Origin of the sequence: Serpens gallinarum (assembly GCF_014836765.1) — a bacterium.
GTDB classification, from domain to species: Bacteria; Pseudomonadota; Gammaproteobacteria; order Pseudomonadales; family Pseudomonadaceae; genus Serpens; species Serpens gallinarum.
In genome coordinates this window covers 114,930-167,185 of record NZ_JACSQG010000008.1, presented here as the reverse complement: position 1 = coordinate 167,185, position 52,256 = coordinate 114,930, and the positions used below count along the sequence as shown (strand labels likewise).

General features: G+C 60.3%; 49 protein-coding genes (1 of these 49 only partly in view). 43 read left to right on the top strand and 6 right to left on the bottom strand.

Features of this window, described 5'->3' with window-relative positions; all coding sequences use genetic code 11:
- Window positions 1-246 precede the first annotated feature (246 nt).
- From dapC to map, 3 genes are all read right to left on the bottom strand, one after another.
- Window positions 247-1,443, bottom strand: a complete 1,197-nt coding sequence (dapC, locus tag H9642_RS14595; protein ID WP_251837184.1) for a succinyldiaminopimelate transaminase — start codon at window positions 1,441-1,443, stop codon at window positions 247-249.
- Between the two features lie 81 nt (window positions 1,444-1,524).
- A complete protein-coding gene (locus H9642_RS14590; RefSeq protein ID WP_251837183.1) occupies window positions 1,525-4,227 on the bottom strand; it encodes a [protein-PII] uridylyltransferase in 2,703 nt (900 codons plus the stop codon).
- 47 nt (window positions 4,228-4,274) lie between these two features.
- On the bottom strand, window positions 4,275-5,057 hold the full coding sequence (gene map, locus H9642_RS14585) for a type I methionyl aminopeptidase (protein WP_251837182.1): 783 nt from the start codon (window positions 5,055-5,057) through the stop codon (window positions 4,275-4,277).
- 268 nt (window positions 5,058-5,325) lie between these two features.
- On the opposite strand from map, the gene rpsB reads away from it, so the two are divergent.
- The 23 genes from rpsB to ispD all read left to right on the top strand — a co-directional run bounded on the left by rpsB (window position 5,326) and on the right by ispD (window position 31,116).
- Window positions 5,326-6,060: a 30S ribosomal protein S2 gene (rpsB, locus tag H9642_RS14580; protein WP_251837181.1), complete on the top strand. Its 735-nt coding sequence runs from the start codon at window positions 5,326-5,328 to the stop codon at window positions 6,058-6,060.
- Between the two features lie 124 nt (window positions 6,061-6,184).
- Entirely contained in the window at window positions 6,185-7,054 is an 870-nt protein-coding gene (gene tsf / locus H9642_RS14575) for a translation elongation factor Ts (protein WP_251837180.1), read from the top strand.
- Window positions 7,055-7,246: 192 nt separating this feature from the next.
- Window positions 7,247-7,990 carry a UMP kinase gene (gene pyrH, locus H9642_RS14570; RefSeq protein WP_251837179.1) on the top strand — a complete coding sequence of 248 codons (744 nt, stop codon included), beginning with the start codon at window positions 7,247-7,249 and terminating at the stop codon, window positions 7,988-7,990.
- Window positions 7,987-8,544 carry a ribosome recycling factor gene (gene frr / locus H9642_RS14565; RefSeq protein ID WP_251837178.1) on the top strand — a complete coding sequence of 186 codons (558 nt, stop codon included), beginning with the start codon at window positions 7,987-7,989 and terminating at the stop codon, window positions 8,542-8,544. Before pyrH ends, frr begins: the two co-directional genes overlap by 4 nt.
- Window positions 8,545-8,561: 17 nt before the next feature.
- Window positions 8,562-9,320: a polyprenyl diphosphate synthase gene (uppS, locus tag H9642_RS14560; RefSeq protein ID WP_433962711.1), complete on the top strand. Its 759-nt coding sequence runs from the start codon at window positions 8,562-8,564 to the stop codon at window positions 9,318-9,320.
- Window positions 9,320-10,135 (top strand): phosphatidate cytidylyltransferase, encoded by an 816-nt coding sequence (locus H9642_RS14555; RefSeq protein ID WP_251837177.1) that lies wholly within the window; start codon window positions 9,320-9,322, stop codon window positions 10,133-10,135. Before uppS ends, H9642_RS14555 begins: the two co-directional genes overlap by 1 nt.
- Window positions 10,132-11,319 carry a 1-deoxy-D-xylulose-5-phosphate reductoisomerase gene (gene ispC, locus H9642_RS14550; RefSeq protein ID WP_433962710.1) on the top strand — a complete coding sequence of 396 codons (1,188 nt, stop codon included), beginning with the start codon at window positions 10,132-10,134 and terminating at the stop codon, window positions 11,317-11,319. Before H9642_RS14555 ends, ispC begins: the two co-directional genes overlap by 4 nt.
- A gap of 53 nt (window positions 11,320-11,372) precedes the next feature.
- Window positions 11,373-12,725 (top strand): sigma E protease regulator RseP, encoded by a 1,353-nt coding sequence (gene rseP / locus H9642_RS14545; RefSeq protein WP_251837175.1) that lies wholly within the window; start codon window positions 11,373-11,375, stop codon window positions 12,723-12,725.
- Window positions 12,726-12,789: 64 nt separating this feature from the next.
- On the top strand, window positions 12,790-15,195 hold the full coding sequence (bamA, locus tag H9642_RS14540; protein ID WP_251837174.1) for an outer membrane protein assembly factor BamA: 2,406 nt from the start codon (window positions 12,790-12,792) through the stop codon (window positions 15,193-15,195).
- Between the two features lie 38 nt (window positions 15,196-15,233).
- A complete protein-coding gene (locus H9642_RS14535) occupies window positions 15,234-15,737 on the top strand; it encodes an OmpH/Skp family outer membrane protein (protein ID WP_251837173.1) in 504 nt (167 codons plus the stop codon).
- A gap of 2 nt (window positions 15,738-15,739) precedes the next feature.
- Complete coding sequence (lpxD, locus tag H9642_RS14530) at window positions 15,740-16,798, top strand: UDP-3-O-(3-hydroxymyristoyl)glucosamine N-acyltransferase (protein ID WP_251837172.1); 1,059 nt, start codon at window positions 15,740-15,742, stop codon at window positions 16,796-16,798.
- 44 nt (window positions 16,799-16,842) lie between these two features.
- Complete coding sequence (fabZ, locus tag H9642_RS14525) at window positions 16,843-17,283, top strand: 3-hydroxyacyl-ACP dehydratase FabZ (protein WP_251837171.1); 441 nt, start codon at window positions 16,843-16,845, stop codon at window positions 17,281-17,283.
- Complete coding sequence (gene lpxA, locus H9642_RS14520; RefSeq protein WP_251837170.1) at window positions 17,280-18,056, top strand: acyl-ACP--UDP-N-acetylglucosamine O-acyltransferase; 777 nt, start codon at window positions 17,280-17,282, stop codon at window positions 18,054-18,056. Before fabZ ends, lpxA begins: the two co-directional genes overlap by 4 nt.
- Window positions 18,057-18,060: 4 nt before the next feature.
- On the top strand, window positions 18,061-19,200 hold the full coding sequence (gene lpxB / locus H9642_RS14515) for a lipid-A-disaccharide synthase (protein WP_251837169.1): 1,140 nt from the start codon (window positions 18,061-18,063) through the stop codon (window positions 19,198-19,200).
- Window positions 19,200-19,844, top strand: coding sequence for a ribonuclease HII (rnhB, locus tag H9642_RS14510; RefSeq protein ID WP_251837168.1), 645 nt, complete (start codon window positions 19,200-19,202; stop codon window positions 19,842-19,844). The genes lpxB and rnhB overlap by 1 nt, the downstream gene beginning before the upstream one ends.
- A gap of 146 nt (window positions 19,845-19,990) precedes the next feature.
- On the top strand, window positions 19,991-23,512 hold the full coding sequence (gene dnaE, locus H9642_RS14505; RefSeq protein WP_251837167.1) for a DNA polymerase III subunit alpha: 3,522 nt from the start codon (window positions 19,991-19,993) through the stop codon (window positions 23,510-23,512).
- A gap of 122 nt (window positions 23,513-23,634) precedes the next feature.
- A complete protein-coding gene (locus H9642_RS14500) occupies window positions 23,635-24,585 on the top strand; it encodes an acetyl-CoA carboxylase carboxyltransferase subunit alpha (protein WP_251837166.1) in 951 nt (316 codons plus the stop codon).
- 107 nt (window positions 24,586-24,692) lie between these two features.
- Window positions 24,693-25,991 carry a tRNA lysidine(34) synthetase TilS gene (gene tilS / locus H9642_RS14495; RefSeq protein WP_251837165.1) on the top strand — a complete coding sequence of 433 codons (1,299 nt, stop codon included), beginning with the start codon at window positions 24,693-24,695 and terminating at the stop codon, window positions 25,989-25,991.
- A gap of 176 nt (window positions 25,992-26,167) precedes the next feature.
- Window positions 26,168-27,799 (top strand): CTP synthase, encoded by a 1,632-nt coding sequence (pyrG, locus tag H9642_RS14490; protein ID WP_251837164.1) that lies wholly within the window; start codon window positions 26,168-26,170, stop codon window positions 27,797-27,799.
- Window positions 27,796-28,641, top strand: a complete 846-nt coding sequence (gene kdsA, locus H9642_RS14485) for a 3-deoxy-8-phosphooctulonate synthase (protein ID WP_251837163.1) — start codon at window positions 27,796-27,798, stop codon at window positions 28,639-28,641. Before pyrG ends, kdsA begins: the two co-directional genes overlap by 4 nt.
- 44 nt (window positions 28,642-28,685) lie before the next feature.
- Entirely contained in the window at window positions 28,686-29,975 is a 1,290-nt protein-coding gene (gene eno, locus H9642_RS14480) for a phosphopyruvate hydratase (protein WP_251837162.1), read from the top strand.
- Window positions 29,976-30,133: 158 nt separating this feature from the next.
- Window positions 30,134-30,415, top strand: a complete 282-nt coding sequence (gene ftsB, locus H9642_RS14475) for a cell division protein FtsB (protein WP_251837161.1) — start codon at window positions 30,134-30,136, stop codon at window positions 30,413-30,415.
- Window positions 30,412-31,116, top strand: coding sequence for a 2-C-methyl-D-erythritol 4-phosphate cytidylyltransferase (gene ispD / locus H9642_RS14470; RefSeq protein WP_251837160.1), 705 nt, complete (start codon window positions 30,412-30,414; stop codon window positions 31,114-31,116). Before ftsB ends, ispD begins: the two co-directional genes overlap by 4 nt.
- Here the strand turns inward: ispD and H9642_RS14465 are convergent.
- The gene (locus tag H9642_RS14465) at window positions 31,067-32,014 is read right to left on the bottom strand and encodes a LysR substrate-binding domain-containing protein (RefSeq protein ID WP_251837159.1); all 948 of its coding nucleotides are present in this window, start codon (window positions 32,012-32,014) and stop codon (window positions 31,067-31,069) included. The two genes, ispD and H9642_RS14465, sit on opposite strands and share 50 nt — an antisense overlap.
- Window positions 32,015-32,136: 122 nt before the next feature.
- Here H9642_RS14465 and H9642_RS14460 point away from each other — a divergent pair, with 122 nt between their 5' ends.
- The 9 genes from H9642_RS14460 (at window position 32,137) to rpoS (ending at window position 40,281) form a co-directional block, all read left to right on the top strand.
- Window positions 32,137-33,252 (top strand): S-(hydroxymethyl)glutathione dehydrogenase/class III alcohol dehydrogenase, encoded by a 1,116-nt coding sequence (locus H9642_RS14460; RefSeq protein ID WP_251837158.1) that lies wholly within the window; start codon window positions 32,137-32,139, stop codon window positions 33,250-33,252.
- Window positions 33,253-33,346: 94 nt separating this feature from the next.
- Window positions 33,347-34,189: an S-formylglutathione hydrolase gene (gene fghA, locus H9642_RS14455; protein ID WP_286010348.1), complete on the top strand. Its 843-nt coding sequence runs from the start codon at window positions 33,347-33,349 to the stop codon at window positions 34,187-34,189.
- 194 nt (window positions 34,190-34,383) lie between these two features.
- Window positions 34,384-34,857 carry a 2-C-methyl-D-erythritol 2,4-cyclodiphosphate synthase gene (ispF, locus tag H9642_RS14450; RefSeq protein WP_251837157.1) on the top strand — a complete coding sequence of 158 codons (474 nt, stop codon included), beginning with the start codon at window positions 34,384-34,386 and terminating at the stop codon, window positions 34,855-34,857.
- Complete coding sequence (gene truD, locus H9642_RS14445; RefSeq protein WP_251837156.1) at window positions 34,854-35,912, top strand: tRNA pseudouridine(13) synthase TruD; 1,059 nt, start codon at window positions 34,854-34,856, stop codon at window positions 35,910-35,912. Before ispF ends, truD begins: the two co-directional genes overlap by 4 nt.
- Window positions 35,900-36,649, top strand: coding sequence for a 5'/3'-nucleotidase SurE (surE, locus tag H9642_RS14440; RefSeq protein WP_251837155.1), 750 nt, complete (start codon window positions 35,900-35,902; stop codon window positions 36,647-36,649). Before truD ends, surE begins: the two co-directional genes overlap by 13 nt.
- A gap of 41 nt (window positions 36,650-36,690) precedes the next feature.
- Window positions 36,691-37,326 carry a protein-L-isoaspartate(D-aspartate) O-methyltransferase gene (locus H9642_RS14435; RefSeq protein WP_251837189.1) on the top strand — a complete coding sequence of 212 codons (636 nt, stop codon included), beginning with the start codon at window positions 36,691-36,693 and terminating at the stop codon, window positions 37,324-37,326.
- Between the two features lie 18 nt (window positions 37,327-37,344).
- Window positions 37,345-38,280 (top strand): polyprenyl-phosphate transporter, encoded by a 936-nt coding sequence (locus H9642_RS14430; protein WP_251837154.1) that lies wholly within the window; start codon window positions 37,345-37,347, stop codon window positions 38,278-38,280.
- Window positions 38,281-38,370: 90 nt separating this feature from the next.
- The gene (locus H9642_RS14425; RefSeq protein ID WP_433962709.1) at window positions 38,371-39,186 is read left to right on the top strand and encodes a peptidoglycan DD-metalloendopeptidase family protein; all 816 of its coding nucleotides are present in this window, start codon (window positions 38,371-38,373) and stop codon (window positions 39,184-39,186) included.
- A gap of 93 nt (window positions 39,187-39,279) precedes the next feature.
- The gene (rpoS, locus tag H9642_RS14420; protein ID WP_251837153.1) at window positions 39,280-40,281 is read left to right on the top strand and encodes an RNA polymerase sigma factor RpoS; all 1,002 of its coding nucleotides are present in this window, start codon (window positions 39,280-39,282) and stop codon (window positions 40,279-40,281) included.
- A 179-nt stretch (window positions 40,282-40,460) separates the two neighbouring features.
- On the opposite strand, the gene fdxA is transcribed toward rpoS, so the two are convergent.
- Window positions 40,461-40,784: a ferredoxin FdxA gene (fdxA, locus tag H9642_RS14415; RefSeq protein WP_251837152.1), complete on the bottom strand. Its 324-nt coding sequence runs from the start codon at window positions 40,782-40,784 to the stop codon at window positions 40,461-40,463.
- Between the two features lie 137 nt (window positions 40,785-40,921).
- Window positions 40,922-43,495, bottom strand: coding sequence for a DNA mismatch repair protein MutS (gene mutS / locus H9642_RS14410; protein ID WP_251837151.1), 2,574 nt, complete (start codon window positions 43,493-43,495; stop codon window positions 40,922-40,924).
- 129 nt (window positions 43,496-43,624) lie between these two features.
- Between mutS and H9642_RS14405 the strand changes: the two genes are divergently transcribed.
- The 11 genes from H9642_RS14405 to H9642_RS14355 form a co-directional block, all read left to right on the top strand.
- Entirely contained in the window at window positions 43,625-44,125 is a 501-nt protein-coding gene (locus tag H9642_RS14405) for a CinA family protein (protein WP_251837150.1), read from the top strand.
- 85 nt (window positions 44,126-44,210) lie between these two features.
- Window positions 44,211-45,284 carry a recombinase RecA gene (recA, locus tag H9642_RS14400; protein WP_251837149.1) on the top strand — a complete coding sequence of 358 codons (1,074 nt, stop codon included), beginning with the start codon at window positions 44,211-44,213 and terminating at the stop codon, window positions 45,282-45,284.
- 11 nt (window positions 45,285-45,295) lie between these two features.
- Window positions 45,296-45,760, top strand: a complete 465-nt coding sequence (gene recX / locus H9642_RS14395; protein ID WP_251837148.1) for a recombination regulator RecX — start codon at window positions 45,296-45,298, stop codon at window positions 45,758-45,760.
- A gap of 396 nt (window positions 45,761-46,156) precedes the next feature.
- A complete protein-coding gene (flgB, locus tag H9642_RS14390) occupies window positions 46,157-46,564 on the top strand; it encodes a flagellar basal body rod protein FlgB (RefSeq protein WP_251837147.1) in 408 nt (135 codons plus the stop codon).
- A 3-nt stretch (window positions 46,565-46,567) separates the two neighbouring features.
- Complete coding sequence (gene flgC / locus H9642_RS14385; RefSeq protein ID WP_251837146.1) at window positions 46,568-47,014, top strand: flagellar basal body rod protein FlgC; 447 nt, start codon at window positions 46,568-46,570, stop codon at window positions 47,012-47,014.
- Between the two features lie 14 nt (window positions 47,015-47,028).
- Window positions 47,029-47,706 (top strand): flagellar hook assembly protein FlgD, encoded by a 678-nt coding sequence (locus H9642_RS14380; RefSeq protein WP_251837145.1) that lies wholly within the window; start codon window positions 47,029-47,031, stop codon window positions 47,704-47,706.
- A 24-nt stretch (window positions 47,707-47,730) separates the two neighbouring features.
- Complete coding sequence (gene flgE / locus H9642_RS14375; RefSeq protein ID WP_251837144.1) at window positions 47,731-49,032, top strand: flagellar hook protein FlgE; 1,302 nt, start codon at window positions 47,731-47,733, stop codon at window positions 49,030-49,032.
- A gap of 407 nt (window positions 49,033-49,439) precedes the next feature.
- A complete protein-coding gene (locus tag H9642_RS14370; protein WP_251837143.1) occupies window positions 49,440-50,180 on the top strand; it encodes a flagellar basal body rod protein FlgF in 741 nt (246 codons plus the stop codon).
- A 42-nt stretch (window positions 50,181-50,222) separates the two neighbouring features.
- Window positions 50,223-51,008: a flagellar basal-body rod protein FlgG gene (gene flgG / locus H9642_RS14365; protein ID WP_251837142.1), complete on the top strand. Its 786-nt coding sequence runs from the start codon at window positions 50,223-50,225 to the stop codon at window positions 51,006-51,008.
- A 61-nt stretch (window positions 51,009-51,069) separates the two neighbouring features.
- Window positions 51,070-51,759, top strand: coding sequence for a flagellar basal body L-ring protein FlgH (gene flgH / locus H9642_RS14360; RefSeq protein ID WP_251837141.1), 690 nt, complete (start codon window positions 51,070-51,072; stop codon window positions 51,757-51,759).
- Between the two features lie 271 nt (window positions 51,760-52,030).
- Window positions 52,031-52,256: the beginning of a flagellar basal body P-ring protein FlgI gene (locus H9642_RS14355; RefSeq protein WP_251837140.1), read on the top strand. It continues 875 nt past the right edge of the window; 226 of the gene's 1,101 nt are visible here — the first part of the coding sequence; its start codon is at window positions 52,031-52,033; the stop codon falls past the right edge of the window.

Here is a 52,256-nt window from a genome sequence, read left to right as displayed (position 1 = left end):
CCCCTTCGTCTAGTGGCCTAGGACACCGCCCTTTCACGGCGGTAACAGGGGTTCGAGTCCCCTAGGGGACGCCATTTTCTTGCCCACGCCTTTTGTGGGATTTAAGGGTCACCCTTGTGGTGGCCCTTTTGTTTTGCCTGTCTTTTTATCCCTGGCATATCGCTCACTGAATCAGCGTCACAGAACGGCTTGATTGGTTGATGTCACGTCGGCCCCGCAACGCTGTTGTGGGGCCACGTGGGCTGCTCAGCGTGACTCGACGAAAGTGCGGATACGCTCGGCGGCTTCCACGCATTCTGCCAGTGGTGCGACCAAGGCCATGCGTATCCGGTTACTGCCAGGGTTTACATCATCCACTTCACGCGACAGGTAGGTGCCGGGTATCACCGTGACATGCTGCTGAGCGAACAGGTCGCGGGTGAAGGCTTGCTCGTTCATGGAAGTGCCTGCCCACAGATAGAAGCCGCCGTCCGGACGACGCACATCCAGTGCGGGGGCGAGGATCTCCAGCACCGCATCGAATTTTTCCCGATACAGGCTGCGATTGGCACGTACATGCACTTCATCGTTCCAGGCGGCGACACTGGCGTGCTGTGTCTGTACCGGCAGGGCGCAGCCGTGGTAGGTGCGATACAGCAAGAAGGCTTTGAGGATCTCGGCATCACCGGCCACGAAACCGGAGCGCAATCCCGGCAGATTGGAGCGCTTGGATAGGCTGTGAAACACCACGCAGCGCTTGAAATCGTGACGACCCAGTTCAGCGCAAGCGGTCAGCAGCCCGGCGGGCGGGTTTTGCTCGTCGAAATACAGCTCGCTGTAGCATTCGTCGGCGGCGATGACGAAGTCGTGCTCATCGGCCAGATGAATCAGTTTGTTCAAAGTGTCCAATGGCAGCAGGGCGCCGGTCGGATTGCCGGGCGAGCAGAGAAACAGGATCTGAGTGCGTTGCCAGGTGTCAGGGGTCACTGCGTCGAAATCAGGGATGAAGTTGTTCTGCGCCAAACAGGGAAGGTAATGCGGCGTGGCGCCGGCGAGCAGGGCGGCGCCCTCATAGATTTGATAAAACGGGTTTGGGCTCATAACCAGGCCGCCGCGCTCGCGGTCGAAAACCGCCTGCACGAAAGAAAACAACGCCTCGCGGGTGCCGCTGACCGGGAGCACGTGTCGAGCCGGATCAAGCCAGCCGGAAGGCACCCGGAAGCGACCTGCACACCATCGGGTAATGGCTTCGCGCAAGGCGGCAATGCCCAGTGTCGTCGGGTAGCTCGACAGGTGCGCAAGGTTGGCGCTCAGCGTTTCGGCGACGAAGCTCGGCGAGCTGTGCTTGGGTTCACCGATGGACAGGGCGATGTGCGTCTTGTCAGCGGGCGGCTGCACGTCGGACAGCAGTCTGCGGAGCTTCTCGAAGGGGTAGGGTTGCAGCAGGTTCAGGGATGGATTCATGGGTTTTCCGGGGCTCGGGCCCCCGGGCTCCGCCTGCGAGCTGCGGCAGGCAGGTGGCGTCCGAAGGCGGCGGTGGGTAGATCAGATGCTGATGCGGTTGAGATCGAGGTTTGGCGCCCCGTCCACGGTCAGTTGCTCGACGATGGCCTGTTGCAGGCGCGCACAGAATTCCGGGTCGGACAGGGGTTGGTGATTGGCGTCGGTGACAAAGAAGACGTCCTCGACCCGCTCGCCTAGCGTGGTGATCTTGGCGTTTTGCAGCGACAGGTCGAAATCGAGGAAGATTTTGCCAATGCGCGCCAACAGGCCGGGGCGGTCAGGGGCGATCAATTCGAGGACAGTAACCGGGCGCTGGGCATCATTGTGGATGGTGACTTGCGGGGCGAAGGCGAAATGCTTCTGCTGGCGGCTGATACGGCGCTGGATGATTGCCGGATAGTCATCGGGACTCTTCAGGGCCTCGATCAGGCCGTTGCGGATCCGCTCGACGCGCTCGGGCTTGTCGAGCAGGCGCTCGCCATCACCGTCCAGAACAATGTAGGTGTCCAGGGTAAATTGGCTGCTTGAGGTAATGATGCGGGCGTCGTGAATGCTCAGGTTGAGCTGGGCCATAGCTGCCACGGTGACGGCAAAAAAGTCATGCTGATCGGGGGCGTAGATGAAGATCTGCGTGGCGCCTTCGACTCCGCGCTGGGCAGTCTCGCGCATGAGTACCAGTGGATCGCTGCCGTTGGGGTGCTGAATGATTGCCTCGGTGTGCCAGGCAATGTCGCTGGCAGTGTGGCGCAGGAAGTAATCGTCGCCCAGTTGGGCCCATAGCTGTTCGGCGGCATCCGGGTCAATCCCGCGTTGCGCCAGAAGGTCGAGTGCGGCGCTTTGGGTTGCGCAAATCAGCTCCTCGCGATCCAAAGGGTTTTCCAGGCCGCGGTTCAGTGCGCGCTTGGTTTCCTCGTACAGCTGGCGCAGAAGGCTGGCACGCCAGGAGTTCCACAGTGACGGGTTGGTGGCATTTATATCGGCCACGGTCAGGACGTAGAGATAGTCCAGGCGGGTACGGTCGCCAACCAGTTGGGCGAAATCGTTGATCACCTGGGGGTCGGACAAGTCTTTGCGCTGCGCGGTGCTGGACATGGCCAGGTGGTTGCGCACCAGCCAGACGATCAGACGGCTGTCCCAGGGCGGTAGCTGATGGCGGGCGCAAAAGGCTTGCGCGTCGGCGGCGCCGACTTCCGAGTGATCGCCGCCACGGCCCTTGCCGATGTCGTGATACAACCCGGCGATATAGATCAGTTCGGGTTTGGGCAGCTGATCGATCAGGAGGCTGGCCAGGGGGAACTTGTCGGCAAGCTCTGGCCATTTGAATTTGCGCAGGTGCTTGATCAGGTTGAGGGTGTGGGCGTCGACCGTATAGATGTGGAACAGGTCGTGCTGCATCTGGCCCACAACCAGGCCGAACTCCGGCAGGTAGCGGCCAAGAATGCCGTAGCGGTTCATGCGTCGCAGATTGCGGTGGATGCCCTGGCTGGATTTGAACAGCTCAATGAACAGGCTGGTGTTGCGAATGTCCTGGCGGAACTCATCATCAATCAGGTAGCGATGATCGCGCAGTTGGCGAATGGTGTCGGCCCGCACGCCCTTGATTTCCGAGTGCTGGGCAAGCAGCACGAAGATTTCCAGTAGGGCGAACGGCGTACGCTTGAAAACTTGATCATGGGTTACTTCCAGATAGCCGTCGCGTACCTGGAAGCGGTTATTCAACTGGTAGGGTGGCGCGCTGTCGGGATGACTGAGGATGACCTCTTCAAAATGCTGTTTGATCAGGTCGTTGAGTTCGGCAACGCCCATCACGATGCGGTAGTACTTCTGCATGAAGCGTTCGACCCCCAGCTTGATGTCATCGTCGATGAAACCCAGCAGGCCGGCGATCTTGCGTTGATGGTCGAACAGTAGGCGGTCTTCGGCGCGGCCGGCGAGCATGTGCAGGGCGTAACGCACTTTCCAGAGAAATTCCTGGGCATGTGCGAGCATGTTGTATTCGCTTTCCAACAAAAAACCCTGGCTGAGCATGGCGTGCAGGTTCAGCGTCCCGAACTGCCGGCGGGCGATCCACAGGATGGTCTGGATGTCACGCAACCCGCCCGGCGAGCCTTTGACGTTGGGTTCCAGGTTGTATTCGGTGTCGTTGTATTTCGCGTGGCGCTTACGCAGTTCCTGGCGCTTGGCCACGAAGAATTCTTCGCTCGGCCACATCTGTTGTGGGCTGATGAGGGTCTGCATGTGCAGGCGCAGGTGCTCAGGGCCGGCGATGGTGCGACTTTCCATCAGGTTGGTGATCACAGTCAGGTCTGCGCGCGCCTCGATGCCACACTCATCCAGTGAGCGAGCGCTGTGGCCAACTTCCAGGCCAATGTCCCAGAGCAGGGTAAGGAAACCCTCAATGGATTCGCGAAACAGTTCGTGATCGTTGTCGGCCAGCAGGATCAGCAGGTCGATATCCGAATAGGGATGCAGTTCGCCACGACCGTAGCCGCCGACCGCCACGAGGGCGATGTCGGCATTCTGGCTCCAGGGGAAGCGGTTCCATGCGCGACGCAGGATCTGGTCGACGAACCAGGCGCGGTCCTCGACCAGGCGGCGAATATCGCGGCCTTCGGTGAAGCGCTTGTCGAGCACGGTGCGAGCGCGGCCAATGGCCTTCTTGAAGGCTGAGATAGGGCTGCTTTTGAGCGCCAGTTCGGCCTGGAATTGACCGGGGTCGAACAGTTCGGGATCCACCTGGGGCATGGCTGCGGCCTTGTTAGTGCAACATGGGGGCTCGGCGCTAGCAGGATTCAGGCCGATGTGTGTGCGATGGTGTCATCCTTGCGCAGGGTGAGGATCTCGTAGCCGTCGGCGGTGCACAGGATGGTGTGCTCCCATTGTGCGGACAGCTTGCGATCCTTGGTGATGGCGGTCCAGCCGTCGCCCAGGGTGCGGGTTTCCGGGCGACCCTGGTTGAGCATGGGTTCGATGGTGAACGTCATGCCTTCCTGCAACTCCAGGCCGGTGCCTGCACGCCCATAGTGCAAGACTTGCGGCTCTTCATGAAAAATTGCACCAATACCGTGCCCGCAATACTCGCGCACGATGGAGAAGCCATTTTTTTCTGCGTGCTTCTGAATCACTTCGCCGATATCGCCCAGGCGGGTGCCGGGCCGTACGAGTTCAATGCCTTTATACAAGCATTCCTGGGTGATCTTGCACAGGCGATCAGCCCACTCCGGCGTTTTGCCGATCAGGAACATCTTGCTGGTGTCGCCGTGGTAGCCATCCTTGATCACGGTGATGTCGATATTGATGATGTCGCCATCCTTGAGCGGCTTGTCATTCGGGATGCCGTGGCAGACCACGTGGTTGATCGACGTGCAGATCGATTTTGGAAAGCCGTGGTAGTTCAGTGGCGCAGGAATGGCCTGTTGAACATTGACGATGTAGTCATGGCAGATGCGGTCGAGTTCATCGGTGGTGATGCCGGCTTTGACATGTTCTTCGATCATTTCCAGCACCTCGGCGGCCAGGCGGCCAGCGACGCGCATTTTTGCGATTTCTTCGGGAGTCTTGATGGAAACACTCATGGGAATACTCTTCGGCGCGTAGGGCGCAAGACAAAAAGGGAAGGCAAATGATAAACCAAAGCGACTAAGGACGGGCGACGCGGCGCTGCAAGGGACTACACTGGCCTGTAGCTTGTGATCCGCTTTTATGCTATAAAACGCGCCGCTCGACGGGCAGTGCCTGTCAGCGACCTTAATCCACACACGTATCGACACGGTTTTCTGGGTGCCCGCAAGGGTTGGAAATCGGGATGCGTGGAGGCCTAACCCGACTTATCGAGGAATTGAAATGTCTCAAGTCACTATGCGCGACATGCTGAAGGCCGGTGTGCACTTCGGCCACCAGACCCGTTACTGGAACCCGAAAATGGGCAAGTTCATTTTCGGCGCGCGCAACAAGATCCACATCATCAACCTGGAAAAAACCTTGCCGATGTTCAACGAAGCCTTGAGCTTCGTCGAAAAGCTGTCTTCGGGCAAAAACAAGATTCTGTTCGTTGGCACCAAGCGTTCCGCTGGCAAGATCGTTCGTGAAGAAGCTAGCCGTTGCGGTATGCCGTATGTCGATCACCGCTGGCTGGGCGGCATGCTGACCAACTACAAGACCATCCGTGTATCGATCAAGCGCCTCCGCGAGCTGGAAACCCAGTCCCAGGACGGTACTTTCGACAAGCTGACCAAGAAAGAAGCCCTGATGCGCACCCGTGATCTGGAAAAACTGGATCGCAGCATCGGTGGTATCAAGGATATGGGCGGTCTGCCTGATGCATTGTTCGTGGTTGACGTTGATCACGAGCGTATCGCTATCAGCGAAGCCAACAAGCTGGGCATTCCGGTAATCGGCATTGTCGATACCAACAGCAGTCCGGAAGGCGTTGACTACGTTATCCCGGGTAACGACGACGCCATTCGCGCCGTTCAGCTGTACCTGGGCGCCTTCGCCGACGCTGTACTGCGTGGCAAGAATGCCGGTGGTGTTGAAGAGTTCGTCGAAGAGTCCGCTTCCGAAGCCGCCGCAGGCTGAGCACGAAGCGCTTTGGCGTGACCCGTTGAGCAAAAAGGGGGCGAAGCCCCCTTTTTGCCACTTCCGAATTGAGTGTCCGGCCTGCCGGGCATCTGGTTGAAACCCTTTTTAGAGGATTGCTAACATGGCAGAGATTACTGCAGCCCTGGTCAAAGAACTGCGTGAGCGTACTGGCCAAGGCATGATGGATTGCAAGAAGGCCCTGACCGCTGCCGGTGGCGATATCGAAAAGGCCATCGACGACATGCGCGCCGCTGGTGCCATCAAGGCTGCCAAGAAGGCTGGCAACATCGCCGCCGAAGGTTCCATCGCAGTCAAGGTTGCTGATGATGGCAAGTCTGCCGTGATCATCGAAGTCAACTCGCAGACTGACTTCCTGGCCCTGCAGGAAGATTTCAAGGCGTTTGTCGCACAGAGCGTCGAAAAAGCGTTCGCCGCGGGTTACAGCGATGCTGCTCCGCTGATCGCCGACATGGAGCCGGCTCGCGAAGCCCTGGTTGCCAAGTGTGGCGAAAACGTCAACATCCGTCGCCTGACCCGCACCGAAGGTGATGTAGTCGGTGCCTACCTGCACGGCCATCGCATTGGCGTACTGGTCACCCTCAAGGGTGGTGACAGCGAACTGGCTCGTGAAATTGCCATGCACGTTGCGGCCAGCAACCCGCAGTTCGTCACTCCGGATCAGGTTTCCGAAGAAGCCGTGGCCAAGGAAAAGGAAATTTTCCTGGCGCTGAACGCCGACAAGATTGCCGGCAAGCCGGAAAATATCGTCGAGAACATGATCAAGGGCCGCATCAGCAAGTTCCTCGCTGAAGCCAGCCTGGTCGAGCAGCCGTTCGTCAAGGATCCGGAAGTCAAAGTCGGTGCGTTGGCCAAGAAGGCCGGTGCCGAAGTCGTATCCTTCGTGCGTTTCGAAGTAGGCGAAGGTATCGAGAAGGCTGAAGTCGACTTTGCTGCCGAAGTAGCCGCCCAGGTTGCTGCCAGCAAGCAGTAAGACAGGCGCGCTTCAAATGCTGTAGTTCCGAAGAGGCTGCCCGCTCACGCGTGCGGCCTCTTCGTCAAAGCAGGGCCAGTGAATTTGTTTGTCGGCCCCGGGGTGTTACCCCTTTATAGACAGGCGCTGATACAGCGCAACTATGCAGGCACAGGCCTGTGAATTTGAATTACGCCGCAGGAGAGACTCGCAATGGCTCAGCAGGTGAGTGGTCAGCAACCTCGCTATAAACGCATTCTGCTCAAACTTAGCGGCGAAGCCCTGATGGGGTCGGAAGATTTCGGCATCGACCCCAAGGTGCTTGATCGAATGGCGCTGGAAGTCGGCCAACTGGTTGGCATCGGCGTGCAAGTCGGCCTGGTGATTGGCGGTGGCAACCTGTTCCGCGGTGCTGCACTTTCCGCGGCCGGGATGGATCGTGTCACCGGTGACCACATGGGCATGCTGGCCACGGTGATGAACGCGCTGGCCATGCGTGATGCGCTGGAACGCTCGAATATCCCTGCGCTGGTGATGTCGGCTATCTCCATGGTCGGTGTGACGGACCATTATGACCGTCGCAAGGCCATGCGCCATCTGAAGACCGGTGAAGTGGTGATTTTCGCCGCGGGCACCGGCAATCCTTTCTTCACCACCGACTCGGCCGCTTGCCTGCGCGCGATTGAAGTCAGTGCCGATGTAGTGCTCAAGGCGACCAAGGTGGATGGCGTGTACACTGCCGATCCATTCAAGGACCCGAACGCCGAAAAATTCGAGCGCCTGACCTATGATGGCGTGCTGGATCGCAAGCTGGGTGTGATGGACCTGACCGCTATTTGCCTGTGCCGCGACCACAAGATGCCGCTGCGGGTTTTCAACATGAACAAGCCGGGTGCCCTGCTGAACATTGTTCTGGGTGGTGCCGAAGGAACCCTGATCGAGGAGTCGAACGAATGATCAACGACATCAAGCAAGACGCGCAGGAGCGTATGCAGAAAAGCCTGGAATCTCTGCAAGGCGCATTCGCCAAGATTCGTACCGGGCGTGCTCATCCGAGCATTCTGGACAGCGTCATGGTGTCCTATTACGGCAGCGATACCCCGCTGCGCCAGATCGCCAACGTGACCGTTGAGGATTCTCGCACCCTGGCATTGTCGGTATTCGACAAGGGCATGATCCAGGCTGTGGAAAAGGCCATCATGACCTCGGATCTGGGCCTCAATCCGGCTACTTCTGGGACGACCATCCGCGTACCGATGCCGGCGCTGACCGAGGAAACCCGCAAGGGTTTCACCAAGCAGGCGCGCTCCGAAGCTGAAAACGCCCGTGTGGCGGTGCGCAATATCCGTCGCGATGCGCTGGCTCAGCTCAAGGATCTGGTCAAGGAAAAGGAAATCAGCGAAGACGAGGAGCGCCGTGCTGCCGATGATGTGCAGAAACTGACCGACAAGTTTGTGGGTGAGATCGAAAAGGCCCTGGAAGCCAAGGAAACCGACCTGATGGCCGTTTAAGCCGGGCAGGCAACCGCATGAACATGAAGAAACAGGACGCCTCGCCGGGGATTGTGCCTCGGCATGTGGCAATCATCATGGATGGGAATAACCGCTGGGCAAAGAAACGCCTGTTGCCTGGTGTCGCCGGTCACAAGGCCGGCGTAAGTGCGGTGCGTGCCGCCATTGAGGTGTGCGTCGAGTCGGGCGTCGAGGTCTTGACGCTGTTCGCCTTCTCCAGTGAAAACTGGCAGCGCCCCGCCGATGAGGTGAGTGCGCTGATGGAGCTGTTCTTGAGTGCATTGCGTCGTGAGGCGAAAAAGCTCAATGAGAACGACATCCGGCTGCGCATTATCGGTGATCGCTCGCGCTTCCATCCGGAGTTGCAGGCAGCCATGCGCGAGGCAGAAGAACTCACCGCCGGGCATCGCCGCTTCGTGCTCCAGATCGCGGCCAATTACGGCGGTCAGTGGGATATCGTTCAAGCCGTGCAGCAATTGGCTACCCAAGTGCAAGCCGGTGAGCTGCGCGCCGAGGAGATAACGGCCCCGATGTTGCAAAGCGCCCTGACCACAGGTGATCTGCCTCTGCCGGACCTGTGCATCCGCACGGGCGGCGAACATCGCATCAGCAATTTCCTGCTCTGGCAACTCGCCTATAGCGAGCTCTATTTTTCCGATCTGTACTGGCCGGATTTCAAACACGAGGCCATGCGCAAGGCGCTGGCCAATTTCGCCACTCGCCAACGCCGCTTCGGCAAGACCTGCGAGCAAGTGGCTGCGGAGTCGCATCGCTGATGTTGAAACAACGGATTATCACCGCGCTGATCTTGCTACCCGTTGCCCTGGCAGGCTTTTTTCTGCTGGAAGGCGTCGCCTTCGCCCTGTTCATTGGGGCGGTAGTGGTACTGGGGGGGTGGGAGTGGGCGCGTCTGGCAGGCCTGCACGGTCAGTCGCAGCGTCTTGCCTATGCCTTGATTGTCGCCATTTTGCTCGGTTGGCTGCACCGCTTTCCAATTCTAGCGGCGCCGGTGTTACTGCTGGGTGTTGCGTGGTGGCTGGTAGCGGTTGTCGCCGTGCTTAAATATCCACGCAGTGCGGCCGCTTGGCGGGCACTGCCGGTGCGGCTGCTGATCGGGCTATTGATCCTCTTGCCTGCCTGGCAGGGATTGATGCTGTTCAAGCAATGGCCTGAGGCAAATGGCCTCATCCTTGCCGTGATGGTGTTGGTCTGGGTTGCGGATATCGGTGCCTATTTCAGTGGGCGGCGCTTCGGCAAAAACAAATTGGCGCCGCAGGTCAGTCCTGGCAAGAGCTGGGAAGGCGTGTTCGGTGGCCTGGCAGCCAGCCTGCTGGTCACTCTGGCGGTAGGTCTGACCCGTGATTGGTCAGGATCTGCGCTGCTGATCGCGATAGCTGGTGCGGCGGTGGTTGTGCTGATCTCCGTTGTAGGCGACCTGACAGAAAGCATGTTCAAGCGCCAGGCTGGACTTAAGGACAGTAGCAATCTGCTCCCCGGTCACGGCGGCGTGCTGGATCGCATCGACAGCCTGACCGCAGCCATACCGGTATTCGCGGTACTGCTCTGGCTGGCCGGTTGGGGCAGCTTGTGAGGCCGCAACAGATCACTGTTCTGGGTGCGACCGGTTCCATTGGCCTCAGCACCTTGGATGTCTTGGCGCGTCATCCTCAACGCTACGAAGTCTTCGCCTTGACCGGCTTTTCCCGGTTGACCGAGCTTGAAGCGTTGTGTCTGCGCCATCGCCCGCAGTTTGCCGTGGCGGCCGATGAGGCGACCGCACGTGAGCTTCAATTACGCCTGCGTCTGGCCGGGTTGAAAACCGAGGTGCTGGCGGGTGAGGCGGGGTTGTGCGCGGTTGCGGCCCACCCGGACGTCGATGCGGTGATGGCAGCGATTGTCGGTGCGGCGGGCTTGCAGCCCACTCTGGCTGCCGTTAGGGCCGGCAAGCGCGTGCTGTTGGCCAACAAGGAAGCACTGGTCATGTCTGGTGCCCTGTTCATGCAGGCGGTGCGTGAGCACAACGCGGTCTTGCTGCCGATCGACAGTGAGCACAATGCAATTTTCCAAAGTCTGCCTCGCGATTTCGGTCGTGGGCTTTCGGCTGTAGGCGTACGGCGTATCCTGCTCACCGCGTCGGGTGGGCCGTTTCGCGAAATGCCGGTGTCGGCCTTGGCCGATGTCACGCCCGAACAAGCCTGCAAACATCCGAACTGGTCCATGGGACGCAAGATTTCCGTGGATTCGGCGAGCATGATGAACAAGGGGTTGGAGCTGATCGAGGCCTGCTGGCTGTTCGATGCCCGGCCAGAGCAGGTTGAAGTGGTGATCCACCCGCAGAGCGTGATTCATTCGCTGGTCGATTATGTGGATGGATCGGTGCTTGCTCAGTTGGGCAACCCGGACATGCGCACACCTATCGCCCATGCGCTGGCCTGGCCCGAGCGGATCGACGCTGGCGTGTCGGCCTTGGATTTGTTCAAAATTGCCCGGCTGGATTTTCAGGCGCCGGACGAACAGCGTTTTCCCTGCTTGCGCCTGGCGCGGCAGGCCGCTGAAGCGGGCGGCAGTGCCCCGGCCATGCTTAATGCTGCCAATGAGATGGCGGTCGCGGCGTTTCTCGAACGGCGTATCCGTTTTACCGAGATCGCGACTATTATCGAGTTCGTATTGAACGCCGAGGCGGTTGTGTCGGTCGAAGCGCTGCAGGCGGTGCTTCGGGCTGACAGTCGAGCCCGTGAATTGGCCCAGGGCTGGTTGCAACAGCACGGTTGTTGAATGGGCAGGAAGCGCCCAGGCATTGAAGCAGGGACTTGCTGCGGAGGATTTCGATGAGTGCTGTTTATATGATCGTGGGCACCTTGGTCGCCTTGGGCGTTTTGGTGACGTTCCACGAGTTTGGCCACTTCTGGGTGGCGCGCCGCTGCGGCGTGAAAGTCCTGCGATTTTCCGTCGGTTTCGGTACTCCACTGGTACGCTGGCATGATCGCCAGGGGACCGAGTTTGTGATTGCCGCCATACCCCTGGGCGGCTACGTGAAGATGCTCGACGAGCGTGAAGCACCTGTGCCAGGCGCGATGCTCGAGCAAGCATTCAATCGCAAGACGGTGCGTCAGCGCATCGCCATCGTTTCTGCCGGGCCGATTGCCAACTTCCTGCTTGCCCTGCTGTTCTTCTGGCTATTGGCCATGATCGGGTCGCAGCAGGTACGTCCTGTAATCGGTCACGTGGCCCCGCACAGTCTGGCTGCCGAGGCCGGCCTACAGGCGGGCCAGGAAATTCTCGCCGTGGACGGCCGCAGTACCATCGGCTGGGGCGCAGTCAATCTGCAACTGATTCGCCGACTGGGGGAAACCGGCACGCTGGATATCCGTGTGCGCGAACCGGGTGGCAGCATCGAGCGCAACTATGCGCTGAACCTGGCGGCCTGGCAGAGGGGGGTCGAAGAGCCTGATCCGTTGTCCGCGCTGGGTGTGCGGCCCTGGCGGCCACGGGTACCTGCTGTGCTTGCGCAACTGGACCCGCAGGGGCCGGCCGTTGCGGCAGGGCTGCGCAACGGTGACACGTTGGTGGCTATCGATGACGTCAAGGTGGATGACTGGCAGCAGTTGGTTGATGCCGTGCGCCAGCGCCCCGGTCAGTTAGTCGTGTTCAGTGTGGAGCGCGATGGCCGTGTACAGCCGATCAAGGTGACGCTGGCCAGCCGTGGCGAAGAGGAGGCCCGTGTGGGCTATCTGGGTGCAGGAGCCACAGCCATCGACTGGCCAGACGATATGCTGCGCGAAATTAGTTATGGTCCCGTTGAGGCTGTTCTGCAAAGCATGCAGCGCACCTGGACCATGAGCCTGTTGACCCTTGATTCACTGAAGAAAATGCTCTTCGGTGAGCTCTCGGTAAAAAACTTGAGTGGGCCGATAACGATTGCTAAAGTGGCCGGCACTTCGGCCCAGTCCGGGATAGCGGACTTCCTCAATTTTCTCGCTTATCTGAGCATTAGCCTGGGCGTTCTCAACCTGTTGCCGATCCCGGTTCTGGATGGCGGTCACCTCTTGTTCTACCTGTGCGAATGGGTACGGGGCAAACCGTTGCCGGAGCGAGTCCAGGCCTGGGGCATGCAGATAGGCATCAGTTTGGTCATTGGGGTGATGTTGCTGGCGCTGTTCAATGATTTGGGCAGGCTGTAACGCGTCGCTGAATTCCGGATCCGCCCTCGAGGCCGATCTTCATCAGTCAAATAAAAAGGACTTCATGAAACGCTTGCTACCAGCGGTGCTTGCCGCGCTCATGATCGCCGAGGTCCACGCTGACTCTTTCACCATTAACGATATCCGGGTTAATGGCCTGCAACGCGTCTCGGCCGGGAGTGTCTTCGGTGCCTTGCCGTTGAACGTGGGTGATCAGGTGGATGATCGCCGTCTGGTGGAAGCGACTCGCGAGCTGTTCAAGACCGGTTTTTTTCAGGACATCCAGCTTGGCCGTGACGGCAACGTGCTGGTGATCGATCTGGTGGAGCGCCCCTCGATCTCGGGTATCGAAATCGTCGGTAACAAGGCCATTGGCACCGACGACCTGCTCAAGGGACTGCAGCAGTCCGGACTGGCTGAAGGTGAGATTTTCCAGCGCGCCACGCTTGAGGGTGTGCGCAACGAGCTACAACGCCAATATGTGTCCCAGGGGCGCTACTCGGCTGAAATCAAGACTGAAGTCGTGCCGCAACCGCGCAACCGCGTTGCCTTGAAGATCGATATCAATGAAGGCAGTGTTGCCTCCATTCGCCACATCAATATCGTCGGCAATAGCGTGTTTTCTGATGAAGAGCTGACCGATCTGTTCGAGCTCAAGACCAGCAGTTGGTCTTCATTCTTCAAGAACAACGACAAATATGCGCGGGAAAAGCTCTCCGGTGACCTGGAGCGTTTGCGTTCCTGGTACCTGGATCGCGGCTACATCAACATGGATATTTCCTCGACCCAGGTGTCCATCACGCCTGATAAGAAGCATGTTTACATCACCGTCAATATTGATGAAGGCAAGAAGTACAGCATCCGCGACGTGCGCTTGTCGGGTGATCTGAAAGTCCCGGAGTCAGAAATCCGCGCCTTGTTGCTGGTTCAGAAAGGCCAGGTGTTTTCGCGCAAGGTGATGACCACCACGTCCGAATTGCTGACCCGTCGCCTGGGCAATGAAGGTTATACCTTTGCCAACGTCAATGGAGTGCCGGAAGCTCACGATGAAGACAATACGGTCACCGTGACCTTTGTCGTCGATCCGGGCAAGCGCGCGTACGTGAATCGCATCAACTTTCGCGGCAACACCAAGACCGAGGATGAAGTGCTGCGCCGTGAGATGCGCCAGATGGAAGGCGGCTGGGCCTCGACTTATCTGATCGACCAATCCAAGACGCGTCTGGAGCGCCTGGGCTTTTTCCGCGAGGTCAACGTTGAAACTCCGCAGGTGCCTGGCACCGACGACCAGATTGATGTGAACTACAGCGTCGAGGAGCAGCCCTCGGGTTCGATCATGGCCAGCATCGGCTTCGCTCAGAACGCCGGTCTGATCCTGGGTGCCTCTATCAGCCAGAACAACTTCCTAGGTACCGGTAACCGCGTCAGCTTCGGTTTGACGCGTAGCGAGTACCAGGAGCGCTACAACTTCAGCTTCCTTGATCCGTACTGGACCGAGGACGGCGTCAGCCTGGGTTACAACGCCTTCTATCGCAAGACTGACTATGATGAGCTGGACTACAGCGTCTCCAGCTACTCGGTAAACAGTTATGGCCTGGGTATCAATTTTGGCTACCCGATCAGCGAATATTCACGTCTGAGCTACGGCTTGAGTGCGCAGCAGGACGAAATCGAAACGGGTAGCTACACGGTGGATGAAATCGTCGATTTCATCGATTCGGAAGGCGATTCCTATACCAACTACAAGGCCTCGATCGGTTGGTCGCAGTCGGCGTTGAACCGTGGCGTACTGGCTACGCGCGGACACTCACAAAGCCTCTCCGCGGAAATTACCCTGCCGGGCAGCGACCTGTCGTTCTACAAGATCGATTACCGTGGCCAGATCTTCAAGCCGCTGGGCGATCAGTACAGCCTGCGGTTCCATACGCAGCTCGGTTTTGGCGATGGTTTTGGCAATAGCGACGGATTGCCCTTCTACGAGAACTATTACGCCGGGGGCTTCAACTCGGTGCGCGGTTTCGAGGATGGCAGCTTGGGGCCGCGGAGTACGCCGAGTCTGATCACACGAGCTAACGCAGTGGCTTTTGATGCCAATGGAAATCCCTTGTACGACCAGTTTGGGCGCTTTACCGACCCGGATCAGGACCCACTACCTTTCGGTGGCAACGTGCTGATCCAAGGCGGCGTTGAGCTGCTGTTCCCCTTGCCATTCGTCAAGGACCAGCGCTCGCTGCGCACCTCGCTGTTCTGGGACGTGGGTAACGTCTTCGATACCCAGTGCAGCGCAGCGCGCGAGGCGCGTTATGAAAGTTGCGATATCGATTTCAACAACCTGGCCAGTTCGGTCGGTGTGGGGCTGACCTGGATCACCGCCATGGGGCCATTGAGCTTCAGCCTGGCCAAACCGATTAAGGAACCGGAAGACGCCGATACCCAGATCTTCCAGTTCTCCCTAGGCCAGACGTTTTAATTCCTAGCAATAGCTTGACTACTACCCTGGAGTGCACCGTGCGTAAGTTGACCCAATTGGTTGTGATCGCCACCGCCCTTCTGGCGGCGCCGGCGTTCGCTGAAATGAAGATTGCTGTTTTGAACTATCAGATGGCGCTGCTTGAATCCGATGCCGCCAAGCGCTACGCAGAGGATGCTGAAAAGAAATACGGCCCGCAGCTGAATAAGCTCAAGACCCTCGAAGGCGATGCCAAACGCATTCAGGATCGTCTGGTAAAGGAAGGCGACAAGCTGGCCACTGCCGAGCGTGAGCGTCTGGAGTTGGATTTCAAGCAGAAGGCACGGGACTTCCAGTTCCAGTCCAAGGAACTGAACGAGTCCAAGGCCGCTGCGGATCGTGACATGCTGCAGCAGCTCAAGCCGAAGCTCGACAAGGCTGTCGAAGAAGTCCTCAAGAAAGGCAATTACGATTTGGTGCTCGAACGCGGTTCGGTGGTTGAAGTGAAGCCGCAGTTCGATATCACCCGTCAAGTTATTGAGCGTATGAATCAGTTGCGTTGAATATGAAGTCTATTGTGTTCACTCTCGGCGAACTCGCCGACCGTCTGGGCGCCGCCGTACGTGGCGCCACTGACAAATCGATCTATGGCCTGGCCACCCTGCAGGATGCCGGTCCGGAGCAGCTCAGTTTCCTGGCCAACCCGCAGTATCGAAAATACCTCGCGCAGACCCAGGCTGCGGCAGTCTTGCTGACCGCCGCGGATGCCGAAGGGTACCAGGGCGATGCGCTGATCGTTGCCAATCCCTATCTCGCCTATGCCGAGCTGTCTCATCTGTTCGACCGCAAGCCCAAGGCACCGCCCGGCATCCATCCGAGTGCAGTGGTGGCCGAGGATGCGCAGATCGACCCGAGCGCCAGTATCGGCGCCTATGTGGTGATTGAAAGCGGCGCGCGTATCGGTGCTGACGTGAGTATCGGTGCGCACTGTTTCATCGGCGCACGGTCGAGTGTCGGCGAGGGCGGATGGCTTGCACCACGCGTCACCCTGTATCACGACGTGACCATTGGTCGGCGGGTGGTCATTCAGTCAGGTGCAGTGATCGGTGGCGAAGGCTTCGGTTTTGCCAATGAGAAAGGTGTCTGGCAGAAAATCGCCCAGATCGGCGGCGTAACGATCGGCGACGACGTGGAAATTGGCGCGAATACGACTATAGACCGCGGTGCCCTGGCCGATACCCAGATTGGTCTCGGTGTGAAACTCGATAACCAGATCATGATTGCCCACAACGTACAGATCGGTGACCACACAGCAATGGCCGGCTGCTGCGGCATTTCCGGCAGCACCAAGATCGGCAGTCACTGCATGATCGCGGGCGGCGTTGGCATGGTTGGGCACATTGAGGTGTGCGACAACGTGTTCGTTACCGGGATGACCATGGTGACGCGTTCGATCACCGAACCCGGCTCCTACTCCTCGGGTACGGCCATGCAGACCGCTGCGGATTGGCGCAAGAGCGCCGCGCGCATTCGCCAGCTTGATGACATGGCGCGCCGTTTGCAGCAATTGGAAAAGCGTCTGGCGGCAGTGACCCCAGACGGGGATGCCTCATCTGAAGCTTAACGTTTACTGCATCCCTTTTTTTGTTTTGTAAGGCTCTTTTATACATGATGGACATCAACGAAATTCGCGAATACCTGCCACACCGTTACCCGTTTCTGTTGGTGGATCGCGTGGTAACGCTCGATGTGGAAAACCAGAGCATTCGTGCCTACAAGAATGTCACTGTCAACGAGCCTTTTTTCAATGGTCATTTTCCCCAGCATCCGATCATGCCGGGTGTCTTGATCATCGAGGCCATGGCGCAGGCAGCCGGCCTGCTCGGTTTCAAGATGATGGATGCCAAGCCGAGCGATGGCACCCTGTATTACTTTGTTGGTTCCGACAAGCTGCGATTCCGCCAGCCGGTGGTGCCGGGTGACCAACTGATTCTCGAAGCGCGTTTTCTCAGCTCCAAGCGCGGCATCTGGAAGTTCGCCTGTGAGGCCTCGGTCGACGGCAAGCCTGTATGCTCGGCTGAAATCATTTGTGCGGAACGCAAGCTATGAGTGAAATCGACCCGCGCGCAATCATCGATCCGAGCGCCAGATTGGCCGCTGATGTGGTGGTGGGGCCCTGGTCGATTATTGGCCCGGATGTAGAAATCGGCGAGGGAACGGTCATCGGCTCCCACGTTGTGCTCAAGGGGCCAACGCGGATCGGCAAGCAGAACCGGATCTTCCAGTTTTCAACCGTCGGTGAAGACACCCCGGACCTGAAATACAAGGGGGAGCCGACGCGCCTGGTGATTGGCGATCACAACGTGATTCGTGAAGGTGTGACGATTCACCGTGGCACTGTCCAGGACCGCTCCGAGACGACCATTGGTGATCACAACCTGATCATGGCCTACGCGCATATCGGTCACGATTGCGTTATTGGCAACCACTGCATTCTGGTCAATAACACGGCGCTCGCCGGGCACGTGATCATGGACGACTGGGCGATTTTGTCTGGATATACCCTGGTGCATCAGTTCTGCCACATCGGCGCCCATAGCTTTTCCGGGATGGGTACCGCTATTGGCAAGGATGTGCCGGCTTTTGTCACGGTGTTCGGGAATCCGGCCGAGGCGCGCAGCATGAACTTCGAAGGCATGCGCCGCCGTGGCTTTTCCGATGAGGCCATCCAGGCCCTGCGTCGCGCCTATAAGGTGGTGTACCGCCAGGGCTTGACGGTCGAGCAGGCAATGGCCGAGCTGAGCGAGCCGGCGGCTCGCCACCCGGAAGTGGCGCTGTTTTGCGATTCGATTCGTCACTCCACCCGCGGCATTACCCGCTAAGCCCATGCGTGATAGCAAATTGCGCGTCGCGCTGGTGGCGGGTGAAGCCTCTGGCGATATTCTTGGCTCAGGCCTGATGCGAGCACTCAAGGCGCGCCATCCCGAGGTGGAGTTTATCGGGGTGGGCGGCCCGCTGATGACGCGTGAGGGGCTGGATTCTATCTTTCCCATGGAGCGTCTGGCTGTCATGGGGCTGGTCGAAGTGCTTGGCCGGCTGCCCGAACTGCTCAAGCGCCGCAAGCAATTGATTGCCGAGCTGGTCGCCGCCAAGCCCGACGTGTTCATAGGCATTGATGCGCCGGACTTCAACCTGGATGTCGAGCTGAAACTGCGTCAGGCGGGCATCAAGACGGTACATTACGTCAGTCCCTCGGTCTGGGCCTGGCGACAAAAACGCGTGCTGAAGATCCGTAAGGCCTGCGATCTGATGTTGACGCTGTTTCCCTTCGAAGCACAGTTTTATACCGAACATGATGTGCCGGTGCGCTTCGTCGGACATCCGCTGGCTGACGACATTCCCCTTGACGCCGACCGTTTGGCCGCTCGCGAGACGCTGCACCTGCCCGCCCAGGGCGCAGTGGTTGCGTTGATGCCGGGCAGTCGTGGAGGCGAGGTGGCCAAGCTGGGGACGTTGTTCCTGGATGCGGCCGAGCGCCTGCGCAGCCTGCGACCGGATGTGCATTTCGTCCTGCCCTGCGCCAATGCCGAACGGCGTGCCCAGCTGGAGAGCATGCTGGCCAGTCGTGATCTGCCGCTCAGCTTGCTCGATGGAAACTCTCACTTGGCCCTGGCGGCCTGTGATGTGGTGTTGATCGCTTCTGGTACGGCAACGCTGGAAGCCCTGCTCTACAAGCGTCCCATGGTGGTGGCCTACAAGGTGGCGCCGCTAACCTATCGGATTCTCCAGCGTCTGGTGAAAAGCCCGTATATTTCCCTACCGAATCTACTCGCCCAGCGCTTGTTGGTCCCCGAGTTGATCCAGGAGGCCGCTACGCCCGATACGCTGGCCCAGACCCTGGCGCCGCTGATCGTCGATGGCCATGCGCAAACCGATGGCTTCGATCAGATTCACCGCGCTTTGCGGCGCAATGCGTCCCGTCAGGCTGCCGAGGCGATCTTGGAGTTGGTCGGGGAGGCACGCTGATGCAACTGGGTCTGGATTTCAGCCTGGTCGAAGAACTGGTTGCCGGGGTCGATGAAGTCGGCCGCGGGCCGTTGTGTGGCCCAGTGGTGACGGCGGCGGTAATCCTTGATCCCGCGCGCCCTATCGAAGGGCTCAATGACTCCAAAAAGCTTACCGAAGCTCGACGCGATGAGCTGTTTGAGGAGATTCAGGAGAAGGCGCTGGCCTGGTGCATTGCACGCGCCGAGGTGGATGAGATTGATCGCCTCAATATCCTGCACGCCACCATGCTGGCCATGCAGCGAGCTGTGGAAGGCCTGTCGGTCACGCCGAAACTGGCGCTGATCGACGGCAATCGCTGCCCGAAACTGGCGGTGCCCAGCGCACCGGTGGTCCAAGGCGATGCCAGTGTGCCAGCAATCGCTGCAGCCTCGATTCTTGCCAAGGTCAGCCGTGATCGGGAACTGCAGGCGCTGGATCTGATTTATCCGGGCTACGGCCTGGCGAGCCACAAAGGCTATCCCACCCCAGGCCACCTCGAAGCCTTGCAACGCCTCGGTCCGACGATCATTCATCGACGCTCCTTTGCGCCGGTGCGCAATCTACTGGAATTGCGTGAGGAGGCGATCGTCACGGTCATGGCAGAGAGCGTACTGGCGCCCTAACGCCCGCGTCGCCACGAGCTTTATCCGGAGTCTTGGCGGCACCGTGACGCGCTGTGCACATGGTCCGCTTTTCGGGCAGGCTGCGCCTTGCAGTCTGTGCTTTCCGTTACAATCCCCCGCTTGTCGTCGTCATCGTAAGGTCGTCCATGCCTGTTTCCTTCGTTCACCTGCGCCTGCACACCGAGTTTTCCCTGGTCGACGGACTGGTGCGGGTCAAGCCGCTGGTCAAGGCGGCGGCCGGGGCGGGGATGCCCGCAGTGGCGGTCACCGATCAGAGCAACATGTGCTCGCTGGTGAAGTTCTACAAGGCCGCCCAAGGGGCTGGAATCAAGCCGATCTGCGGGGCCGATATCTGGCTGGCCGGACGCGACGAGGACGGCCCGCTCACCCGTATGACGCTGCTGGTCATGGATGCCAAAGGTTATCGCAACCTGACAGAGCTGGTTTCGCGCGGCTGGACAGAAGGGCAGCGCAATGAGCAGATCATTATTGAGCGTGCGTGGGTCAAGGATGCCGCGGATGGGTTGATTGCCCTGTCCGGCGCCAAGGAAGGGGAGATTGGCCAGGCGTTGCTCAACGGGGACGAAGCCTTTGCCGCCGCCTTGCTCGCGGAATGGCAGGCGGTGTTCCCGCAGCGCTTCTACCTCGAAGTGCAGCGCACCAACCGGGTCAACGACGAAGAATACCTGCACGCTGCGGTGGCCTTGGCGGACCGCTGCGGTGCGCCGCTGGTGGCGACCAACGATGTGCGCTTCCTCTACCAGGAGGATTTCGCCGCCCACGAAACCCGCGTGTGCATTGGTGAAGGCCGTACGCTGGACGACCCGCGGCGACCGCGCACCTATTCCGACCAGCAATACCTGAAAAGCCCCGAGGAAATGTGGGAGCTGTTTTCGGACCTGCCCGAAGCGCTGGAAAACACCGTTGAGATTGCCAAGCGCTGCAACATCGATGTGCAGCTGGGCACGCACTTCCTGCCGGACTTCCCTGTACCGGAAGGCATGACCATCGGCGATTACCTGCGCCATGTGTCCTACGAGGGGCTGGAAGAACGCCTGGCGGTGCTGCTGCCGCCGGAGACCCCGGATTACGCGGCGAAGAAGCAAGTCTATATCGACCGTCTGGAGTTCGAGCTGGGCACCATCATCCAGATGGGCTTCCCCGGCTACTTCCTGATCGTGATGGACTTCATCAAATGGGCGAAGAACAACGGCGTGCCGGTTGGTCCCGGCCGTGGGTCGGGTGCGGGCAGCCTGGTCGCCTACGTGCTGAAGATCACCGACCTCGACCCGCTGGCCTACGACCTGCTGTTCGAGCGATTCCTCAATCCGGAACGGGTATCCATGCCCGACTTCGACGTCGACTTCTGCATGGACGGTCGCGACCGGGTGATTGAGTACGTGGCCGATGCCTATGGCCGCAACGCCGTGAGCCAGATCATCACGTTCGGCACCATGGCCGCCAAGGCGGTGGTGCGCGACGTGGCGCGCGCCCAGGGCAAGTCCTATGGCCTGGCTGATCGACTGTCGAAGATGATTCCCTTCGAAGTCGGCATGACCCTGGAAAAAGCCTATGAGATGGAAGAGCCGCTGCGCGATTTCCTCAAGGTGGACGAGGAAGCGGCGGAAATCTGGGAAATGTCGCTCAAGCTCGAGGGCATTACCCGGGGCACTGGCAAGCACGCCGGGGGGGTGGTCATCGCGCCGACCAAACTCACCGATTTTTCACCGATTGCCTGCGATGCCGAAGGCGGCGGGCTGGTCACCCAGTTCGACAAGGACGACGTGGAGTCCGCGGGCCTGGTCAAGTTCGACTTCCTCGGCCTGCGCACGCTGACCATCATCAAATGGGCGATGGAGACGATCAACCGCGAACAGGCCAAGCAGGGTCTGGAGCCGCTGAACATCGACTTCATCCCGCTGGATGACAAGAAAACCTTCGAGATGCTGCAGAAGGCCGAAACCACGGCCGTGTTTCAGCTCGAATCGCGCGGCATGAAGGAGCTGATCAAGAAGCTCAAGCCGGACTGCCTGGAAGACATGATTGCCTTGGTGGCACTGTTCCGCCCCGGCCCGCTGCAGTCGGGCATGGTGGATGACTTCATCAACCGTAAACACGGTCGCGAAGCCATTTCCTATCCGCATCAGGACTATCAGTACGCGGGGCTGGAACCGGTGCTCAAGCCGACCTACGGCATCATCCTGTATCAGGAACAGGTGATGCAGATCGCCCAGGTCATGGCCGGCTATACCCTCGGCGGCGCCGACATGCTGCGCCGCGCCATGGGCAAGAAAAAGCCCGAGGAGATGGCCAAGCAGCGCGGCGGCTTTATCGAAGGTTGCGCCAATAACGGCATCGACGCCGAGTTGGCAGGCAACATCTTCGATCTGGTGGAGAAATTCGCCGGTTATGGCTTCAACAAATCGCACTCGGCGGCCTACGGTCTGGTGTCTTACCAAACGGCCTGGCTGAAAGCCCATTACCCGGCGCCGTTCATGGCTGCCGTGCTGTCAGCGGATATGCACAACACCGACAAGGTGGTGCCGCTGATCGAAGAATGCCGGCACATGAAGCTGCGCATCGACGCGCCGGATGTGAACCACTCCGAATTCAAGTTCACTGTCGGTGATGATGGCCGCATCATCTATGGCCTGGGAGCGATCAAGGGCGTTGGCGAGGGTCCGGTGGAAGCGATTGCTGAATGCCGTGCGGCGGGTGGTGCTTTCAAGGACCTGTTCGACTTCTGCGCACGGATAGACCTCAAGCGCATCAACAAACGCACCTTGGAAGCCCTGGTTCGCAGTGGCGCATTGGATCGCCTGGGGCCGTTTTTCTCGGCCGACCCCAAATCCTATCAGGCGGGTGTGGACCGCAACCGTGCGGTATTGATGGCGGCCATGGAGGAAGCCATCCACGCCGCTGAGCAAACCGCGCGCAGCCTCGACAGTGGTCATATGGACCTGTTCGGTGGCCTGTTCGCCGAGCCCGAGGCGGACGTCTATGCCAATCACCGCGCTGCGAAAGAGCTGTCGCTCAAGGAACGCTTGCGCGGTGAGAAGGAAACCCTGGGGTTGTATCTGACCGGTCACCCGATCGATGAATACGAAGGGGAGGTTCGTCGTTTCGCCCGTCAGCGGATTGTCGAGCTGAAGCCGGCCCGCGACACCCAGACCGTTGCCGGACTGATCGTCAACCTGCGCGTGATGAAGAATAAGAAGGGCGACAAGATGGGGTTCATTACCCTGGATGACCGTTCGGGACGTATTGAAGCCTCGTTGTTCGCCGATGCCTTCGCCAGTAACCAGGCCTTGTTGCAGACCGATACCCTGGTGGTGGTGGAGGGCGAGGTCAGCAATGACGACTTCTCCGGCGGGTTGCGCTTGCGCGCCAAGCGGGTCATGAGCCTGGAAGAGGCGCGCACCGGTCTGGCCGAGAGCCTGCGGCTCAAGGTGACGACCGAAGCGCTGCACGGCCATCGCTTGCGCTGGCTGGCCGATGTGTGCGGCCGCAATCGCGGTGCTTGCCCGATAACCGTTGAGTACACCGGCAGTCAGGCACGCGCCTTGCTAGAGTTCGGCCCGGACTGGCGGATCGACCCGACCGACAACTTGATTCAAGCGTTGCGTGACCAGTTCGGGCGCGACAACGTCTTCCTGCACTACCGCTAGCAAGCGGCGCTTACTAAGCGTACGCATGCCAGCCTCGACCGTGGGCGCCTGATCCCGTAAGGTAAGGCGCCATATCGAATAGCCGCCCGGCCGCTTGGCCGTCGAAACAAGACGGATGATTTATGAACCCGAATTTCCTGGATTTCGAACAGCCGATCGCCGACCTACAGGCCAAGATCGAAGAACTGCGCTTGGTGGGCAATGACAACGCGCTGAATATCGGCGATGAAATTGCTCGCCTGCAGGATAAGAGCCATGCGCTTACCGAAAGCATCTTCGGCAACCTGACCAGCTGGCAGATCGCGCAACTGGCTCGTCATCCGAAACGCCCCTATACCCTCGATTACGTCGAGCACCTGTTCACCGAGTTCGATGAACTGCATGGCGATCGCCATTTCTCCGATGACCCGGCCCTGGTCGGTGGCGTTGCTCGCCTGGACGACAAGCCGGTAATGGTTATTGGCCATCAGAAAGGCCGCGATGTACGCGAGAAGGTGCGCCGCAACTTCGGCATGCCGCGTCCGGAAGGCTACCGCAAAGCCTGCCGCCTGATGGAAATGGCCGAGCGCTTCAAGATGCCGATCCTGACGTTCATCGATACCCCGGGTGCCTATCCGGGCATCGATGCCGAAGAACGCGGCCAGAGCGAAGCGATTGCCTGGAACCTGCGCGTCATGGCTCGCCTGAAAACCCCGATCATCGCGACCGTAGTGGGTGAGGGCGGTTCCGGCGGAGCACTGGCCATCGGCGTGTGCGACAACCTCAACATGCTGCAGTATTCCACCTACGCGGTTATTTCCCCGGAAGGTTGTGCCTCGATTCTCTGGCGTACCGCCGAAAAGGCCCCGGAGGCGGCTGAAGCCATGGGCATCACCGCCGAGCGCTTACGCGATCTGGGTATCGTGGACGAGGTGATCAAGGAGCCGCTGGGCGGCGCCCACCGCAACCCGGCCGCCATGGCGCAAAGCCTGCGCGCCAGCCTCATTGCGCAACTGGACATGCTGCAGGGATTGGATACAGATGCTTTGCTGGCGCGCCGTTACGAGCGTTTGATGAGCTACGGTATCGCCTGAAGCCCGTTTTAGAATCAAGGTGGGTCGTGCTCTATCGATCCATCGCGGGGCCTTGGAGTTGACCCTTCAGGCGCCCCAGCTTTTACCAGCCGTTTGAGGCTGCGCCTATGTCGCTTGAATCCCGCCTGCTCGACATACTGTCGCCTTGGTGCAATGCGCCGGCCTGGCGCGTGGCGTTTTCTGGCGGCCTGGATTCCACTGTGCTGTTGCATCTGCTGGCTCGCCTGAATCGGCAGCATGCGCTCCCGCCACTGACTGCCATCCATATCCACCACGGTCTGCAACCGGTGGCCGACGCCTGGCCGGAACATTGCCAGGCGTTCTGCGCGCAGCTGAGAGTGCCGTTGCAAGTTGTCAGGGTGGAGGTCCCGCCCGGCGCCAGCATTGAGCAGGCGGCGCGCCGGGCGCGCTATGGGGCGCTCGCAACCGGCCTGGGTGAAGGCGAGGTGGTGGTCACTGCCCAGCACCGCGACGATCAGGCCGAAACCCTGTTGTTCCGCCTACTGCGGGGAGCTGGGGTACGTGGCCTGGCCGCCATGCCGACCAGTCGTGCCTTGGGACGTGGCCAGTTGGTGAGGCCACTCTTGAGCGTGTCGCGTGCCGAACTGGAACATTATGCTCGCGAACATGAATTGTCCTGGGTCGAGGACCCGTCCAACCGTGACACGGCGTACGCCCGCAATTTTCTGCGCCATGACGTCTGGCCAGTGCTTACCCAGCAATGGCCGCAGGCTGCGCAGAGTCTGGCGCGCAGCGCGATGCACATGGCAGAAGCGCAGCAATTGCTGGGCGAGCTGGCGATGCAGGATCTGGCACCGGCCAGCACGCCGGCGCCCTTTGCCTGGCTGGCTCTACCGTCACTGAGCCTGGCGCCGCTTCTGCAGCTGTCCGATGCCCGCCAACGTAACGCTTTGCGCCATTGGCTGGCGCCGCTGACCCGACTGCCTGACACCGACCATTGGGCGGGTTGGCGCAGTCTGCGCGAAGCTGCTGACGATGCGATGCCGCTCTGGCGTCTCGCCGATGGCGAGCTGCGTCGGGCCGAAGGGCGGCTGTGGTGGTTGAGCGGCGACTGGTTGACTGAGCCGGTCGCGCTGCCGCCGTTTGCCGGGACGACGCCCGTGGTCTTGCCGGGCAATGGTGCGGTCCATTGGTCAGGTGAATTACCGGGCGGCGCATTGCGTCTAGCGTATCGGCGCGGTGGCGAACGCATCCACTTGTCGGGACGCGGGCGGCGTGATCTCAAACGTTTGCTCAACGAAAGCAATATTCCGGCCTTCGTGCGCAACCGTTTGCCACTGCTCTACCAAGGGGAAGAGTTGCTTGCCGTAGGCAATTTGCCGCAGTGGCGGCCCGAAGCCGCAGGGACGGGCGAATTGATTTGGCACGCGCCCGATTGGCGATGATCGAGGTTTGAGCTGCCAAACCGATTCGGGTAGACTGCGCTCCCGTCTTACTACAGCTTCTGCGCGGATCCCTTCGGGAGCCCGTGGGAGTTGGCTATTGTTGCATTTGTACGCAATTGCTCCTTCGCTATCCCCGGCGGCGCCGGCCGCTTAAACGCAGACTTCTAGGGTTTTACATGACGCGCTACATCTTCGTCACGGGTGGTGTTGTTTCTTCTTTGGGGAAAGGCATCGCTTCGGCTTCATTGGCAGCCATCCTGGAGGCGCGGGGCCTGAAGGTCACCATGCTCAAGCTGGATCCGTACATCAACGTCGATCCTGGCACCATGAGCCCGTTCCAACACGGTGAGGTGTTCGTCACCCACGACGGCGCCGAGACCGACCTGGACTTGGGTCACTACGAGCGGTTCATTCGCACCCGCATGACCCAGAACAATAACTTCACCACCGGTCGCGTCTACGAAGACGTGCTGCGCCGCGAGCGCCGGGGTGATTATCTGGGCGCCACCATCCAGGTCATTCCGCACATCACCGACGAGATCAAGCGCCGGGTCATCAAGGGCGCCGGCGATGCCGACGTGGCCCTGGTAGAAATCGGCGGGACTGTGGGCGATATCGAGTCGCAGCCGTTCCTGGAAGCGATCCGCCAGTTGCGTGTGGAAGTAGGCGCCAAGCGCGCCATGCTGATGCACCTGACGCTGGTTCCCTACATCGCCACCGCCGGCGAGACCAAGACCAAGCCGACCCAGCACTCGGTGAAGGAGTTGCGCTCCATCGGCCTGCAGCCCGACGTACTGGTCTGCCGCTCCGAGAAGACCATCGACGTGTCCTCGCGACGCAAGATCGCCCTATTCACCAACGTTGAAGAGCGTGCGGTGATCAGCCTGCCGGACGCCGACACCATTTACCGCATTCCCGGCATCCTGCATGCCCAGGGCCTGGACGACTATGTCCTCGAGCGCTTCGGCCTGGACTGCGACGGTGCCGATCTGTCCGCGTGGGAGCGCGTGGTCGATGCCAAGCTGAATCCGGAAAAAGAAGTCACCATCGCCATGGTCGGCAAGTACATGGAGCTGCTGGATGCCTACAAATCGCTGATCGAGGCGATGAGTCACGCCGGCATCCAGAGCCGCACCAAGGTCAACCTGCGTTACATCGACTCCGAAGACATCGAGAACCAGGGCACCGGCCTGCTGGAGGGCGTGGATGCCATCCTGGTACCGGGTGGCTTTGGCCTGCGCGGCGTGGAAGGCAAGATCACCACTGTTCAATACGCACGCGAAAACAAGATTCCCTACCTGGGCATCTGCCTGGGCATGCAGGTGGCGGTCATTGAGTTTGCCCGCAATGTGTTGGGCTGGACCGATGCCAACTCCACCGAGTTCGACAAGGCCAGCGGCCATCCGGTGGTCGGCCTGATCACCGAGTGGCAGGATGCAACGGGCGCGGTGGAAACACGCACCGATGCCTCCGATCTGGGCGGTACGATGCGTCTGGGCGCCCAGGAGTGCCGACTGGAAAACGGCTCCAAGGTGCGTGAGGCTTACGGTGCCGAGGTGATTGAAGAGCGCCACCGCCACCGTTACGAGGTCAACAACAACCTGTTGCCGCAGTTGCTCGAAGGTGGTCTCAGCGTCACCGGTCGTTCCATGGACGGCGCACTGGTGGAAGTAGTCGAAGCACCGAACCACCCGTGGTTCGTGGCCTGCCAGTTCCACCCGGAATTCACCTCCACCCCGCGTGACGGTCACCCGCTGTTCAGTGGTTTCGTCAATGCGGCTCTGGACTACAAGGCTCAGAAGGCATGACCCAGAAGATCATCCGCGTCGGTAACATCGAGATCGCCAACGACAAGCCGTTCGTACTGTTCGGCGGCATCAACGTCATCGAGTCCCGTGATCTGGCCCTGCGTGCCTGTGAAGAATACGTGCGGGTGACCGACAAGCTCGGCATCCCCTACGTGTTCAAGGCCAGCTTCGACAAGGCCAACCGCTCGTCGATCACCTCCTTCCGCGGCCCCGGCCTGGAAGAAGGCATGAAAATCTTCGAAGAGGTGAAGAAAACCTTCGGCGTGCCGGTGATCACCGATGTGCATGAGCCCTATCAGGCCCAGCCGGTAGCCGAGGTCTGCGACATTATCCAGCTGCCGGCCTTCCTGTCCCGCCAGACCGATCTGGTGGTGGCCATGGCCAAGACCGGCGCGGTGATCAATATCAAGAAAGCCCAGTTCCTCGCGCCCCAGGAAATGAAGCACATCCTGAATAAGTGCGAAGAGGCCGGCAACGACCAGTTGATTCTCTGCGAGCGTGGTTCTTCCTTCGGGTACAACAACCTGGTGGTTGACATGCTCGGCTTCGGCATCATGAAGCAGTTCGAGTACCCGGTATTCTTCGACGTCACCCATGCCCTGCAGATGCCGGGCGGTCGCGCCGATTCCGCCGGCGGGCGCCGCGCCCAGGTGACAGACCTGGCCAAGGCCGGTCTGTCCCAGAGCCTGGCCGGGCTGTTCCTGGAGGCCCATCCGGATCCGGATAACGCCAAGTGCGACGGTCCCTGCGCCTTGCGCCTGGACAAGCTGGAGCCTTTCCTTACCCAGCTCAAGCAATTGGATGACCTGGTCAAGCAATTCCCCGTTATCGAGACCGCCTGAGGCATTGCCTCGGGCTTTACTCAACCTTTGGAGCAATAACGAGCATGGCAAAAATCGTCGACATCAAGGGCCGCGAGGTTCTGGACTCCCGCGGTAATCCGACCGTGGAAGCCGACGTGGTTCTCGACAACGGCATCGTGGGCAGTGCCTGTGCACCGTCCGGCGCCTCCACCGGTTCGCGCGAAGCGCTGGAACTGCGTGATGGCGACAAGAGCCGTTACCTGGGCAAGGGTGTGCTGAAGGCCGTGGCCAATATCAATGGCCCGATCCGCTCCCTGCTGCTGGGCAAGAACCCCATCGACCAGGCGGCCCTCGACCGGGCCATGATCGAACTCGACGGCACCGAGAACAAGGCCAAGCTGGGCGCCAACGCCATCCTCGCCGTATCCCTGGCCGCTGCCAAGGCTGCTGCCCAGGATCAGGACCTGCCGCTCTACGCGCACATCGCCAACCTGAACGGCACGCCCGGCCAGTACTCCATGCCGGTGCCGATGATGAACATCATCAACGGTGGCGAGCATGCCGACAACAACGTCGACATTCAGGAGTTCATGGTTCAGCCGGTCGGCGCCAAGACCTTCTCCGACGCGCTGCGCATGGGCACGGAAATCTTTCATCACCTCAAGGCTGTGCTCAAGGCACGTGGCCTGAGCACTTCCGTCGGTGATGAAGGTGGCTTTGCGCCGAACCTGGCGTCCAACGAAGATGCCCTGGCGGCCATCGCCGAAGCCGTCGCCAATGCCGGCTATAAGCTCGGTAACGACGTGACCCTGGCACTGGACTGCGCTTCGAGCGAGTTTTACGAAGACGGCACCTACGACCTGGCCGGCGAAGGCAAGAAGTTCGACGCCGCCGGTTTCGCCGATTATCTCGCCGACCTGAGCCAGCGCTACCCGATCATTTCCATCGAAGATGGCATGGACGAGTCCGACTGGGCGGGCTGGAAGGTGTTGACCGACAAGATCGGTGAGAAGGTACAACTGGTCGGTGACGACCTGTTCGTGACCAACACCAAGATTCTCAAGGAAGGCATTGACAAGGGCATCGGCAACTCGATCCTGATCAAGTTCAACCAGATTGGCTCGCTGACCGAGACCCTGGAAGCCATCCAGATGGCCAAGGCCGCCGGTTACACCGCGGTAATTTCCCACCGTTCGGGTGAAACCGAGGACAGCACCATTGCCGACCTGGCCGTAGGCACTGCCGCCGGTCAGATCAAGACCGGCTCCCTGTGCCGTTCCGACCGCGTCTCCAAGTACAACCAGCTGCTGCGCATTGAAGAGCAGTTGGGTGGCAAGGCGCCCTACAAGGGTCGTGCCGAGTTCCGCGGCTGATTTGGCAACCGGTATAAAAGAGGGCAGCGCAAGCTGCCCTTTTTTATCCAGATCACAACGGGGACTGGTCTTTTGCCGTGCGCAAAGGCTAAGTTAGCCCCGTTCCACTTGCAGCCGCTGGTGCTGTACTTCCGGTACCCCGCGATCCTGGACCCGTTATGTCGAAACCACCGTTCTGGTTGTTTGCCCTGCTAGTGCTGATGCTCGGCGCGTTGCAATATCGTCTGTGGATGGGGGATGGCGGCTTTGCGGAAATCAATGAGTTAAACCAGCAGATCGCGACCCAGCAAAACGAGAATGAGCGCTTGCTGGAACGCAATCGCATTCTCGAAGCTGAAGTGCTGGAACTCAAACGAGGCCTGGAAACCGTTGAAGAGCGGGCCCGACACGAACTTGGCATGGTGAAAGAGGGCGAAACCCTTTTTCAGCTCACAGAATGACTGATTTGAAGTTGCCGGCCTTCTGGGCCGTGATTCCGGCTGCCGGTGTCGGCAGTCGCATGCGGGCCGATCGGCCCAAGCAGTATCTGACGCTGGCCGGGCGGAGCATTCTCGAGCACACCCTGGAATGCTTTCTCGATCATCCGCACTTGTTGGGGCTGGTGCTCAGCCTGGCGGCGGACGATCCCTACTGGCCCCAGCTACCTTGTGCCCAGGACCCACGCATTCAGCGCGCCAACGGCGGTGCCGAACGCGTTGATTCGGTGTTCAATGCCTTGCTGCGTCTGGAAGAGCTGGGCGCGCAAGCCGATGACTGGGTGCTGGTCCATGATGCCGCGCGACCCAACCTGGCACGCGCCGATCTGGACAATCTGCTCGGCGCGCTGGCCAACGATCCGGTGGGCGGTTTGCTCGCCGTACCGGCGCGCGACACCTTGAAGCGGGCCGGCGAGGATGGACGAGTTCGCGAGACCATCGACCGTTCCGTGGTCTGGCAAGCCTATACCCCGCAGATGTTTCGCCTCGGTGCCTTGCAGCATGCACTGGCCGATGCACAGGTCGCCGGCGTGGCGGTCACCGACGAGGCCTCGGCGATGGAGTGGGCCGGGCAGGCGCCACGCCTGATCGAGGGGCGTGCCGACAACCTCAAGATTACCCGCCCGGAAGATCTGCAGTGGCTGGCGCAGCGCTGGAAGCAGTGAGAATGCCTTCAGGCGAGCGCTCGGCATCCTGCCTCAGCCCGCTTTTCAGTACGTCAATCAACAGGCGCACTTTGGCTGACAGCAGGCGTCTCTGCGGGTACACCGCCCAAACCGCGCTGTGGGGTGGCTGGTTGGCTTCCAGTAACGAGACCAGTTCGCCCCGCCGCAAAGGTGCACGCACGTAGTAGTCCGGCAACTGACACAGGCCGAAGCCGCGCAGGGCGGCGTCCAGCACCGCCTCGCCACTGTTGCAACGCCAATTGCCCTGCGGCTTGAAGGGATGCTCGCGACCGTCCTGCTCGAACAGCCAGGTGTCGCCGGTACCCACCAGGCAATTGTGCCGGGTCAACTCCGACAGACTGTGCGGCCGGCCATAGCGTTCCAGGTAAGCCGGCGCGGCGCACAGGTACATGGCACGCGGAGCGAGTCGCGTGGCGACCAGGCTGGAGTCGTTCAGTCGGCCCAGGCGAATGGCCAGATCGAAGCCTTCCTGCACCAGATCGAGAGTGCGGTTGGTCAGTTCGATTTCCACCCGCAGTTTGGGATGCTGCGCCATGAACTGGTTAACCAACGGCACGATAAAGCGCTCGCCATAGGTCACCGCGCACGTCATGCGCAGTAATCCGCTGGGCACGCTTTGCAATTCGCCGAGGGCATTGATCGCCTCATCGCGTTCCTCGATCAGCCGCTGGCAACGGCTCAAAAAAGTCTGCCCGGCTTCGGTCAGCGAAACCCGCCGCGTCGTGCGGTAGAGCAGCCGGGTCTGCAGGCGTTCTTCCAGGCGCGCAACCTGGCGGCTGACCTGTGAGGATGACAGGCGCAACCGCTCGGCTGCGCGTAAGAAACTCCCGCATTCTGCAACCGCGACGAATTCATCCAAGCCATCCCAGCGGCTCACGAGCAAGCTTCCTTCATGGATAATCCCTGTATGGCAATAATGTATTCCTGGATTGCAGATTATCCCTGATTCGCTGTGAATTACACTTGGACTCTTTCCATCCCTCACTACGAGACGTGTCCATGACCATCAAATCCCGTGCCGCCGTTGCCTTCGGGCCGAACCAGCCGCTGCAGATCGTCGAAGTCGATGTCGCCCCGCCGAAAGCCGGTGAAGTGCTGGTGCGCATCGTCGCCACCGGCGTGTGCCACACCGACGCCTACACGCTGTCCGGGCAGGATTCCGAAGGCGTGTTCCCCTGCATCCTGGGGCACGAGGGCGGCGGCATTGTCGAGGCGGTGGGTGAAGGGGTCACCTCGCTGGCCGTGGGCGATCATGTCATTCCGCTGTACACCGCCGAGTGCGGCGAGTGCAAATTCTGCAAGTCCGGCAAAACCAACTTGTGCAGCGCGGTACGTGCCACCCAGGGCAAGGGTCTGATGCCGGACGGTACCACGCGCTTCTCCTACAACGGCGAGCCGGTCTACCACTACATGGGCTGCTCGACCTTCTCCGAGTACACCGTTTTGCCGGAGGTGTCGCTGGCCAAGATTCCCCAGGAGGCACCGCTGGAGAAGGTGTGCCTGCTCGGTTGTGGCGTGACCACTGGCATCGGCGCGGTCCTCAACACCGCCAAGGTGGAAGAGGGCGCCACCGTGGCGATCTTCGGTCTGGGCGGTATTGGTCTGGCGGCAATCATCGGCGCGAAGATGGCCAAGGCCAGCCGCATCATCGCCATCGACATCAATCCGGCCAAGTTCGATGTGGCCCGCGAGCTGGGCGCCACCGATTTCGTCAACCCGAAGGATCATGCCAAGCCGATCCAGGACGTGATCGTGGAAATGACTGACGGCGGCGTGGATCACAGTTTCGAGTGCGTGGGCAACGTGGATCTGATGCGTGCCGCCTTGGAATGCGCGCATAAGGGTTGGGGCGAGTCGACCATCATCGGCGTGGCACCTGCCGGCGCGGAAATCAGCACCCGGCCGTTCCAGCTGGTGACCGGGCGCGTGTGGCGCGGTTCGGCGTTCGGTGGCGTCAAAGGCCGCACTGAGCTGCCCAGCTACGTGGAGAAGTCCCGGACCGGCGAGATCCCGCTGGATACCTTCATCACTCACACCATGGGTCTTGAAGAGATCAACAAGGCGTTTGATCTGATGCACGAAGGCAAGAGCATCCGCACCGTCATCCATTTCTGATCCGTAGGGTGGATAACGCCGTCGCCAGACGGCTTATCCACCTGGGAGTGGTGGAAAACGCTTCGCGGTTTTCCACCCTACGAGAGGCATACCCATGACCCTTGAAAACATTTCCTGCAACAAGAGCTTCGGTGGCTGGCACAAACGTTACCGCCACCGCTCCAGCAGCCTGAACTGCGACATGGTATTTGCCGTCTACCTGCCGCCGCAGGCGGAGCAGGGCGCCAAGCTGCCGGTACTGTACTGGCTGAGCGGTCTTACCTGTTCGGATGAGAACTTCATGCAGAAGGCCGGCGCCCACAAGCTGGCCGCCGAACTGGGGTTGATCATTGTTGCGCCGGACACCAGCCCGCGCGGGGCCGAGGTGCCGGACGATCCCGAAGGCGCTTGGGATTTCGGTCTAGGCGCCGGTTTCTACGTGAATGCCACCCAGCAACCCTGGGCCCGGCACTACCGTATGTATGACTACGTGGTGCACGAGCTGCCCACGCTGATCGAGGCGAATTTCCCGGCCTCGGACAAACGCGGAATCAGCGGCCATTCCATGGGCGGCCATGGGGCATTGGTCTGCGCGCTGAAGAACCCAGGACGTTACCAATCGGTGTCGGCCTTTGCACCAATCGCCAACCCGTCCAACTGCCCCTGGGGTGAAAAGGCCTTCTCTAACTATCTGGGCGACGATCGTTCCGTATGGCAAGACTGGGATACCTGCGCGCTGCTCACGCGAGCCAACGAGAAATTGGCGATGCTGGTGGATCAGGGCGACCGTGATGATTTCCTGGAAGTCCAACTCAAGCCGGAGGTGCTGCGCGCCGCTGCCGAAGCGGCCGGGCATGAACTGACCCTGCGTCTGCAGCCTGGTTATGACCACAGCTATTACTTCATCGCCAGTTTTATTGACGATCACCTGCGTTACCACGCGGAAAAGCTGGTTTAGTTTAAGGCTGTCGTAGGAGCGGACTCGCCCGCGAGGCAGACGATACCGTGGTGTGTGTGGAATCGCGATCGAGCGCGCTCCTACGCTTGAATGCCTATGGGCCTGGCACGCGCGTCTTTGCAACGCGCGCCCAACCGGCGCCCAGGCCCGCTTTCGGTTAGAATCACGCCCTGTCTTTTGCAGGGTTTTCCATTATGCGTATCGGTCACGGCTACGACGTACATCGCTTTGGCGAAGGTGATTTCATCACCCTCGGTGGTCTGCGAATTCCCCATAAGTACGGGCTGCTCGCCCATTCCGACGGCGACGTGGTGCTGCATGCGCTGAGCGATGCGCTGTTGGGCGCCGCGGCGCTGGGCGATATCGGCAAGCATTTTCCGGACACCGACCCAGCCTACAAGGGCGCCGACAGCCGCGTGCTGCTGCGTCATGTGCTCAAGCAGGTGCAGGCCAAAGGTTGGCGGGTCGGCAATGTCGACGCCACCATCGTTGCCCAGGCACCGAAACTGGCGCCGCATATCGAAGCCATGCGTGCGCTGATCGCCGAAGACCTGCAGGTCGAGCTCGATCAGGTCAACGTCAAGGCCACCACCACCGAGAAGCTCGGCTTCGTCGGGCGCGAGGAGGGGATCGCCGTACATGCCGTAGCCCTGTTGCTGGCGCAATGAACGAACTGGAGTTGCTCGGGCCACGCGCCTACGGGGAATCCTGCGGCCAGGCCGTGCTCAAGGAAACCGCCGAGGATTTCCAGGTTGATGAGGTGCTTGATATCCCGCTCAGCGGCGCTGGCGAGCATCTCTGGTTGTGGGTTGAAAAGCGCAACCTGAACACCGAAGAAGCCGCGCGGAGAATTGCCCGCGCCGCAGGCGTGCCACTCAAGCTGGTCAGCTACGCCGGCCTGAAGGATCGTCAGGCGCTGACTCGGCAATGGTTTAGCTTGCATTTGCCCGGCAAGACCGACCCTGATCTGAGCGCCGCCGAAGACGAAACGTTGCATCTGCTCAAACAGGTTCGCCACAGTCGCAAGCTGCAGCGCGGCGCCCATGCGGCCAATGGCTTCACGCTGCGCCTGACGCACCTGCGGGCCGATCACGCTGAGCTGGATGCCCGCTTGCAGCGCATCAAGGCCGAAGGTGTGCCGAACTACTTTGGCCTGCAGCGCTTCGGGTTTGACGGCGGCAACGTCCTGCAGGCGCGGGATTTTGCTGCGCGTCAGGAATTGCCCGTGCAGCGCAACCTGCGCTCACGGTTGCTCTCCTCGGCACGCAGTTATGTATTCAACCGAGTGCTGGCACGCCGGGTGGACGAAGGCACCTGGGATCGTGCCCAGATCGGCGATCTGCTGGCCTTCACCGACAGCCGCAGTTTCTTTCCGGCGGGAGAAGCTGAATGTCAGGATCCGCGCCTGGCCATTCTCGATCTGCATCCCACCGGACCGCTGTGGGGCGAAGGCAAGCCGGAAAGCAGCGGGTCGAGCCTGGCGCTGGAGCAGGCCGTCGCAGCGAGCGAGGAAGAGCTGTGTGCCTGGCTGCAGAAGGCGGGCATGAACCATGAGCGGCGAATCCTGCGCCTCCCCATTGGCGACCTGACATGGCATTATCCCGCGTCTGACATTCTGCAACTGCACTTCGTCCTGCCGGCCGGATGTTTCGCCACCGTTGTGGTGCGTGAACTGCTAGATCTGTTGCCCGCGGGACCGATGGATTCTTCATGCGTATTCTGATTGCCAATGATGACGGGGTGCATGCGCCCGGACTTGCCGCGCTGCACGATGCGCTGGCCGATTATGCCGAGTGCGTGGTGGTTGCACCCATGCAAGATATGAGTGGTGCGAGCAGCTCGCTGACCCTGGACCGGCCGCTGCATCCGCACTGGATGCCCAATGGTTTCATCGGGGTTGACGGGACGCCCGCTGATTGCGTCCATCTGGCTCTCAACGGCTTGCTCGACGTGCGGCCCGACATGGTGGTTTCCGGGATTAACCTGGGCGCCAACCTCGGCGACGATGTGCTGTACTCCGGTACGGTCGCTGCGGCTATTGAAGGGCGCTCCACCGGTTTGCCACCGTTTGCCTTCTCGCTGGTGTCGCGACTGCCGGACAATTTGCCTTGCGCAGCGCACATCGCGCGAACGCTGATTGCCAACCATGAGCGCCTGGACCTGCCGCCACGCACGGTGCTGAGTGTGAATATTCCCAATCTGCCACTGGAGCGTATCCGGGGTATTCGCCTGACTCGGCTCGGGCATCGGGCGCAGGCCAAGCCGCCGGTCAAGGTGGTGAATCCACGCGGCAAGGAAGGCTACTGGATTTCCGTGGCGGGCGACGCCGAAGACGGCGGACCGGGCACAGACTTCCATGCGGTGATGCAAGGGTATGTGTCGGTGACCCCGTTGCAGCTGGATAGGACGTTTCATGAGGCCTTCCGTGGTCTCGACACCTGGCTGGAGGACTTGCTGTGATCAACCGCGAGCACGATGGCCTGGCGCGCCGCGGCATCGGCATGACGTCGCAACGTACCCGTGAGCGTTTGATTCAGCGCCTCTACGAGGAAGGGTTGTCCAACGCCCACGTTCTGGAAGTCATTCGTCGCACGCCGCGCCATCTGTTTGTTGACGAGGCGCTGGCGCATCGTGCCTATGAAGATACGGCGCTGCCCATCGGCCACAATCAGACCATCTCGCAACCCTACATGGTCGGACGCATGACCGAGCTGTTGTTGGCTGCTGGTCCTCTGGACAAGGTGCTGGAAATCGGCACCGGTTCCGGTTATCAGACGGCTGTGCTGGCCCAGCTGGTCGAACGCGTGTTCTCGGTCGAACGTATCCAGGGGCTGCAGGACCGTGCCAAGGAGCGCCTGCTCGAACTGGAGTTGCGTAACGTGGTGTTTCGCTGGGGCGATGGCTGGGAGGGCTGGCCTGCGCTGGCGCCCTACAATGGCATCATTGTCACGGCTGCAGCCAGTACCGTCCCGCAGGCGTTGCTCGATCAGTTGGCGCCGGGTGGACGTCTGGTGATTCCGGTGGGTAGCGGCGTTGAGCAGCAGTTGTTATTGATCGTGCGCGAGGAGCATGGTTTTTCCCGCCACGTACTGGATGCTGTGCGTTTCGTCCCCTTGCTCAACGGGCCGCTGGCCTGACTCTCGCCACGGAAGATCATGAAGAAAACCATTCTGCTGTACATCAAGGGCATGGCCATGGGCGCCGTTGATGTGGTGCCCGGTTTTTCCGGTGGCACTGTCGCGTTGATCACCGGCATCTACGACAAGTTGCTGGCCTCGCTGGCCGCGATTCCCGCCGCGTTAGCCCTGTTTGTACGGGGGCGAATCAAGGGTGCCTGGCAGGCGTGTAACGCTACGTTCTTGCTGGTGGTGATGCTTGGCGTTCTGACCAGCGTATTCACACTGGCCAAAGCCATCAGCTATCTGATGGATACCCATCCGGTACCGTTGTGGGCGTTCTTCTTTGGCCTGGTGCTGGTATCGGTCCACCTGGTGGGGCGCGAAGTGGTCTCGTGGAGCTGGAACCGCATGTTGGGCTTTGTCGTGGGCCTGGCGCTGGCGGTGTGGATTACCCTAGCGGCACCGTTGCAACTGGCGGCAGATCCGCTGACGCTGTTCTTTGCCGGCGCGATTGCCATCAGTGCGATGATCCTTCCGGGGATCTCCGGCAGCTTCATTCTGGTACTGCTTGGCTTGTACCCGGTAGTGCTGGGCGCGGTGAAAAACCTGGATATCGCTATCCTTGCGGTATTCAGTGCCGGCTGCTTGTTGGGCTTGCTGAGCTTTTCCCGGCTGCTGAGCTGGATGCTGGCGCATGTGCGTGACCTTACCCTGGCTACGCTGACGGGCATCATGCTCGGTTCGCTGGGCAAAGTCTGGCCGTGGAAGCACACCCTGACTTGGCAGACCAACAGCCGCGGTGAGTCCTATCCGTTACTGCAGGAGAACCTTATGCCGGCTGGGTATGCACAAGTCAGTGGTCAGGATCCTCAGGTGATATTGGCGCTTGTGCTGGCTGTGCTGGCTGTGGGAATGGTCCTGGGTATCGAGCGTCTGGCCAGGCAGCAATCCGTGGCGGCAGCTGAGCAGTGAACGCCCCTATTGAAGTGCCTCGCATGAGGCCAGGAGAGTGACCGTTTGAATCCCTCTGGGAGCGCGCGAAACGTTAGCAAGCTGGCTGGCTTGGCATTGGTCATTGCTGGCCTGCAGCTCGCTGGCTGTGCATCGCCTCCTCCTGGTGGGGTGCCGGTCATTGATCGCAATCAGAGTGCCTATCTGCGCGAGCCACTTCGGCGAGGCCAGCATCGGGTGCAGTCAGGCGAAACGCTCTATTCGATCGCGTTTCGCTTCGGTTGGGACTGGAAAGCCCTGGCGCAACATAATCGCATTCCGCCACCTTATGTGATCTATCCTGGGCAGACCATTCGCTTTTCGGGTGCGAGCAAGGGCAGCCAATCGGCGATCCGACAAACGGTTGCAAAGCCTGTAAGCAAACGGGCTACCACCGCTTCAGCGCAGCCTATAGTTCCCAAGCCAGCCAGTCCGTCCTCTGTAAAACCCACACCTGCTGCGGTTGCCACGCCAACCCCTCAACCGGCCTTGTCGTCGACATCAGCCGCCCGTTCATCTGCTGGATGGGTCTGGCCGTCGGCTGGTGAACTGATTGGGCGGTTTGCTTCAAACGCGAGTTTGAATAAAGGAATTGATATCGCTGGGCAATTAGGACAGCCTGTTTTAGCAGCGTCTGATGGTCTAGTGGTGTACGCCGGGAGTGGTTTGCGGGGCTACGGCGAGTTGTTGATCATCAAGCATGACGACGTCTATGTGAGCGCCTACGGGCACAATCGTAGACTGTTGGTGCGGGAAGGACAGCAGGTCAAGGCCGGGCAGACCATTGCTGAGATGGGATCAACAGGGACGGACCGGGTGAAGCTCCACTTCGAGATTCGCCGCCAGGGTAAACCTGTCGATCCCCAACAATATTTGCCGCGTCGCTAAGATTTGCCGCCCATCCCGCATTGCGGATGGGCTCTGGTACACAAGGAATGCGTGTGCCTGAGCTGTTGTCGAACTCAGTAAGGGACAATAACAATGGCACTCAACAAAGAAGCGCCTGAGTTTGAAGTCGACGACGAAGTGCTCCTTCTGGAGCCTGCTGTCGTTTTCGACGAAACACTGAGCGAAGAAAGCGAAAGACCTGTCGCCAGTTCAAAGGCCAAATCATCAGCAGCAAGACAGCACAAGTACATTGACTATAGTCGTGCACTTGATGCCACACAGTTATATCTCAACGAAATCGGTTTCTCTCCACTGCTGACCCCAGCAGAGGAAGTCTATTTTGCGCGCTTGGCGCAGCGGGGCGACCCGGCTGGACGTAAGCGCATGATCGAAAGCAACTTGCGGCTGGTGGTTAAAATCGCCCGGCGCTACGTCAATCGCGGCCTTTCATTGCTGGATCTGATCGAGGAGGGCAACCTCGGACTGATCCGCGCCGTGGAAAAATTCGACCCCGAGCGCGGGTTCCGATTCTCTACCTACGCCACCTGGTGGATTCGGCAAACCATCGAGCGGGCGATCATGAATCAGACCCGTACCATTCGTTTGCCGATACACGTGGTCAAGGAGCTCAACGTCTATCTGCGCGCCGCGCGCGAGTTGACTCAGAAACTCGACCACGAGCCTTCCCCTGAAGAGATCGCCAACCTACTGGAACGGCCCGTCGCCGATGTAAAGCGTATGCTCGGCCTGAACGAGCGGGTGACCTCCGTCGATGTTTCTCTCGGGCCGGACTCGGACAAGACCCTGCTCGATACACTCACCGATGACCGGCCCACCGACCCCTGTGAACTGCTGCAGGACGACGATCTTTCGCAAAGCATCGACCTGTGGTTGTCGGACCTCACCGAGAAGCAGCGCGAGGTGGTCATACGGCGCTTCGGCTTGCGCGGCCATGAAAGCAGCACATTGGAGGAAGTCGGCAAGGAAATTGGATTGACGCGTGAGCGTGTGCGGCAAATCCAAGTCGAGGCGCTCAAGCGGCTGCGTGAAATACTCGAGAAGAACGGATTGTCCAGCGAGTCGCTGTTCCAGTAGCGCGGCCACGGTCGTCTCGATGTTCTTCACAAAACACCGTTTTCCGTTGTGCGGGAAACGGTGTTTTTTATTGCCGAAGCTAAAAGCCACTTACCGTGCGCAAACACAGCCGCCCCGTCACGGTAAAAAAAACCAAATAAAAAGCCCGCACGAAGCGGGCTTGACAGTACGTGCGCCGATCAGCGCTCCAGGTACTGCAACTTGTCCTTCACGCCGTCCCATTCTTCGGCATCGGGCAGCGATTCTTTCTTCTCGGTGATGTTCGGCCAGACGTCCGCCAAGTCGGCGTTTAGCTCGATGAATTCCTGCTGATCTTCCGGGACTTCATCTTCAGAGAAGATCGCCTGGGCCGGGCATTCCGGCTCGCACAGGGCGCAGTCGATGCACTCGTCGGGGTGAATGACGAGAAAATTGGGGCCTTCGTAGAAGCAGTCTACCGGGCAGACTTCCACGCAATCGGTGTATTTGCACTTGATGCAGTTGTCGGTGACAACGAAGGTCATGTCGATACTCTCCTCTGGCGACGGCTGGAGCCCAGTCTTGGGTAGGGTCCCCGCTTGAATACGGACCGCCGCGGCTCAGGCTATGACCGGGCAATCTTGAAAACGCGCGGGATTCTAGCAGCTCCCAGGCAATGTCGTTAGATGCGTTTCTTCCACCCATAGAGCAGATCCAGCGCTTGACGCGGCGTTAGTCCATCCGGGTCGAGGCGTGAAAGCTCGTCCACCACGGGATGCGGCAGACTGGCGAACATATCGCTTTGCAGCGGTGCGACAGATTGTCCCGGCTGCGCGCGTGGCGTCTCATGAGGCAAGCTGGTGACCTCAAGGCGTGCCAGATGTTCGCGGGCGCGGTCGATCACCGGATTGGGCACTCCGGCCAGTTGCGCCACCGCCAACCCATAACTCTGGCTGGCCGGCCCAGGCAGAACATGGTGCAGGAAGACTATGCGCTCTTTATGTTCAGTGGCGCTGAGGTGCACGTTGGCGACCACCGGCTCGCTCTCGGGCAAGACGGTCAGTTCGAAGTAATGCGTGGCAAACAGCGTCCAGGCGCGCAGCTGAGCCAAGTGTTCCGCAGCGGCCCAGGCCAGGGACAGGCCATCAAAGGTGCTGGTGCCGCGTCCCACTTCATCCATCAGCACCAGGCTACGCTCGCTGGCGTTGTGCAGGATGTTGGCGGTTTCGCTCATCTCCACCATAAAGGTGGAACGCCCGCCCGCCAGGTCATCGCTGGAGCCGATGCGCGTAAAAATGCGGTCAACCATGGACAGTTCGCACTGCGCCGCCGGCACGAAGCTGCCGACATGGGCGAGCAGCACGATCAGCGCGGTCTGGCGCATGTAGGTGGATTTACCGCCCATGTTCGGCCCGGTGATGATCAGCATGCGAGTGCTGTCATCAAGGTTCAGGTCGTTGGCGACAAAGGGTGTGGCCAGGACCTGTTCGACCACCGGATGACGGCCTTGCTCGATGCGCATGCAGGGCTCGTCGACAAACCGTGGGCGATTGAGGTCCAGGGTCAGCGCGCGTTCGCCCAGGTTGCTCAACACATCCAGTTCGGCCAGTGCGGCGGCAGTTTCCTGCAGCGGTGCCAACTGGCCGATGAGGTGTTCCAGCAACTCTTCATAGAGCACTTTCTCACGGGCCAGAGCGCGGCTCTTGGCCGACAGGGCCTTATCCTCGAAGGCCTTCAGCTCGGGCGTGATGAAGCGCTCGGCGCCTTTGAGCGTCTGTCGACGGATATAGTCGGCGGGCGCCTGTTCGGCCTGTTTGCTCGGCAGCTCGATAAAGTAGCCGTGCACTCGGTTGTAGCCAACCTTGAGGTTAGGCAGACCGGTGCGAGCCTTTTCGCGTGCTTCCAGATCCATCAGGTACTGGCCAGCGTTTTCAGACAGCGACAACAGCTCGTCGAGTTCGGTGTCATAGCCGACCTTGAGCACGCCACCGTCACGAATCACCGCTGGCGGGTTGTCGATAATGGCTTTTTGCAGAAGCTCAGCCAGCTCTGGGTAGGTGCGCACATTGTCGGCCAGCTGCAGCAGATGCGGCGCCACCAGGTCCTGCATGGCCAATTGCAGTTCGGGGAGTGCGGCCAACGCATCGCGCAGGCGAGCCAGATCCCGGGGACGGGCATTGCGCAGGCCGATACGCGCCAGGATGCGCTCCACGTCGCCGATTTCCTTGAGGCGGGGCTGCAGGTTTTCGTAGCGGTAATTTTCCAGCAGGCAGGTAATGGCATCCTGGCGGGCTTCCAGCACGGCGCGGTCACGCAACGGACGATTCAGCCAGCGACTGAGTAGGCGGCTGCCCATGGCGGTCTGGCAACGGTCGAGGACTGACTGCAGCGTATTGTCTCGTCCCCCTGACAGGTTGATATCCAGCTCCAGGTTGCGACGGGTGGCTGCGTCGAGGATGACGGTGTCGTCGAGACGCTCATGACGCAGGCCACGCAGGTGGGGCAGGGCCGTGCGCTGGGTTTCCTTGGCGTAAGCCAGCAAACAGCCGGCGGCGCCAATGGCCAGGGTCAGGCCTTCACAACCGAAGCCCTTGAGGTCCTGGGTGGCAAACTGCTGACAGAGGCTCTTGAACGCCGAATCACATTCGAAATCCCAAGGCGCTCGGCGGTGTACGCCCCGGCGCTTTTCCGCCGGCAGGCCTTGCGGCCAGTCATCGGGGATCAACAATTCAGTGGGGTTGAGACGCTCCAGTTCGGCCAGCAGCGGTTCCCAGCCCTTGATTTCCAGTACGCTGAAGCGGCCGCTGGTGATGTCCAGAACCGCCAGACCAAACAGCTTGTCATCCCCGAGCAGGGCGGCCAACAGGTTGTCGCGCCGCTCATCAAGCAACGCTTCGTCGCTGACCGTACCCGGCGTGAGGATGCGCACCACCTGACGTTCCACCGGGCCTTTGCTGGTGGCCGGATCGCCGACTTGCTCGCAGATCACCACCGACTCGCCCAGCTTGACCAGGCGCGCCAGGTAGCCTTCGGCGGAGTGGAAGGGAATGCCGGCCATGGGGATCGCTTGCCCGGCAGACTGTCCGCGTGAGGTCAGTGTGATGTCCAGCAGCTTGGCGGCCTTCTTGGCGTCCTCGTAGAACAGCTCATAGAAGTCCCCCATGCGGTAGAACATCATCTGGTCGGGATGCTGGGTCTTCAGTCTCCAGTACTGTTGCATCATCGGCGTGTGGGCTGAAAAGTCGCTGTGGCTCATGGTGTGGGCAATGTCCGGCTGAATCGCAAAGCCGCCTAGTGTACGGTATTCCCCCTTGAGCCTTTAACCGGGTCTGTTGCGGCTTCGTGTGCGGCTTGCGACAAAATCACTTAGACCTCAGGAGCTGACATGGACGAACTCACTCATTTAGCTCATCGGCTGGGCGCTGAGCTGCAACGCCTTGGCGCGCAGGTCACCACCGCCGAATCGTGCACGGGGGGCGGGATTGCCGAAGCGATCACGCGCATCCCTGGCAGTTCATCCTGGTTCGAAGCCGGCTATGTAACCTATTCCAATAGCCAGAAGATCGCGCAGCTGGGGGTGCCGGCCGCGCTGTTTGCGACGGTCGGCGCGGTCAGTCGCGAGGTGGTGGAGGCCATGGCGCTGGGCGCGGGGCGCTGCAGCGGCGCGCGATTTGCCGTGGCGGTGAGCGGTATTGCCGGGCCGGATGGCGGCACGCCGGACAAGCCGGTCGGTACCGTCTGGTTGGCCTGGGCCGATGGCGCGCAGGTCACGACTCACTGTTATCGTTTTGCCGGCGATCGCGCCGAAGTGCGCCGTCGGTCGGTAGAAGCGGCCTTGCACGGATTGTTGCGACTGGTCATCGGAGAAAATCCCGGCGAGGGGTAGGCGAGTCTTTTTGCCTATGCTCTAATACTGGCTACTTATACAGTTGTTGCGGCCGTCTGGCCCTGTCGAATACGTGAGGAATTCAATGGACGAGAACAAGAAGCGCGCCTTGGCGGCGGCCCTGGGCCAGATCGAGAAGCAGTTTGGCAAGGGCGCGGTGATGCGCATGGGCGATCATGACCGTCAGGCCATTCCGGCCATTTCCACCGGCTCGCTGGGCCTGGATATTGCGCTCGGTATTGGCGGCCTGCCCAAGGGCCGTATCGTGGAAATCTACGGTCCGGAATCCTCGGGTAAAACCACCCTGACCCTGTCGGTGATTGCCGAGGCGCAGAAGATGGGCGCCACCTGTGCCTTCGTCGATGCGGAGCACGCATTGGATCCTGAATACGCCGGCAAGCTCGGCGTGAATGTCGATGACCTGCTCGTCTCGCAGCCGGACACCGGTGAGCAGGCGCTGGAAATCACCGACATGCTGGTGCGCTCCAACGCCATCGACGTGATTGTGGTCGACTCCGTGGCAGCCCTGGTGCCCAAGGCGGAAATCGAAGGTGAAATGGGCGACATGCATGTCGGCCTGCAGGCCCGCCTGATGTCCCAGGCGCTGCGCAAGATTACTGGCAACATCAAGAATGCCAACTGCCTGGTGATCTTCATCAACCAGATCCGCATGAAGATCGGCGTGATGTTCGGCAGCCCGGAAACCACCACCGGTGGTAACGCGTTGAAGTTCTACGCCTCGGTGCGTCTGGATATTCGCCGTACCGGCGCGGTCAAGGAAGGCGATGAGGTGGTTGGCAGCGAAACCCGCGTCAAGGTCGTGAAGAACAAGGTCGCTCCGCCCTTCCGTCAGGCCGAGTTCCAGATCCTCTACGGCAAGGGTATCTACCGCAACGGCGAGATCATCGACCTTGGCGTGCAGCAGGGTCTGGTTGAGAAATCCGGTGCCTGGTACAGCTACCAGGGCAACAAGATCGGCCAGGGCAAGGCGAATGCCGCCAAGTATCTGGAAGACAACCTCGACGTGCGCGAGGCGCTGGACAAGGGCATTCGTGAAAAGCTGCTGGCCGCCCCGGTCAATGTGAAGGCGGGCTCTGGTGCCAAGGCCGAGGCCGACGCAAAGGCTACTGCCAAGGCGGAACTGGCCAGCGACCAGTAATCGTCTGATCTATGGCTATTGTTCTGGATACGCCTGTCGCTGTGCGCCGGGTTGCCATGGACTTGCTGGCGCGCCGCGAACATGGGCGCGCCGAGTTGACCCGCAAACTACGTCAGCGTGGCGCGCCGCCTGAGCTGATCGACAGCGCTCTCGACCGATTGACGGAAGAGGGACTGCTCAATGAGGCGCGTTATCTGGAAAGCTATATCGCCAGTCGCGCCCGCGCCGGGTGTGGCCCGGCGCGAATTCGCGAAGAGCTCAACCAGCGTGGTTTGCCGCGTGCTGAAGTCGAGCAGGCGCTGAGTCAATGCGAGGTGGACTGGACCGAGCAGCTACGCGAGGTCTGGCGGCGCAAGTTCGCCGGTCAGCTGCCGCAGGACGCCAAGGAGCGCGCTCGGCAAGGACGCTTCCTGGCGTATCGTGGTTATCCGCTGGAGCAGATCGGTCGCTTGCTGCGCAATGCGCTGGATGATTGAGATGCGTCTTCTGAGGCCCAGAGCTGCGCAGTTGTAATAAACCCTCTTCGCTGACCTTGTCTTTCTTGGCGAGGTGACCACCTTCACTGCAATCCGAGCCATTGCGCGCGCGCATTGTGGAAGGCTCGACCTCGGGCCGAGCTCTTGCTGTCGGGGCGACATCACTGGTCTTGCGGATGGCGAGTTCGTCACGGGTTTTGCCGCCTTGATTGCCGTCAGGCGGTAAACGCTTGCCGCTATTTTGCTAACCGGGCGCAGTAACGTCCTCCCGGGCTCGCTGAATCATGGCTGTCCATGCAAGTGGCACAATGATTGCTTTATCTCAGTCAGTATCCGCGGTCGGCAATTGTCTGGCGACCGCAGTTCCCTGTCCCAATGATGGGAAAGAGGTTGAGCATGAGCATCAGTTTCGACAAAGCCCTGGGCATTCATGAGAAGGCGTTGAGCTTCCGCTCCCAGCGTGCCGAGGTCTTGGCCAATAACATCGCCAACGCCGACACGCCGCATTACAAGGCGCGTGATGTGGAATTTTCCAGCGTCCTCGCGGCGCAGATGGAGCAGAGCAAAGGCAGCACGTTCAGCCTGAATCGTACCCAGGCCCGCCATATCGAAGGCGAGGGCGTGTCCTTCAGTGAAGCGGCGCTGCAATACCGCACCCCGCATCACCCGTCCATCGACGGCAACACCGTCGATGCACAGGTCGAGCAGGCCAGCTACGCGCAGAACGCCGTGGACTTTCAAGCCAGCTTTACCTTCCTCAACAGTAAATTCAAAGGGCTGATGTCGGCCCTGCGCGGAGAGTAAGCCATGTCGCTGACCAACGTGTTCAACATCGCCGGTAGTGGCATGAGCGCCCAGAGCACCCGTCTGAATACCGTGGCGAGCAACATCGCCAACGCCGAGACCGTGTCCTCCAGCATCGATCAGACCTATCGTGCCCGTAAGCCGGTGTTTGCCACCGTGTTGCACGATGCGACCAATCCCAACGCCAGTCAGTCGCTGTTCGATGAGCGTGGCAATGCCGGCGTCGGTGTGCAGGTCACCGGCATCGTCGAGGACCAGAGCGAGCTGCAGGCCCGCTATGAGCCGAGCCATCCGGCTGCGAACGCGGAAGGCTACGTGTTCTATCCGAACGTCAATGTGGTGGAAGAAATGGCCGACATGATCTCTGCCAGCCGGGCCTTCCAGACCAATGCGGAAATGATGAACACCGCGAAAACCATGATGCAGAAAGTACTGACTCTCGGTCAGTAAGGCGAAGGATCGACATGAGCACTGTCAATAACAACACCGCCCAATCCGTACTGGACCAGTACCAGCACAAACCTGCCGCCAAGACCACTGGCGACAGCGCCATGGGCAAGGATTCCTTTCTGCAGTTGCTGGTCGCGCAGATGGAAAACCAGAACCCGCTGGACCCGCAGGATAACACGGCGTTCGTGGCCCAGTTGGCCCAGTTCAGCAGCCTGGAAAGCATGAATAACCTGAACTCGACGGTGGAGTCCTTCATGGGTTCCTACCAGTCATCCCAGGCGCTGCAGGCCTCCTCCCTGGTGGGTCGTTCGGTGATTGTGCAGAGCGGTCAGGCGCTGGTGGACACGAGCAAGAGCTTCACGGGCAACGTGATCATGCCCGCCAGCGGCAGCAACCTGAATATCAAGGTCTACAACGACAGCGGCGCCGTGGTGAAAACCCTGGAGCTGGGCGAATGGAGCGCAGGCTCCGTGGACTTCATCTGGGATGGCGTCAACAACGCTGGCGATCCAGTGGAGTCGGGCAATTACACCTTTGTCGCCGAGGCGATGATCGATGGCGAAGCCACCGCGCTGCCGACCTTCCTGCCGGCCACCGTCAACAGCGTCACCCTGGGTGGCGGTGAAATGTATTTGAACCTGGCTGGCATGGGGCGCGTACCGCTCTCCAGCGTACAGACCATTGGCCAATAAAACCGATTTCCAAGGAGTTAACTCATGTCGTTCAACGTCGCTCTGAGCGGTCTGGCCGCAGCCAACAAAGATCTCGCCGTCACCGGCAACAACATCGCCAACGTCGCCACCACCGGCTTCAAGGGCTCGCGTGCGGAATTCGCTGACGTGTACTCGGCATCCATCCTCGGTACCGGCGGCAAGGTTGCGGGTGCTGGTGTGCGGACCGCTGCGATTTCTCAGCAGTTCACCCAGGGCAATATCAATAACACAGGCAACAGCCTGGATCTGGCGGTCAATGGCAATGGCTTCTTTGCTCTGAGCGCTCAGGGTCAGATGATGTATACCCGCGCCGGTGAGTTCGGTACGGACAAGGACGGTTATATCGTCAACAGTGCAGGCTATAAGCTGCAGGGCTACGGCATCAACTCCGCGGGCGATATCGTAGCGGGGCAGAAGGTCGACCTGCAGCTGGATAGCAGCAACGTGGCGCCCAAGGCCACGACCCAGATTACCGAAACCCTGAATCTGGATTCCTCGGCGAAGGCAATTACCCTGGCTTTTGATCCGCAAAATACCAATACCTACAACTGGGCAACGTCGGTGCCGATGTACGACTCGCTAGGTAACGCCCACACTATGAGCCAGTACTTCACCAAGACGGCGGGTGGTAATTGGACGATGCAGGTGCTGGTCGATGGGCGTAATCCAGCCGACCCCAGCCAGGAGCCACCAGTGCCTGAGACTGTAGACTTGGTGTTCGACTCCTCCGGAGCCCTGGATACGGCGACGGCTGGTACGCCGGGTATTACTGTCAATGCGGATGGTACTTTTTCGCTGACCAACTGGCTGCCGGGCGAGCAGCGGGCTGATGGTACCTGGGCGGGGAACGGTTCTGCCGCTGTTGCCAGTGTGGACATCGACATGACTAAGATGACCCAGTACAACGCAGTGTCCTCGGTCACCACCCAGACTCAGGATGGCTACGCCACGGGTCAGCTAGCCGGCTTGAATATCGACGAAACGGGCGTGATGTTCGCCAGCTACACCAACGGACAGTCTAAGCAGATCGGCCAAGTGATGCTGGTCAACTTCTCCAACGTCCAAGGTCTCAAGCCGGTTGGCGGGACTGCCTGGCTGGAAACCTACGCTTCAGGCGTGCCGGTGGAGGGTACGGCCAAGACCGGCACCTTTGGCGCCATGCAGGCAGGCGCACTGGAGGAGTCTAACGTCGACCTGACCGCGCAACTGGTGCAGCTCATCAAGGCGCAGAGCAACTACCAGGCCAACGCCAAGACCGTGACCACCGAAAGCACTATCCTGCAGACCACCATTCAGATGGGCTGATGCGGACAGCTTTAAGGAAAGGGACGCCCATGGGCGTCCCTTTTTTTTTGTCATAGATTCATGCAATAACCCTGTCTGTCTGATACGCACCCGCGGGAGGCCCGCGGACGCAGCGACAGCGCTGCACCTATCATTCGGCGCTGCATGACGTGATTTTGTAGGGGGCGAATTTATTCGCCTGGCGCATGGCCTCCAGGCCACGCATCCGCTTTGACACGTACAAAAGCATCGGTTGGGTAGTTCGTCGCCTCTCTCGAAAGTGACGGAAGATTCGGTGTCAGGCGAATGAGTTCCCCGTACCGGCGCCTTTTCCCGTAGGTTCATGCGCTTGCCCCCTTGCCTGGCATGATGTTTGCTAATTCCACTGCAAACTCTGATAAGGCGGCAACAAGCTGCCGGAGGACGCAGTGGACAAGATGCTTTATGTGGCCATGACCGGTGCCAGCCAGAACACGCTGGCGCAACGGGCGCATGCCAACAATTTGGCCAACCTCTCCACCAATGGCTTTCGTCGTGATTTTGAGCAGGCGCGCTCGATGCCGGTGTTCGGCGACAGTTTGCCGGCGCGGGCCTATGCCATGACCGAGCGTCCGGCCACTGACTTCACCCCCGGCGCCTTGCAGGAAACCGGTCGCGACCTGGACATCGCCATCGAGGGCGAGGGCTGGATCGCCGTACAAACACCGCAAGGCGGCGAAGCCTATGTGCGTACCGCCAGCCTGAAGATCGATGCGGTCGGCATCTTGCGTGCCGGCAATGATTTGCCGGTGATGGGCAATGCCGGCCCGGTGGTGATTCCGCCGGAGCAGAAGGTCGAGATCGGTCGCGACGGCACCATCAGCATTCGCGCGCTGGGCGAGAACCCCAACGTGATGGCCGAGGTGGACCGCATCAAGCTGGTCAAGCCTGACTTGCAGCAGATGGAAAAAGGCCTCGACGGCATGATTCACCACAAGAGCGGGCAGCCAGTCGACGCCGATGCGACAGTGCAGGTGGTTTCCGGCTTCCAGGAGACCAGTAACGTCAACGCCGTAGCCGAGATGACCTCGATGCTCGCCTTGTCCCGCCAATTCGAACTGCATATCAAGATGATGCGTACCGCCGAAGATGATGCCGCGGCGATGACCAAGGTCATGCAGATCAGCTAATTATTTGCGACGCCCCTGGGCGTCGATGAAGGAGAACATTCCATGCTTCCGGCTCTGTGGGTAAGTAAAACCGGTCTGTCCGCCCAGGACATGAACCTGACCACCATTTCCAACAACCTGGCCAACGTCTCGACGACGGGCTTCAAGCGCGACCGCGCCGAGTTTCAGGACCTGATGTATCAGGTACGTCGCCAGCCGGGCGCGCAGAACACCCAGGACACCGAGCTGCCTTCGGGGCTGCAACTGGGCACGGGCGTGCGCATCGTCGGCACCCAGAAGAACTTCACCGCCGGCAGCCTGCAGACCACCGAGCAGCCGCTGGACATGGCCATCAACGGCCGTGGTTTCTTCCAGATCCTGATGCCCGACGGCAGTCTGTCCTATACCCGCGACGGCACCTTCCACCTCAACTCCGAAGGCCAGGTGGTCACCGCCAGCGGCTTTCCGGTAGAGCCGGCGATTGTCGTGCCGCCGGAAACCCAGACCTTCAGCGTCGGTGAAGACGGCACCGTTTCCATCGGCCTGGCCGGCGAGGCCGAGCTGCAGGTGATTGGCAACATCCAGACCGCAGACTTCATCAACCCGGCCGGCTTGCAGGCCACCGGTGGCAACCTGTTTCAGGAAACCGCCGCTAGCGGCGCGCCGCAGGTTGGCCAGCCAGGCCTGAACGGGCTGGGCACAGTGCTACAGAGCACCTTGGAGAACTCCAACGTCAGTACCGTTGAAGAGCTGGTGAACATGATCACCACCCAACGTGCCTACGAGATGAATTCCAAGGTCATCTCCACCGCTGACCAGATGCTCGGCTTTGTGACCCAGCAGTTGTAATGCCGTAGGGGCGTGCGCTTGTAAGCCGCGCCCCTCGATCCTTTTGCGAGGTTGCCTCCTGATGCTCCGGCTGTTGTTCTCCCTGACGTTTCTAGCTCTGTTGAGTGGCTGCATGGCACCGCCGGCCAAGCCCAACGAGCCGTATTACGCGCCGGTGCTGCCGCGTACGCCGCTGCCTGTCGAACAGAACAATGGCGCGATCTACCAGTCCGGGTTCGGCATGAACCTGTTCGACGACCGCAAGGCCTACCGGGTCGGTGACATCATCACCATCACCCTCAACGAGAGGACCCAGGCCAGCAAGAGTGCTAACTCCCAGTTGAGCAAAGACAGCAGTGCCAACATTGGCCTGACCTCGTTGTTCGGCGGCGCGGTGTCGGCGACCAATCCGATGACCGGTAATACCATGACCTTGGGCGCGGAATTCGCCGGGGAGCGGGACAACAACGGCTCGGCCAAGGCCGGGCAAAGCAACAGCCTAACTGGCTCGATCACCGTGACTGTGGCCGAAGTGCTGCCCAACGGCATTCTTTCGGTGCGCGGTGAGAAGTGGATGACTCTGAACACTGGCGAAGAGCTGGTACGTATTGCGGGCCTGATCCGCTCCGACGATATCGGCACCGATAACACCGTGTCGTCCACCCGCGTGGCCGATGCGCGCATCACTTACTCAGGCACCGGCGCCTTTGCCGATGCCAGCCAGCCGGGCTGGTTGAGCCGCTTCTTCATGAGCCCAATGTGGCCGTTCTAGGTGACGGAATGAGGTGCTGCAAAGGCTTCGGCCTGGGGGCGCAGGCGATGATGGTTCTGCCGAATGGCTCGTCTGGCATAACCGCTGTAGGGGCGAATTCATTCGCCGTGCGCATGATCACCGAGCCACGCAGCGGCTGCGACAACCACAACGGCATCGGCCGCCTGGTTCGTCGCATCCCCGCAGCAGTCGGAAAACGCGATGCCAGGCGAATGAATTCGCCCCTACTTAACACAGCTACGCACGACAACCGCCGCTTAGGAATTAACCCATGACCAAGTACCTGCTTATTGCGCTCGGCCTGCTGGCCAGCTTCGCCGTGCAGGCCGAGCGGCTCAAGGATATCGCCAGCATCCAGGGCGTGCGATCCAACCAGCTGATCGGTTACGGGCTGGTAGTAGGCCTCAACGGTACCGGCGACCAGACCACGCAAACGCCCTTTACCCTGCAGACCTTCAACAACATGCTCGCCCAGTTCGGCATCAAGGTGCCGCCCA

What these genes read in the sequence shown, in the direction of transcription:
- dapC (WP_251837184.1), bottom strand. Translation starts at nt 1,443, where the DNA reads ATGAATCCATCCCTGAACCTGCTGCAACCCTACCCCTTCGAGAAGCTC.
- H9642_RS14590 (WP_251837183.1), bottom strand. Translation starts at nt 4,227, where the DNA reads ATGCCCCAGGTGGATCCCGAACTGTTCGACCCCGGTCAATTCCAGGCC.
- map (WP_251837182.1), bottom strand. Translation starts at nt 5,057, where the DNA reads ATGAGTGTTTCCATCAAGACTCCCGAAGAAATCGCAAAAATGCGCGTC.
- rpsB (WP_251837181.1), top strand. Translation starts at nt 5,326, where the DNA reads ATGTCTCAAGTCACTATGCGCGACATGCTGAAGGCCGGTGTGCACTTC.
- tsf (WP_251837180.1), top strand. Translation starts at nt 6,185, where the DNA reads ATGGCAGAGATTACTGCAGCCCTGGTCAAAGAACTGCGTGAGCGTACT.
- pyrH (WP_251837179.1), top strand. Translation starts at nt 7,247, where the DNA reads ATGGCTCAGCAGGTGAGTGGTCAGCAACCTCGCTATAAACGCATTCTG.
- frr (WP_251837178.1), top strand. Translation starts at nt 7,987, where the DNA reads ATGATCAACGACATCAAGCAAGACGCGCAGGAGCGTATGCAGAAAAGC.
- uppS (WP_433962711.1), top strand. Translation starts at nt 8,562, where the DNA reads ATGAACATGAAGAAACAGGACGCCTCGCCGGGGATTGTGCCTCGGCAT.
- H9642_RS14555 (WP_251837177.1), top strand. Translation starts at nt 9,320, where the DNA reads ATGTTGAAACAACGGATTATCACCGCGCTGATCTTGCTACCCGTTGCC.
- rseP (WP_251837175.1), top strand. Translation starts at nt 11,373, where the DNA reads ATGAGTGCTGTTTATATGATCGTGGGCACCTTGGTCGCCTTGGGCGTT.
- bamA (WP_251837174.1), top strand. Translation starts at nt 12,790, where the DNA reads ATGAAACGCTTGCTACCAGCGGTGCTTGCCGCGCTCATGATCGCCGAG.
- lpxD (WP_251837172.1), top strand. Translation starts at nt 15,740, where the DNA reads ATGAAGTCTATTGTGTTCACTCTCGGCGAACTCGCCGACCGTCTGGGC.
- fabZ (WP_251837171.1), top strand. Translation starts at nt 16,843, where the DNA reads ATGATGGACATCAACGAAATTCGCGAATACCTGCCACACCGTTACCCG.
- lpxA (WP_251837170.1), top strand. Translation starts at nt 17,280, where the DNA reads ATGAGTGAAATCGACCCGCGCGCAATCATCGATCCGAGCGCCAGATTG.
- lpxB (WP_251837169.1), top strand. Translation starts at nt 18,061, where the DNA reads ATGCGTGATAGCAAATTGCGCGTCGCGCTGGTGGCGGGTGAAGCCTCT.
- rnhB (WP_251837168.1), top strand. Translation starts at nt 19,200, where the DNA reads ATGCAACTGGGTCTGGATTTCAGCCTGGTCGAAGAACTGGTTGCCGGG.
- dnaE (WP_251837167.1), top strand. Translation starts at nt 19,991, where the DNA reads ATGCCTGTTTCCTTCGTTCACCTGCGCCTGCACACCGAGTTTTCCCTG.
- H9642_RS14500 (WP_251837166.1), top strand. Translation starts at nt 23,635, where the DNA reads ATGAACCCGAATTTCCTGGATTTCGAACAGCCGATCGCCGACCTACAG.
- tilS (WP_251837165.1), top strand. Translation starts at nt 24,693, where the DNA reads ATGTCGCTTGAATCCCGCCTGCTCGACATACTGTCGCCTTGGTGCAAT.
- pyrG (WP_251837164.1), top strand. Translation starts at nt 26,168, where the DNA reads ATGACGCGCTACATCTTCGTCACGGGTGGTGTTGTTTCTTCTTTGGGG.
- kdsA (WP_251837163.1), top strand. Translation starts at nt 27,796, where the DNA reads ATGACCCAGAAGATCATCCGCGTCGGTAACATCGAGATCGCCAACGAC.
- eno (WP_251837162.1), top strand. Translation starts at nt 28,686, where the DNA reads ATGGCAAAAATCGTCGACATCAAGGGCCGCGAGGTTCTGGACTCCCGC.
- ftsB (WP_251837161.1), top strand. Translation starts at nt 30,134, where the DNA reads ATGTCGAAACCACCGTTCTGGTTGTTTGCCCTGCTAGTGCTGATGCTC.
- ispD (WP_251837160.1), top strand. Translation starts at nt 30,412, where the DNA reads ATGACTGATTTGAAGTTGCCGGCCTTCTGGGCCGTGATTCCGGCTGCC.
- H9642_RS14460 (WP_251837158.1), top strand. Translation starts at nt 32,137, where the DNA reads ATGACCATCAAATCCCGTGCCGCCGTTGCCTTCGGGCCGAACCAGCCG.
- fghA (WP_286010348.1), top strand. Translation starts at nt 33,347, where the DNA reads ATGACCCTTGAAAACATTTCCTGCAACAAGAGCTTCGGTGGCTGGCAC.
- ispF (WP_251837157.1), top strand. Translation starts at nt 34,384, where the DNA reads ATGCGTATCGGTCACGGCTACGACGTACATCGCTTTGGCGAAGGTGAT.
- truD (WP_251837156.1), top strand. Translation starts at nt 34,854, where the DNA reads ATGAACGAACTGGAGTTGCTCGGGCCACGCGCCTACGGGGAATCCTGC.
- surE (WP_251837155.1), top strand. Translation starts at nt 35,900, where the DNA reads ATGCGTATTCTGATTGCCAATGATGACGGGGTGCATGCGCCCGGACTT.
- H9642_RS14435 (WP_251837189.1), top strand. Translation starts at nt 36,691, where the DNA reads ATGACGTCGCAACGTACCCGTGAGCGTTTGATTCAGCGCCTCTACGAG.
- H9642_RS14430 (WP_251837154.1), top strand. Translation starts at nt 37,345, where the DNA reads ATGAAGAAAACCATTCTGCTGTACATCAAGGGCATGGCCATGGGCGCC.
- rpoS (WP_251837153.1), top strand. Translation starts at nt 39,280, where the DNA reads ATGGCACTCAACAAAGAAGCGCCTGAGTTTGAAGTCGACGACGAAGTG.
- fdxA (WP_251837152.1), bottom strand. Translation starts at nt 40,784, where the DNA reads ATGACCTTCGTTGTCACCGACAACTGCATCAAGTGCAAATACACCGAT.
- mutS (WP_251837151.1), bottom strand. Translation starts at nt 43,495, where the DNA reads ATGAGCCACAGCGACTTTTCAGCCCACACGCCGATGATGCAACAGTAC.
- H9642_RS14405 (WP_251837150.1), top strand. Translation starts at nt 43,625, where the DNA reads ATGGACGAACTCACTCATTTAGCTCATCGGCTGGGCGCTGAGCTGCAA.
- recA (WP_251837149.1), top strand. Translation starts at nt 44,211, where the DNA reads ATGGACGAGAACAAGAAGCGCGCCTTGGCGGCGGCCCTGGGCCAGATC.
- recX (WP_251837148.1), top strand. Translation starts at nt 45,296, where the DNA reads ATGGCTATTGTTCTGGATACGCCTGTCGCTGTGCGCCGGGTTGCCATG.
- flgB (WP_251837147.1), top strand. Translation starts at nt 46,157, where the DNA reads ATGAGCATCAGTTTCGACAAAGCCCTGGGCATTCATGAGAAGGCGTTG.
- flgC (WP_251837146.1), top strand. Translation starts at nt 46,568, where the DNA reads ATGTCGCTGACCAACGTGTTCAACATCGCCGGTAGTGGCATGAGCGCC.
- H9642_RS14380 (WP_251837145.1), top strand. Translation starts at nt 47,029, where the DNA reads ATGAGCACTGTCAATAACAACACCGCCCAATCCGTACTGGACCAGTAC.
- flgE (WP_251837144.1), top strand. Translation starts at nt 47,731, where the DNA reads ATGTCGTTCAACGTCGCTCTGAGCGGTCTGGCCGCAGCCAACAAAGAT.
- flgG (WP_251837142.1), top strand. Translation starts at nt 50,223, where the DNA reads ATGCTTCCGGCTCTGTGGGTAAGTAAAACCGGTCTGTCCGCCCAGGAC.
- flgH (WP_251837141.1), top strand. Translation starts at nt 51,070, where the DNA reads ATGCTCCGGCTGTTGTTCTCCCTGACGTTTCTAGCTCTGTTGAGTGGC.